58 protein-coding genes (2 of these 58 only partly in view) are annotated in these 54,559 nt (G+C 71.7%); 27 read left to right on the top strand and 31 right to left on the bottom strand.

The window, feature by feature from the left end:
- The 4 genes in view from ACGFJ7_RS10995 to ACGFJ7_RS11010 are tightly spaced (at most 54 nt apart) and all read left to right on the top strand, a layout consistent with a single transcriptional unit that may run on beyond the window.
- Window positions 1–2,008, top strand: partial view of an FtsX-like permease family protein gene (locus ACGFJ7_RS10995; protein WP_392642035.1) — the 3' portion only. 167 nt of this gene lie to the left of the window's left edge; only the last 2,008 of its 2,175 coding nucleotides appear in the window; its start codon lies off the left edge, out of view; the stop codon is at window positions 2,006–2,008.
- A gap of 54 nt (window positions 2,009–2,062) precedes the next feature.
- Window positions 2,063–2,530, top strand: coding sequence for a DUF2243 domain-containing protein (locus ACGFJ7_RS11000; RefSeq protein WP_360249602.1), 468 nt, complete (start codon window positions 2,063–2,065; stop codon window positions 2,528–2,530).
- Window positions 2,527–3,300, top strand: a complete 774-nt coding sequence (locus tag ACGFJ7_RS11005) for a cytochrome c oxidase assembly protein (RefSeq protein WP_360249599.1) — start codon at window positions 2,527–2,529, stop codon at window positions 3,298–3,300. Before ACGFJ7_RS11000 ends, ACGFJ7_RS11005 begins: the two co-directional genes overlap by 4 nt.
- On the top strand, window positions 3,293–4,165 hold the full coding sequence (locus ACGFJ7_RS11010) for a tetratricopeptide repeat protein (protein ID WP_392642037.1): 873 nt from the start codon (window positions 3,293–3,295) through the stop codon (window positions 4,163–4,165). The genes ACGFJ7_RS11005 and ACGFJ7_RS11010 overlap by 8 nt, the downstream gene beginning before the upstream one ends.
- 54 nt (window positions 4,166–4,219) lie before the next feature.
- On the opposite strand, the gene ACGFJ7_RS11015 is transcribed toward ACGFJ7_RS11010, so the two are convergent.
- On the bottom strand, window positions 4,220–4,636 hold the full coding sequence (locus tag ACGFJ7_RS11015) for a MarR family transcriptional regulator (protein ID WP_360249593.1): 417 nt from the start codon (window positions 4,634–4,636) through the stop codon (window positions 4,220–4,222).
- An 84-nt stretch (window positions 4,637–4,720) separates the two neighbouring features.
- On the opposite strand from ACGFJ7_RS11015, the gene ACGFJ7_RS11020 reads away from it, so the two are divergent.
- Window positions 4,721–6,487 (top strand): ABC transporter ATP-binding protein, encoded by a 1,767-nt coding sequence (locus ACGFJ7_RS11020; protein ID WP_392642040.1) that lies wholly within the window; start codon window positions 4,721–4,723, stop codon window positions 6,485–6,487.
- Here the strand turns inward: ACGFJ7_RS11020 and ACGFJ7_RS11025 are convergent.
- Genes ACGFJ7_RS11025 through ACGFJ7_RS11040 form a run of 4 tightly spaced genes read right to left on the bottom strand, consistent with a single transcriptional unit; the run spans window position 6,474 to window position 8,902 of the window.
- Window positions 6,474–7,148 carry a hypothetical protein gene (locus tag ACGFJ7_RS11025; RefSeq protein ID WP_360249587.1) on the bottom strand — a complete coding sequence of 225 codons (675 nt, stop codon included), beginning with the start codon at window positions 7,146–7,148 and terminating at the stop codon, window positions 6,474–6,476. The genes ACGFJ7_RS11020 and ACGFJ7_RS11025 overlap by 14 nt on opposite strands.
- 49 nt (window positions 7,149–7,197) lie before the next feature.
- A complete protein-coding gene (locus tag ACGFJ7_RS11030) occupies window positions 7,198–7,530 on the bottom strand; it encodes a VOC family protein (RefSeq protein WP_360249584.1) in 333 nt (110 codons plus the stop codon).
- Window positions 7,527–8,162: a nitroreductase family protein gene (locus ACGFJ7_RS11035; protein WP_360249580.1), complete on the bottom strand. Its 636-nt coding sequence runs from the start codon at window positions 8,160–8,162 to the stop codon at window positions 7,527–7,529. The genes ACGFJ7_RS11030 and ACGFJ7_RS11035 overlap by 4 nt, the downstream gene beginning before the upstream one ends.
- A gap of 5 nt (window positions 8,163–8,167) precedes the next feature.
- Window positions 8,168–8,902 carry a TetR/AcrR family transcriptional regulator gene (locus tag ACGFJ7_RS11040; RefSeq protein WP_392642043.1) on the bottom strand — a complete coding sequence of 245 codons (735 nt, stop codon included), beginning with the start codon at window positions 8,900–8,902 and terminating at the stop codon, window positions 8,168–8,170.
- A gap of 75 nt (window positions 8,903–8,977) precedes the next feature.
- Here ACGFJ7_RS11040 and ACGFJ7_RS11045 point away from each other — a divergent pair, with 75 nt between their 5' ends.
- Window positions 8,978–10,390, top strand: coding sequence for an FAD-dependent monooxygenase (locus tag ACGFJ7_RS11045; RefSeq protein ID WP_360249574.1), 1,413 nt, complete (start codon window positions 8,978–8,980; stop codon window positions 10,388–10,390).
- Between the two features lie 406 nt (window positions 10,391–10,796).
- On the opposite strand, the gene ACGFJ7_RS11050 is transcribed toward ACGFJ7_RS11045, so the two are convergent.
- Complete coding sequence (locus tag ACGFJ7_RS11050) at window positions 10,797–11,957, bottom strand: citrate synthase family protein (RefSeq protein ID WP_360249571.1); 1,161 nt, start codon at window positions 11,955–11,957, stop codon at window positions 10,797–10,799.
- Window positions 11,958–12,024: 67 nt separating this feature from the next.
- Between ACGFJ7_RS11050 and ACGFJ7_RS11055 the strand changes: the two genes are divergently transcribed.
- Window positions 12,025–13,131, top strand: coding sequence for a citrate synthase 2 (locus ACGFJ7_RS11055; RefSeq protein ID WP_392642045.1), 1,107 nt, complete (start codon window positions 12,025–12,027; stop codon window positions 13,129–13,131).
- Here ACGFJ7_RS11055 and ACGFJ7_RS11060 read toward each other — a convergent pair.
- The 3 genes from ACGFJ7_RS11060 to ACGFJ7_RS11070 all read right to left on the bottom strand — a co-directional run bounded on the left by ACGFJ7_RS11060 (window position 13,112) and on the right by ACGFJ7_RS11070 (window position 14,244).
- On the bottom strand, window positions 13,112–13,414 hold the full coding sequence (locus ACGFJ7_RS11060) for a universal stress protein (protein ID WP_392642047.1): 303 nt from the start codon (window positions 13,412–13,414) through the stop codon (window positions 13,112–13,114). The genes ACGFJ7_RS11055 and ACGFJ7_RS11060 overlap by 20 nt on opposite strands.
- A 23-nt stretch (window positions 13,415–13,437) precedes the next feature.
- On the bottom strand, window positions 13,438–13,563 hold the full coding sequence (locus tag ACGFJ7_RS11065) for a universal stress protein (RefSeq protein WP_392642049.1): 126 nt from the start codon (window positions 13,561–13,563) through the stop codon (window positions 13,438–13,440).
- 90 nt (window positions 13,564–13,653) lie between these two features.
- Complete coding sequence (locus tag ACGFJ7_RS11070) at window positions 13,654–14,244, bottom strand: hypothetical protein (protein ID WP_360249562.1); 591 nt, start codon at window positions 14,242–14,244, stop codon at window positions 13,654–13,656.
- 213 nt (window positions 14,245–14,457) lie between these two features.
- Between ACGFJ7_RS11070 and ACGFJ7_RS11075 the strand changes: the two genes are divergently transcribed.
- From ACGFJ7_RS11075 to ACGFJ7_RS11085, 3 genes are all read left to right on the top strand, one after another.
- Window positions 14,458–15,009: an SRPBCC family protein gene (locus ACGFJ7_RS11075; protein WP_392642051.1), complete on the top strand. Its 552-nt coding sequence runs from the start codon at window positions 14,458–14,460 to the stop codon at window positions 15,007–15,009.
- A gap of 127 nt (window positions 15,010–15,136) precedes the next feature.
- Window positions 15,137–16,045 (top strand): ATP-binding cassette domain-containing protein, encoded by a 909-nt coding sequence (locus ACGFJ7_RS11080; protein WP_392642053.1) that lies wholly within the window; start codon window positions 15,137–15,139, stop codon window positions 16,043–16,045.
- On the top strand, window positions 16,042–17,619 hold the full coding sequence (locus ACGFJ7_RS11085) for an ABC transporter permease (RefSeq protein WP_392642055.1): 1,578 nt from the start codon (window positions 16,042–16,044) through the stop codon (window positions 17,617–17,619). The genes ACGFJ7_RS11080 and ACGFJ7_RS11085 overlap by 4 nt, the downstream gene beginning before the upstream one ends.
- Window positions 17,620–17,695: 76 nt before the next feature.
- Here ACGFJ7_RS11085 and glgX read toward each other — a convergent pair whose 3' ends face one another.
- The 5 genes from glgX to ACGFJ7_RS11110 all read right to left on the bottom strand — a co-directional run bounded on the left by glgX (window position 17,696) and on the right by ACGFJ7_RS11110 (window position 22,441).
- Window positions 17,696–19,804: a glycogen debranching protein GlgX gene (gene glgX, locus ACGFJ7_RS11090; protein WP_392642057.1), complete on the bottom strand. Its 2,109-nt coding sequence runs from the start codon at window positions 19,802–19,804 to the stop codon at window positions 17,696–17,698.
- 98 nt (window positions 19,805–19,902) lie between these two features.
- Window positions 19,903–20,523 (bottom strand): VanZ family protein, encoded by a 621-nt coding sequence (locus ACGFJ7_RS11095; protein ID WP_392642058.1) that lies wholly within the window; start codon window positions 20,521–20,523, stop codon window positions 19,903–19,905.
- A gap of 41 nt (window positions 20,524–20,564) precedes the next feature.
- Window positions 20,565–21,116 (bottom strand): hypothetical protein, encoded by a 552-nt coding sequence (locus tag ACGFJ7_RS11100; RefSeq protein WP_360249538.1) that lies wholly within the window; start codon window positions 21,114–21,116, stop codon window positions 20,565–20,567.
- Entirely contained in the window at window positions 21,116–21,739 is a 624-nt protein-coding gene (locus tag ACGFJ7_RS11105) for a maleylpyruvate isomerase N-terminal domain-containing protein (protein WP_392642060.1), read from the bottom strand. Before ACGFJ7_RS11105 ends, ACGFJ7_RS11100 begins: the two co-directional genes overlap by 1 nt.
- 27 nt (window positions 21,740–21,766) lie before the next feature.
- A complete protein-coding gene (locus ACGFJ7_RS11110; protein ID WP_392642062.1) occupies window positions 21,767–22,441 on the bottom strand; it encodes a hypothetical protein in 675 nt (224 codons plus the stop codon).
- A 50-nt stretch (window positions 22,442–22,491) separates the two neighbouring features.
- On the opposite strand from ACGFJ7_RS11110, the gene ACGFJ7_RS11115 reads away from it, so the two are divergent.
- Both ACGFJ7_RS11115 and ACGFJ7_RS11120 read left to right on the top strand, forming a co-directional pair.
- On the top strand, window positions 22,492–22,881 hold the full coding sequence (locus ACGFJ7_RS11115) for a ChaB family protein (protein WP_392642064.1): 390 nt from the start codon (window positions 22,492–22,494) through the stop codon (window positions 22,879–22,881).
- 52 nt (window positions 22,882–22,933) lie between these two features.
- Entirely contained in the window at window positions 22,934–23,194 is a 261-nt protein-coding gene (locus tag ACGFJ7_RS11120) for a hypothetical protein (protein WP_360249526.1), read from the top strand.
- Here ACGFJ7_RS11120 and ACGFJ7_RS11125 read toward each other — a convergent pair.
- From ACGFJ7_RS11125 to ACGFJ7_RS11135, 3 genes are all read right to left on the bottom strand, one after another.
- Complete coding sequence (locus ACGFJ7_RS11125) at window positions 23,183–23,845, bottom strand: GNAT family N-acetyltransferase (protein ID WP_360249523.1); 663 nt, start codon at window positions 23,843–23,845, stop codon at window positions 23,183–23,185. The two genes, ACGFJ7_RS11120 and ACGFJ7_RS11125, sit on opposite strands and share 12 nt — an antisense overlap.
- Window positions 23,846–23,895: 50 nt before the next feature.
- Window positions 23,896–26,946: a putative bifunctional diguanylate cyclase/phosphodiesterase gene (locus tag ACGFJ7_RS11130; RefSeq protein ID WP_392642067.1), complete on the bottom strand. Its 3,051-nt coding sequence runs from the start codon at window positions 26,944–26,946 to the stop codon at window positions 23,896–23,898.
- A gap of 79 nt (window positions 26,947–27,025) precedes the next feature.
- Complete coding sequence (locus ACGFJ7_RS11135) at window positions 27,026–28,060, bottom strand: gfo/Idh/MocA family oxidoreductase (protein WP_360249517.1); 1,035 nt, start codon at window positions 28,058–28,060, stop codon at window positions 27,026–27,028.
- On the opposite strand from ACGFJ7_RS11135, the gene ACGFJ7_RS11140 reads away from it, so the two are divergent.
- The gene (locus ACGFJ7_RS11140; RefSeq protein WP_392642069.1) at window positions 28,059–29,567 is read left to right on the top strand and encodes an MFS transporter; all 1,509 of its coding nucleotides are present in this window, start codon (window positions 28,059–28,061) and stop codon (window positions 29,565–29,567) included. The two genes, ACGFJ7_RS11135 and ACGFJ7_RS11140, sit on opposite strands and share 2 nt — an antisense overlap.
- Before the next feature lie 24 nt (window positions 29,568–29,591).
- Here ACGFJ7_RS11140 and ACGFJ7_RS11145 read toward each other — a convergent pair whose 3' ends face one another.
- Window positions 29,592–30,500 carry a 5'-3' exonuclease gene (locus ACGFJ7_RS11145; RefSeq protein ID WP_360249511.1) on the bottom strand — a complete coding sequence of 303 codons (909 nt, stop codon included), beginning with the start codon at window positions 30,498–30,500 and terminating at the stop codon, window positions 29,592–29,594.
- Between the two features lie 54 nt (window positions 30,501–30,554).
- Between ACGFJ7_RS11145 and ACGFJ7_RS11150 the strand changes: the two genes are divergently transcribed.
- Window positions 30,555–31,706 carry an acyl-CoA dehydrogenase family protein gene (locus ACGFJ7_RS11150; protein WP_392642072.1) on the top strand — a complete coding sequence of 384 codons (1,152 nt, stop codon included), beginning with the start codon at window positions 30,555–30,557 and terminating at the stop codon, window positions 31,704–31,706.
- A gap of 71 nt (window positions 31,707–31,777) precedes the next feature.
- Here ACGFJ7_RS11150 and ACGFJ7_RS11155 read toward each other — a convergent pair whose 3' ends face one another.
- From ACGFJ7_RS11155 to ACGFJ7_RS11170, 4 genes are read right to left on the bottom strand one after another with little or no spacing between them, the layout of a single operon-like run.
- Window positions 31,778–32,539 carry a class I SAM-dependent methyltransferase gene (locus ACGFJ7_RS11155; RefSeq protein WP_392642074.1) on the bottom strand — a complete coding sequence of 254 codons (762 nt, stop codon included), beginning with the start codon at window positions 32,537–32,539 and terminating at the stop codon, window positions 31,778–31,780.
- Window positions 32,536–33,144, bottom strand: coding sequence for a DUF402 domain-containing protein (locus ACGFJ7_RS11160; protein WP_392642076.1), 609 nt, complete (start codon window positions 33,142–33,144; stop codon window positions 32,536–32,538). The genes ACGFJ7_RS11155 and ACGFJ7_RS11160 overlap by 4 nt, the downstream gene beginning before the upstream one ends.
- Before the next feature lie 17 nt (window positions 33,145–33,161).
- Window positions 33,162–33,593, bottom strand: a complete 432-nt coding sequence (locus ACGFJ7_RS11165; protein ID WP_360249499.1) for a MerR family transcriptional regulator — start codon at window positions 33,591–33,593, stop codon at window positions 33,162–33,164.
- Complete coding sequence (locus ACGFJ7_RS11170) at window positions 33,590–33,895, bottom strand: hypothetical protein (RefSeq protein WP_392642078.1); 306 nt, start codon at window positions 33,893–33,895, stop codon at window positions 33,590–33,592. The genes ACGFJ7_RS11165 and ACGFJ7_RS11170 overlap by 4 nt, the downstream gene beginning before the upstream one ends.
- A gap of 51 nt (window positions 33,896–33,946) precedes the next feature.
- Between ACGFJ7_RS11170 and ACGFJ7_RS11175 the strand changes: the two genes are divergently transcribed.
- Genes ACGFJ7_RS11175 through ACGFJ7_RS11185 form a run of 3 tightly spaced genes read left to right on the top strand, consistent with a single transcriptional unit; the run spans window position 33,947 to window position 35,686 of the window.
- Window positions 33,947–34,189 carry a hypothetical protein gene (locus ACGFJ7_RS11175; protein WP_392642080.1) on the top strand — a complete coding sequence of 81 codons (243 nt, stop codon included), beginning with the start codon at window positions 33,947–33,949 and terminating at the stop codon, window positions 34,187–34,189.
- Window positions 34,190–34,221: 32 nt separating this feature from the next.
- Entirely contained in the window at window positions 34,222–35,202 is a 981-nt protein-coding gene (locus ACGFJ7_RS11180; protein WP_360249490.1) for a S66 peptidase family protein, read from the top strand.
- Window positions 35,203–35,212: 10 nt separating this feature from the next.
- On the top strand, window positions 35,213–35,686 hold the full coding sequence (locus ACGFJ7_RS11185; RefSeq protein WP_360249487.1) for an Lrp/AsnC family transcriptional regulator: 474 nt from the start codon (window positions 35,213–35,215) through the stop codon (window positions 35,684–35,686).
- On the opposite strand, the gene ACGFJ7_RS11190 is transcribed toward ACGFJ7_RS11185, so the two are convergent.
- The 3 genes from ACGFJ7_RS11190 to ACGFJ7_RS11200 form a co-directional block, all read right to left on the bottom strand.
- A complete protein-coding gene (locus ACGFJ7_RS11190; protein WP_392642082.1) occupies window positions 35,670–36,974 on the bottom strand; it encodes an alpha/beta hydrolase in 1,305 nt (434 codons plus the stop codon). The genes ACGFJ7_RS11185 and ACGFJ7_RS11190 overlap by 17 nt on opposite strands.
- A gap of 85 nt (window positions 36,975–37,059) precedes the next feature.
- Complete coding sequence (locus ACGFJ7_RS11195; protein ID WP_392642084.1) at window positions 37,060–37,536, bottom strand: NUDIX domain-containing protein; 477 nt, start codon at window positions 37,534–37,536, stop codon at window positions 37,060–37,062.
- Window positions 37,533–38,261, bottom strand: a complete 729-nt coding sequence (locus tag ACGFJ7_RS11200; protein ID WP_360249478.1) for a class I SAM-dependent methyltransferase — start codon at window positions 38,259–38,261, stop codon at window positions 37,533–37,535. Before ACGFJ7_RS11200 ends, ACGFJ7_RS11195 begins: the two co-directional genes overlap by 4 nt.
- A 438-nt stretch (window positions 38,262–38,699) precedes the next feature.
- On the opposite strand from ACGFJ7_RS11200, the gene ACGFJ7_RS11205 reads away from it, so the two are divergent.
- Window positions 38,700–38,891 carry a CsbD family protein gene (locus ACGFJ7_RS11205; RefSeq protein ID WP_360249475.1) on the top strand — a complete coding sequence of 64 codons (192 nt, stop codon included), beginning with the start codon at window positions 38,700–38,702 and terminating at the stop codon, window positions 38,889–38,891.
- Window positions 38,892–38,976: 85 nt separating this feature from the next.
- On the opposite strand, the gene ACGFJ7_RS11210 is transcribed toward ACGFJ7_RS11205, so the two are convergent.
- Entirely contained in the window at window positions 38,977–40,377 is a 1,401-nt protein-coding gene (locus ACGFJ7_RS11210; RefSeq protein WP_392642414.1) for a KamA family radical SAM protein, read from the bottom strand.
- 83 nt (window positions 40,378–40,460) lie between these two features.
- Here ACGFJ7_RS11210 and ACGFJ7_RS11215 point away from each other — a divergent pair, with 83 nt between their 5' ends.
- The 9 genes from ACGFJ7_RS11215 (at window position 40,461) to ACGFJ7_RS11255 (ending at window position 50,271) form a co-directional block, all read left to right on the top strand.
- Window positions 40,461–41,483: an L-erythro-3,5-diaminohexanoate dehydrogenase gene (locus ACGFJ7_RS11215; protein ID WP_360249469.1), complete on the top strand. Its 1,023-nt coding sequence runs from the start codon at window positions 40,461–40,463 to the stop codon at window positions 41,481–41,483.
- A gap of 5 nt (window positions 41,484–41,488) precedes the next feature.
- Window positions 41,489–43,000 carry an amidohydrolase gene (locus ACGFJ7_RS11220; protein ID WP_392642087.1) on the top strand — a complete coding sequence of 504 codons (1,512 nt, stop codon included), beginning with the start codon at window positions 41,489–41,491 and terminating at the stop codon, window positions 42,998–43,000.
- Between the two features lie 4 nt (window positions 43,001–43,004).
- Window positions 43,005–44,561: a lysine 5,6-aminomutase subunit alpha gene (locus tag ACGFJ7_RS11225; protein ID WP_392642089.1), complete on the top strand. Its 1,557-nt coding sequence runs from the start codon at window positions 43,005–43,007 to the stop codon at window positions 44,559–44,561.
- Complete coding sequence (locus tag ACGFJ7_RS11230; RefSeq protein WP_360249460.1) at window positions 44,558–45,292, top strand: OAM dimerization domain-containing protein; 735 nt, start codon at window positions 44,558–44,560, stop codon at window positions 45,290–45,292. The genes ACGFJ7_RS11225 and ACGFJ7_RS11230 overlap by 4 nt, the downstream gene beginning before the upstream one ends.
- Window positions 45,289–45,654, top strand: coding sequence for a hotdog domain-containing protein (locus ACGFJ7_RS11235; RefSeq protein WP_360249457.1), 366 nt, complete (start codon window positions 45,289–45,291; stop codon window positions 45,652–45,654). The genes ACGFJ7_RS11230 and ACGFJ7_RS11235 overlap by 4 nt, the downstream gene beginning before the upstream one ends.
- 8 nt (window positions 45,655–45,662) lie before the next feature.
- On the top strand, window positions 45,663–46,886 hold the full coding sequence (locus ACGFJ7_RS11240; protein WP_360250012.1) for a glutamate mutase L: 1,224 nt from the start codon (window positions 45,663–45,665) through the stop codon (window positions 46,884–46,886).
- 451 nt (window positions 46,887–47,337) lie between these two features.
- A complete protein-coding gene (gene lnt, locus ACGFJ7_RS11245) occupies window positions 47,338–48,927 on the top strand; it encodes an apolipoprotein N-acyltransferase (protein WP_360249454.1) in 1,590 nt (529 codons plus the stop codon).
- Window positions 48,924–49,712: a polyprenol monophosphomannose synthase gene (locus tag ACGFJ7_RS11250; protein ID WP_360249451.1), complete on the top strand. Its 789-nt coding sequence runs from the start codon at window positions 48,924–48,926 to the stop codon at window positions 49,710–49,712. The genes lnt and ACGFJ7_RS11250 overlap by 4 nt, the downstream gene beginning before the upstream one ends.
- A 46-nt stretch (window positions 49,713–49,758) precedes the next feature.
- Entirely contained in the window at window positions 49,759–50,271 is a 513-nt protein-coding gene (locus ACGFJ7_RS11255; protein WP_360249448.1) for an FxsA family protein, read from the top strand.
- Between the two features lie 112 nt (window positions 50,272–50,383).
- Here ACGFJ7_RS11255 and ACGFJ7_RS11260 read toward each other — a convergent pair whose 3' ends face one another.
- From ACGFJ7_RS11260 to ACGFJ7_RS11280, 5 genes are all read right to left on the bottom strand, one after another.
- Window positions 50,384–50,722, bottom strand: a complete 339-nt coding sequence (locus ACGFJ7_RS11260; protein ID WP_020517072.1) for an RNA polymerase-binding protein RbpA — start codon at window positions 50,720–50,722, stop codon at window positions 50,384–50,386.
- A gap of 833 nt (window positions 50,723–51,555) precedes the next feature.
- Window positions 51,556–52,713 (bottom strand): serine/threonine protein kinase, encoded by a 1,158-nt coding sequence (locus ACGFJ7_RS11265; protein WP_392642093.1) that lies wholly within the window; start codon window positions 52,711–52,713, stop codon window positions 51,556–51,558.
- 170 nt (window positions 52,714–52,883) lie between these two features.
- Window positions 52,884–53,747 (bottom strand): hypothetical protein, encoded by an 864-nt coding sequence (locus tag ACGFJ7_RS11270; protein WP_392642095.1) that lies wholly within the window; start codon window positions 53,745–53,747, stop codon window positions 52,884–52,886.
- Window positions 53,748–53,777: 30 nt separating this feature from the next.
- Window positions 53,778–54,479: an SRPBCC domain-containing protein gene (locus ACGFJ7_RS11275; RefSeq protein ID WP_360249438.1), complete on the bottom strand. Its 702-nt coding sequence runs from the start codon at window positions 54,477–54,479 to the stop codon at window positions 53,778–53,780.
- A gap of 2 nt (window positions 54,480–54,481) precedes the next feature.
- Window positions 54,482–54,559, bottom strand: partial view of a helix-turn-helix domain-containing protein gene (locus ACGFJ7_RS11280; protein ID WP_360249435.1) — the 3' portion only. It continues 510 nt past the right edge of the window; the window shows 78 of its 588 coding nt (coding positions 511–588); its start codon lies off the right edge, out of view; it ends in the stop codon at window positions 54,482–54,484.

The raw sequence follows: 54,559 nt of genomic DNA on the forward strand, positions 1-54,559 counted from the left end.
GACCAGCGCCGCCACCGGCCCCGCGGCGAAAGACCCGGCTTGGTGGGCGCCTCGGCAGGACTACTTCCAGGGACGCTCCGTCATCCGGATCGACGTGGCGCCGACCGGTCCGTCGGGCCCGGTGCCGCCAGGGATGCCCGCGCTGCCCTCGGCCGGCTCCTACTACGCGTCGCCGGCGCTGACGAAACTGATCGCGACAACGCCGGCGGACCGGCTCGGCGACCGGTTCCCCGGGAGGCAGGCCGGCGTGATCGGCACGTCCGCCCTGCCGGGGCCGGATGCCCTGATCATCGTGGTCGGCCTGACGGAGGCCGAGGTCCGCGCGAGGGACGGCGCGGTCCGGATCGACCGGATCGTCTCGGTCTCCCCGTCGTCGTGCGACGGCTGCTACATCGGCATCGGCGGTGAGGCGCTCACCCTGACCCTGGGCGTCGTCGGGGTGGCGCTGCTCTTCCCGCTGCTCATGTTCGTCGGCACGGCCACCCGGCTCGCGGCGGCCCGGCGCGAGCAGCGCTTCGCCGCGATGCGGCTGCTCGGCGCGACACCGCGTCAGGTGTCCACATTGGCCACCGTGGAGTCGGCCGTGGCGGCCGGGCTGGGCACGGTGGCCGGGTTCGGGCTCTATGCGCCCGTACGGACGGGCCTGTCGCACATTCCGTTCACGGGCGAGCGCTTCTTCGCGTCCCACCTGACGCTCACCTGGGCCCAGATCGTGGCCGTGGCGATCGGGGTGCCGCTCGGCGCCGCCGTGGCGGCCCGGCTCGCCCTGCGCCGGGTCCGGATCTCCCCGCTCGGCGTGACCCGCCGGGCCACCCCGCGCCCGCCTCGCGCGTGGCGCCTGGTGCCCTTGGCGGCCGGGCTGGCCGAACTGGCCTGGTTCGTGGGGCGGCGGCCGTCCACCTCGGACGGGCAACTCCTCGCGTACCTCTCCGGAATCTTCGTGGTGATGACCGGCCTGGTCGTCGCCGGGCCCTATCTGATACTGCTCGGCTCGAAGGCTATGGCCCGCTGGTCACGACACCCGGCCGGGCTGATCGCCGGGCGGCGCCTGGCCGACGATCCGCGCACCGGCTTCCGGGCGGTCAGCGGGCTGATGCTGGCTCTGTTCGTCACCAGCGTGGCCACCGGCGTCATCGGCACGATGATGGCGGGGCAGGGCGACCGCTCGGACTCGGCCCGCAAACTGTCCATGACGTCCCTTCCGCACGATCAGGCGCCGGGGGAGAAGGACCTGGCCGCCCTCGCCGCGGTCGACGGTGTGGACCACGTCCAGATCGTGCGCTACGACGAGAACCGCGGCGAGAACGGCCTGCCCGGCCTGATCTCGTGCGCCGACCTGGCCGCCCTGCGCGACTACGGCCGCTGCGCGCCCGGGGCCGAGGTGGCCCGGGTCTTCTCCGACCTGAGCGCTCCCGACGGCGTACCCCCGCATTGGGAGACAGCCCCGGTGAGCGCGGCGTCCCTGGCCGCCCGCCCGGCATTGTCGCTGGTGGTCCTCACCGACGGATCGCCGGCGGCGGTCGAGCGCTCGCGCACCATCCTGGAATCGGCCTTCCCGGCGTCGCGCCCGCCGCTGACCGACCGGGAGTGGAACACCGACTTCGCCCGCACCCTGGTCCAGTTCCAGCGCCTGGCCGACATCGTCGTCGTCACCAGCCTGGTCATCGCCGGCTGCGCCCTGGCCGTGGCGGTCACCGGCGGGCTCAACGAACGCAGGCGCCCGTTCAGCCTGCTGCGCCTGGCCGGCGTCCGGCTGGCCGAGCTCCGCCGCGTCGTGGCCCTGGAGAGCGCCGTCCCGCTGCTGGCCGTCTCCGTCGTGGCCATCGGGGCCGGTTTCCTGTCGGCCCACCTGTTCCTGCGCTCGCAGTTGCAGGACAACCTGGTCGCACCGCCCGCCTCCTACTACGCCCTGGTGAGTCTCGGCCTGGCCCTCTCCCTCGGGCTGATCACCTCCACCATGCCCCTGCTGCGGCGCGTCACCGGCCCCGACACCGTTCGCAACGAATAGCCGCGGGGAGCCGGGGTATGACCCCGGCTCCACCGGAGTTGCGAAGGAGTACCAGTGACCCCCCTTGCCCTGCCGGGCGTCGTGCTGGGCGCCGGCCTCGGCGGTTTCGTCGACGGCATCCTGCTGCATCAGCTGCTGCAATGGCATCACCTGCTCACCAGCACCGGCCGCTACCCGGCCGACACGGTCGAGGGCCTGAAGATGAACACCCTCGCCGACGGGCTCTTCCACACCCTCACCTGGCTGGCCGTCCTGATCGGCATCGGCCTGCTCTACTCCCGGGTGACCTCGAACCGGGGCCGCGCCTGGGCGTCGGGGGCGCTGTGGGGCTGGATCCTGGTCGGCTGGGGCGTGTTCAACCTCGTCGAAGGCCTCGTCGACCATCAGATCCTCGGCATCCACCACGTCCGCACCGGCCCCCACCAGCTCGCCTGGGACCTCGGCTTCCTGGCCTTCGGCGCCGCGCTGGTCGCGATCGGCTGGCTGGTGCAGCGGCGCGCGCCCGTCCTCGACCGCGCGTGACCCACGACCATCAGGCGAACGGCGGCCTGATCCTGCTGGCCGTCGCCGTCGGGTACGAAATCCTGGCCACTCTCGACCGGCGGCCCTGGCCGTGGTGGCGGACCGCCTTCTTCCTCACCGGCTGCGCCGCGCTGGCCGCCGGGTTCGCCCCGTGGCCACCCGATTTCCGCGCCCACATGCTGCAACACCTGCTCATCGGCATGCTGGCCCCGCTCTTGCTCGTCCTCGGCGCGCCGGTCACTCTCCTTCTGCGTACGCTGCCCCGCCCGGCCGCCCGCGCGGTCGGCCGCCTGATGCGCCACCGCTTCGTGCACGCCGTGGCCCACCCGGTCGTCGCCCTGACCCTCAACCTCGGCGGCCTGGCCCTCCTCTTCCTCACCCCGTTGTACGCCGCGACCAGGGATGAGCCTCGGCTGCATCTCCTCGTCCACCTCCACTTCCTGCTCGCCGGCTACCTGTTCGCGTGGGTGATCGCCGGCCCCGACCCCGCGCCGAAGCGCCCCTCGGTGCCCACCCGCCTCGTCATCCTCGGCGTCGCCATCGCCTTCCACTCGATCCTGTCCCAGCTGATGTACGCGGGCGTCCTCGTCGACCTGCCCGTCGGTGCGGATGAGCGCCGGGGCGGGGCCGAGCTCATGTACTACGGCGGCGACCTCGCCGAGCTGCTGCTGGCCGCCGCCCTGGTGGCCGGCTGGCGGCGGCTCCCCGACCGCACCCGGCCGCGACTCCACCGGGACCCGTACGCCACCGATCTCGGAGGGTGTGCTTAGCGAACTCGTTCTCGATCGTGCCGGTGACCTGCTCGGCAGCGGCCGCGCCGGCCAGGCCGCGTCCCTGCTGGCGCCCGTAGTGGGTCGCGAGCCGGGCAACGCCGGCGCCTGGCTGCTGCTGGCCCGGGCCCACCTGGCGCTCGGCCGGCCGGCCGACGCGCTCGAGGCGGCCCGGGCCGCGCTCGGCCTGCGCCCGGGCGGGATCGAGGCCCTCTACTGGGTGAGCGCGTCCTACACCGCCCTGGGCCGGCACGAGCTGGCCGTCACCGCGGCCGTCGCCGCCTGCGACGAGGACCCGGGCAACCCCCGGCTGGCCGAGCGGCACGGGCGGGCCCTGCTGGCCGCCGGCCGGGTCGCCGAGGCCGAGCTGGTGCTGGCCGCCCACGCCGAGTTCGCCCACTACGACGCGGAGCTGCGGGTCGCGTACGGAATGGCTCTGTTCGCCGCCGGCCGTCCGCTGAGCGCCCGCGAGGCGTACGGGAAAGCCCTGAATCTCGATCCCGGCAACGCGGTGGCCCTGGCCGAACTGCGCCGGCTGACCGCGGCCGAGCGGCGGATCACCGACGCCGGCTCGCTGGTCCGGGTGTGCGACGAGTTCGCCGAGGCGCTGCGCGTCCCGGCCGGCGGTCACCGGCCGCGGCCGGCGCGGGACGTGCTGTCCCACGTGGCCGCGGTGACCTTCGGGGTCAGCCTGGCCACCATGGTGGTGCTGGCCGTCCTGATCCGCCTGGCCGGGGCCGAGGTGCCGATGCCGTTGCTGATCGCCGTCTTCGCCCTCGCCGGCTCGGCGGCCTGCCTGACGGCCGTGACCCGCCGCCGTCAGCCCTCGTCGCGCAGCTTCTCCCGGACCCGCGACAAGTCCTGACGGCTCAGCCGTCCTCGCGCAGCTTCTCCAGGACGCGCGACCAGTCCTGACGGCTCAGCCGTCCTCGCGCAGCTTCTCCAGGACGCGCGACAAGTCCTGACGGTCGGCCGGGTCCAGGGCGGCGAACAGCCGCTCGCTCGCCGCCTGCCGGGCGGCCTGGATCTCGGTGTTCACCGCCGTGCCGTGCTCGGTCAGCGTGACCAGCACGGCCCGGCGGTCGGCCGGGTCGGGCCGCCGCTCGACCAGTCCCCGCTGCTGAAGGTCGTCGGCCACCTCGGTGGCCGAGCGGGGTGCGATCCGCAGGTGCTCGGCCAGGCTGCTCAGGCGCAGGTCGCCGTGGCGGGCCAGCACGTTCATGGCGCGGCCCTGCGACGGCGACAGGTCCCACGGCTCGAGCGCGACCCGCGTCCGGTGCCGTAGCCGCCGGGCCACCGCCCAGAAGGCCTCGGACAGACTCTCCTCCTCGTGCACGGGGAATACCGTACCAGCGATTACCGTTGTAGCCTCACGTTGAGGTAACCTCAGTAATCCGTACGGCATGAGAGAAGGTCGCACTTGGCCAGCCGCAAGAAACCCACCCAGGCCGAGATCGCGCAGGCGAAGAGTGTCTCCCTGCGCCGCATCGGCGCCCTGTTCACCGGACACCGCTGGCCCCTCGGGGTCGTCGTGTTCACCATCATCGCCTCGTCCCTCGTGGGCCTGGCCTCCCCGTTCCTGCTGCGCGAGGTCATCGACGTCGCGCTCCCGCACAACGACGTCCGCCTGCTGGTCTGGCTCGTCATCGGCATGGTCGTGGTCGCCGCCGTCACCGCCGCCCTCGGCGTCGTGCAGACGTGGATCTCCACCGCGATCGGCCAGAAGGTGATGCACCGGCTGCGCGTCGACGTCTTCGCGCACCTGCAGCGCCAGTCGATCGGGTTCTTCACCCGCACCCGCACCGGCGAGGTCCAGTCGCGCATCACCAACGACATCGGCGGCATGGAGTCGGTGGTCACCTCCACCGCCACCTCGATCGCCTCGAACCTCACCACGGTCGTCGCCACAGCGGTCGCCATGGCCGCCCTCAGCTGGCAACTCTCGCTGGTCACGCTCGTCGTGCTGCCGCCGGCCATCTGGCTGACGCGCCGCGTCGCGACCATGCGCCGCTCCATCACCGCCCAGCGCCAGCGGGAACTGGCCGACCTGAACGTCATCATCGAGGAGGGCCTGTCCATCGGCGGCGTACAGCTGTCGAAGACGATGGGCACCGGCCCGGCCCAGGTCGAGCGCTTCACCGCCTCGTCGAACCGGCTCATCGACCTCGAGCTGCGCTCCGAGCTGGCCGGCCGCTGGCGGATGGCCTCGATGAGCATCGTCTTCGCCGCCATCCCGGCGGTCATCTACCTCGCCGCGGGCCTGCCGTTCAGCGCCGGCTCGATGAGCATCGGCACCCTGGTCGCGTTCACCGCCCTGCAGTCGAGCATCTTCCGCCCGCTCATGGGCCTGCTCAACGTGCAGGTGACGGTCACCAGCTCGCTCGCCCTGTTCGCGCGCATCTTCGAATATCTCGACCTTCCGGTCGAGGTCGAGGAGCCGGCGGCGCCCGTGCGGCTGACGGCGGCGCGGGGCCACCTGCGCTTCGAGGACGTGACTTTCTCGTACGCCAACAGCGGCGCCGCCGCCATCGCCGGCGTCAACCTCGACGTCCCGGCCGGCAGCTCCCTGGCCCTGGTGGGGGAGACCGGCAGCGGCAAGAGCACCCTCGCGGCGCTCATCGCCCGCCTCTACGACCCGACCTCGGGCCGGGTCACGATCGACGGCGTCGACCTGCGCGACCTGTCCTTCGCCGACCTGGCCGCCACCGTCGGCGTGGTCAGCCAGGAGACGTACCTGCTGCACACGACCGTGCGGGAGAACCTGCGCTACGCCAAGCCGGACGCCACCGACGCCGAGATCGAGACGGCCGCGAAGGCCGCGCAGATCCACGACGTCATCGCGGCCCTGCCCGACGGCTACGACACCATGGTCGGCTCCCGCGGCCACCGGTTCTCCGGCGGCGAGAAACAGCGCATCGCCATCGCCCGGACCCTGCTGCGCGACCCGCGGATCCTCGTGCTCGACGAGGCCACGAGCGCGCTCGACAACGAGACCGAGCGCGCCGTGCAGAAGGCCTTCGACGCGCTCTCGCGGGGCCGGACCACGGTGACCATCGCGCACCGCCTCTCGACGATCCGCGACGCCGACCAGATCGCCGTGGTCGACCACGGGCGGATCCTCGAGTCCGGCACCCACGACAGCCTGCTCGGCGAGGGCGGCCGGTACGCCGTACTCACTTCTTCTTAGATTTCTTGCCCTTCTTGCCGCCGGGCTCGCCCGGCACCGGCAGCGGCGGCGCGCTCTTGGCGTAGTCCACGACGATCGGCATGCCGATCCGGACCAGTTCCTTGGCCCGCCGCTGCACGTCCTCGGCCGTCTGGGCCTGCGTCACCGGCACGTGAATGGCGACGTGGCCGACGAAGTTGACCAGGTCGTCGACGGTGCCGGGGAAGATGTGGCAGAGCTGGGCGGCGGCGAGCAGCTGCGATTCCGGTACGCCGGCGACGTGCTCGGCCATGCCGGCCTGCCACGCCGTCGGGTGCACCAGGTACCCGGCGGGCAGCCGGCCCGGGCCGCCGATGCCGGCCAGCGCGAGAGCCCGGTTGCCCTTGCCGGGCTTGCCGGCGCTCACGATGTAGAGGAAGCCGGCGCCGCCCAGGATCCCGCAGACGATCAGGGCGGCCGTCGCGTTGTTGGCCCCGGCCATGATGATCAGGAACAGCACGACGATGATGAGCGCGCCCGCCATCATCTCCGGGGTGCCGTCGCGGGCCTCGTCGTCCTCGGCGTTCGCGACGCAGCGTTCCAGGATGCCCTCGTAGATGCGGTCCTGGGGTTTCCAGTGGTCCTCGCGCACCGGCATCGCGCGCAGCGTCGTGGTCTGACCCATCCGTGGGTCCCCCTCCATCAGCGGTCCTTGTGACCACGGATATCGGGTACGGCGGCGCCGACCTTAGTCAGTTCTCCACGCAGAATTCGTTGCCTTCCGGGTCCCGCATGACGATCAGGCCGTGCGCCTCCCAGGCGAAGGTGGCGCCGAGCCCTTCGAGCCGCTCGCGCTCGGCCGGGATGTCGGCCGCCCGCAGGTCGAAGTGCATCCGAAGCTTGCCCGTCTTGGGCTCGGGGACGCGCTGGAACCACAGGTTGGGCCCACCCCAGCCGGGCGCCTCGACGTACGCCTTGTCGCTCGTCGAATCCTCGTCGAGCTCGCCGCCGAGGACCCCGGCCCAGAAGCGGGCCACCACCAGCGCGTCCTGGCAATCGAAGGTGATGCTCTTGACGTACGTCATGGCTCCGTACGGTAGCGCTCGGAGAACACGACCTCCTCCAGAGGCCGCCGCTTGGGCTGCGACCACTTGCCCCGAGCCGGGTAGCCGAGCGGGATGAGCGCCATGGTGAGCGCGTCGGCGGGAAGGCCGAGCAGGTCCCGTACGCCGTCCTCGTGTCCCATGTAGAGAGTGGTCAGCGTGGAGCCGATGCCGTACGCGCGGGCGGCCAGCATCAGCTGCTGCACGGCGCCGTAGATGGACGAGCCCAGCCGCGGGTTCTTGCTGGCGGCCGCGCCCAGCAGCACCGGGAAGATCCAGACCGGCGCCTCCTCGAGGTGGTTGGCGAGGTGGTCGGCGGCCCGGAAACTGGCGGCGCTCATCCCGTTCGGGTCGTCGTTGTTCAGGATCTCCTCCCGCCGGCGGCCGTAGCTGGCCTCCCAGCCCTCCCGGTACCAGCCGGCGATCCGCTTCTTGACCTCGGCGTCCCGCACGACGATCCAGGCCCAGCCCTGCCGGTTGCCGCCGCTGGGCCCCCGGATCGCGGCGTCGAGGATCGCCCGCACGATCTCATCGCTGATCGGCTCGGCGGACAGGTAACGGCGGGCGGGCGTGGTGTGCAGCGCCTCGAGCAACGGAAGATCATCGTTCGGCATGGCGCCTACAATTCCATCTTCCTGGCCACGAGGGCCATCTGCTCGGCATAGTGCTGGATGAATTCGGGGTTCTTCGGGTCGGTCTGGCAGAGCCCCGCGATGACCTGAGGGATCGTGGTCGGCGCCATGGCGGCGGCCATCAACATGACGAGCAGGCAGGCCGGGTCGACGTCCGGATCGTCAGCCGTCCGGGCCGCGATCTGCTCGACCCCACGAGCAAGCATGGCGGTCCGCTGCTCCCGCCCGGGATCGACGCCAACGCTGCTGCCGCTGCCGCTCCTGCCGCTCCTGCCGCTCCTGCTGCTGCCGCTGCCATCGGCATCGCCGCTGCTGCCATCGGCATCGCCGCTGCCATCGCCGCTGCCGTCGCCGTCGCCGTCGCCGTCGCCGTCGTATTGGAGGCCGGCCCAGGCGAGCATCCGTATGCCGTCCGGGTTGTGCAGGTTCTCCATCGCGTACCGCCGCAGCTGCTCGGGTAGCGGTGTGCCCGGTTCGGAGATCACGGCTTGCCGCTGCGCCCACTGCTCGTTCATCGCGCGGAACAGACCCTCCTTGCCGTCGAAGTAGTAGGAGAGCAGCTGCTGGTTGACGCCGGCACGTTCGGCGATGGCCCGAACGCGCGCGCCGGCATAGCCGTGCGCCGCGAACTCCTTGGCGGCCGCGTCCAAAATCTTCTGACGCGTGCGCTCGGCGTCGCGCTGACGCTCCTGCGGCTTCGGTGACCTGCGGGGACCTGGCACAGTCGCTCATTCTACGCATGAGCCAGTCAACCAAATGATTGATTAACTCAGCAACGCGTATGATACGGTGCGGCCATGCGAATACTCATCGCAGGCGCCGGCATAGGCGGTCTCGCCCTGGCCCACGCCTTGCGCCGGGGCGGCGCCGACGTCGCCATCTACGAACGCGACCCCTCACCGCGAACGCGCGACCAGGGTTACCGGCTCCACATCGACCCGAACGGCAACGCCGCCCTGCGCGCCTGCCTACCGACAGCGATCCTCGACCTGGCTCACCGAACCAGCGGCGCCTCCGGAGACCGGGTGGCGTTCTACACGCAGGACCTGATCGAGCTGTCGGCCCAGGTCTTCCCGAGCATCCCCCCGGCCGAAATCACCAACGTGGACCGCGCCACGTTCCGCCGAGCCCTGCTCACCGACCTGAACGTGACGTTCGGCCACACCGTGACCGGCTACGACATCACCCCATCCGGCCGCGTCCGCGTAGCCCTGAGCGCCACCGCGGCCGGCGCCGCCGGTGACACCCCCACGGCTGCTGCCGCGGCCGCCACCTCCAGCCCGGCCGCCACCTCCAGCCCGGCCGCCACCGCCACAGCCGTCTCCAACGCGGCTGCCACCGCCACAGCCACCTCCAGCGCAGCCGCCACCGCAAGCGTCAGCGCGGCCGCCACCGCTGGCGTCGCCAACACCGCCGCTGACAACAACGCTGGCGTCGCCGACACCGCCGCTGACCACACCGCTGGCGCGGCCGATATCGCTGCTTCAGCCAGTTCCCTTTCGGCGGGCGGCTCGCTCTCCGGCGACGGATCGTTCTTTGACGAAGGTGACCTGTTGGTCGGCGCGGATGGCGTCGGCTCGGCCGTGCGCCGGCAGTTGGCTCCGTCGGCCACCCTGCGCGATCTGGGCCTGCGATGTATCTACGGCCGGATGCCGCTGGCCGCCGCCGACCTTCCGCCGGACTTCGACCGAGGCTTCGCCTGGGTGTCCGGAGCGAACGGCTACGGTGCCGGGTTCGCCCCCGTGCGCTTTCGCACCCCGACCGGCGTCCCCGACTACCTGATGACCACCCTGGTCGCCCCCACCGCCGTACTGGGTGAGCTCGATCGTCCCTCCGAGGCGCTGCGGCAGATCTGTCTCGACGCGAGCGCGACCTGGCATCCGGCCGTCCGGCACCTGTTCGCCGCCGCCGACCCCACGTCGTTCTTCCCGATCGTCCTGCGCGCCGGCACGCGCCTCACCCCGTGGTCACCCGGCCCGGTGACTCTGCTCGGCGACGCCATCCACACCATGCCGCCGGCCGGCGGCGTCGGAGCCAACACCGCCCTGCAGGACGCCGCCCTGCTCGCGGCCGAACTGCTCTCCGGCAAGCCCCTTCTCGAAGCCGTGGCCGCGTATGAGTCAGTCATGCTTCCGCGTGGCTTCGACACCATCGACAGCTCCGTCCGCATGATCGGCCAGATGGTCCCGCCACCCAGCGCGCGCCCGTAGCCGCAGCAATGCACCGACCGCACAACAGGTCACCCCCGTGCCATCGTCACCTCAGTGCCGCCGGAGCGCCGCCCGTAACGGCGAAGCGCGCGAGCGCTCCTCACAGCGGCACGCGAGCGCCCCGGGCCCCAAGCGTTCCGCCCCGGATCGCAAATGATGCTGATGACCACCCCGCGCCAAGGGCTTCATCGTGCCCAGCGGCACCGTGCCCAGCGGCACCGTGCCCAGCGGCACCGTGCCCAGCGGCACCGTGCCCAGCGGCACCGTGCCTTGGGGAAGGCGCGCCTGAGAGGAAGGCTTGCCTGGACAACGGCGTACGACATCTAATCGCTGGATTGCCCGGGCTCGAACGCGGAGGCGGGCGAATCAGCCACCGGGGACAGGGCGATGGCAGCGGGTCATCTCCCTACGCCGGGTCGCGGCCGGCGTAGCGGCCGGCGGGCCGGAAGCGGGACGGACGGTCCCCGTACTCCTCAAGAGCGTGAGCCAGCCACCCGGCCGTCCGGGCCACCGCGAAGATCGTCTCGCCGGCGTCCGGCGTCATGCCCCGATCGAGGGTGAGCGCGGCCAGGGCCAGGTCGACATTGGGGTGTACGCCGGACCGGTCGCGCATCGCGGCGGCGATCCTCCGGGCGCGGGCCGCGGCCGGGCCGTCGCGGTCCAGCAGGACCTTCGCGCGCGGGTCGCCGTCCGGATAGAGGTGATGCCCGAAGCCGGGGATCGGCTCGCCCGCGCGCAGGCGGCTCGCCACGGCCTCGACCGGATCGCGCCGCGACAGGGCGTCGGCCAGCAGTTCGTGGGCCAGCCCGCTGGCGGCGCCGTGCAGCGGCCCGTCGAGGGCGGCTAGCCCGGCGCTCACCACCGCGTAGGGATGCGCCCGGGTGGACGCCGCGACCCGCGCCGCCAGGGTCGAGGCGGCGATGTCATGGTCGGCCAGCAGCACCAGGGCGGCGTTGAGCAGGTCATGGTCGGCCGCCGAGCCGCGCTCACCGGTGAGCCGCGTCCACAACTCGGCCGCGAGTGTTGTTCCGGGTCCTGTTCGGGCCGGGCCGGGCAGGGCGGCGACCATCGTGGCCAGCAGCGCGCGGCCGGTGCTCACCACCGAGGCCGGCGTGATGTCGAAGCGCAACGGGTCGGCCGCCGCGGCCGCCGCGACGATCACCCGCAGACGGTCGGTGTGGCGGGCGGCGGCGGGCAGGGGAGCGGTGACGGCGGTGGCCAGGCCGAGCAGACCTTCCGGTGGTACGAGGTCGTGGTGCTCCAGGGTTCCGGTCCAGAGCAGGGTGGCGACCGACTCGAACGTGGCCGTGGCGGCCAGATCGACGGCGTCCCGTCCGCGGTAGAAGAGCCGGCCCCCGCTGATCAACGTGATGCCGGTCTGGATGTTCGGGGTGCCGCGGCCCTTGCGCTTGGCCTCGAAGGCCTCCACGTCGGCCCGCGTGAACAAGCTGACCTTGCCGTCGCCGTTGCGGACGCTGCGCAGCAGGCCACGGCTGACATACGCGTAGATGGTCGCGGGTTTGACACCCAGTCGCTGGGCGACCTGGCCGGTGGTCAGCGTGTCCATGTGCACATCCTCTCATGTTGACTGCATCAACATTGACGTCAATATGACGTGGCCGCATGGTGAGAACATGCTGACTGTCAATCCAGGACTGGCCGGTGTCGTCGCCTTCGACACCGAGATCGCCGAACCCGACCGGGACGGCGGAGCGCTGCGCTACCGCGGCGTCGACCTGCGCTCGCTGGCCGGCGCCGTCGGCTTCGGCGACGTCTGGGGCCTGCTCACCGACGGCGACTTCGCCCACCCGCTGACGTCCGCCCCGGCGGTGCCGGGATCGGTGACGCCGGTGCGCACGGGGGACGCGCGGGTCGATGTGCAGGCGGCGGCAGCGGCTCTGGGACTGCGGCCGCTCATCGACGTCGACCACGCTCAGGCACGCGCCGACCTCGCGTACGCCACGGCGGCGATGCTGGATCAGGTGGCGACCTCCGCCCGCGGTGACCGGCCGGCCGTGCCGCGGAGGCTGGTCGACGCCGGGCGGGACGTCACCGAACAGTTCATGATCCGGTGGCGGGGTGAGCCCGACCCGAGGCACGTGGCCGCGATCGACAGGTACTGGGTCTGCGCCGCCGAGCACGGCATGAACGCGTCCACCTTCACGGCCCGGGTCGTGGCCAGCACCGGCGCCGACGTCGGGGCCTGCCTCTCGGCCGCGGTGGCCGCACTGTCCGGCCCGCTGCACGGCGGCGCCCCGGCGCGGGCGCTGGGCATGGTCGAGGCCGTCGAGCGGGGCGAGGACGCCCGGCGCTACGTCAAACGGGTGCTTGACAGTGGCAACCGTCTGATGGGGTTCGGGCACGCCATCTACCGCGCCGAGGACCCGCGCGCCACCATCCTGCGCGACACCGCCCGGGAACTCGGGGCACCCCGCTACGGGGTGGCGCTCGAGCTGGAACGCGCGGCCCTGGCCGAGCTCCGCGAGCGCAAACCGGACCGTGTCCTGGCCACCAACGTCGAGTTCTGGGCGGCGATCGTCCTCGACTTCGCCGAGGTGCCGGCCGGCCTGCTGGCCGCGATCTTCACCTGCGCCCGTACGGCCGGCTGGAGCGCCCACATCCTCGAACAGAAACGCCTGAACAAAATCATCCGCCCGTCCGCCGACTACGTGGGCCCACCCGAACGCGCCGCCACCGACCTCCCCGGCTGGCCCGACGCCCTCAAACGCCGCACGGTGTAGCCGGTCGGCTCCGCCACTCGCCGTTGGCGACGGCGACCGTGCAAACGGAGTGGCGCGGCAGATGCCGGCTGACCGAGCCCGGGATCAGCCCGCGCACGGCGCCGCGTCCGTGAGTGCCGACCACCAGGAGCTGCGCGTTCCTGCTGGCTTCGACCAGGGCCGCCGCGGGATGGGCCACCACGGCTTCGGCGGGGATGGTCAACTGGGGGTGCCCGTTCCGCCAACCGGCGACGAGCTCGTCGAACGGCCGCCGCTCCTTGTCCGTCACCGCGCCGGTGGCCATCGGGCTCTCCGCCCAGAGGCCGGTCACCGCCGGGTGACGAGGACCGGGCAGGCCGCGTGGTGCAGCAACTGCAGGGTCGTCGAGCCGAGGAACGCGCCGGCCAGCAGGCCGTGGCCCCGGTTGCCGACGACGATGGGCTTGGTGGTCATGGCCGTACCCCTCTCGCTCCGTCAGCGCTGATCGCCCGGCCGCTTCGCTGCGGCCGGGCGATGGTGTCTGGTCGGTGCGGGGGCGTGGTGTCAGATGAGCCAGCGGTTCTTCTGGACGATGGGCAGGGAGGCCCACCACTTGCCCAGGCCCCAGGTGTGGCCGGCGTAGGTGAGGGCGAGGACGATGCCGGCGAGGGCGTAGATGATGTGGTAGTCGACGAGCGGGTTGGTCGACATGCTGGGTTCGCCGGCGGCGGTGGTCTTGTCGAGTGGCCATTCGGCGGCCCACATGAAGAGCATCATGAGCGCGCCGGCGCCGGCGGCGAGACGCATGCCGATGCCGAGCATGAAGGCGAGGCCGATGGCGAGCAGGCCGAGCATGAACAGCCAGTCGGCCCAGGGGTCGCCGGCGATGTTGTGGAAGAGGGTTTGCAGCCAGCCGGGGCCGACCTCGACACCGGACAGGAAGCCCTTGGTGGGTGAGCCGCCGTTGATCCAGGCCCGGGCCGACGGGGTGGCGAAACCCCAGCCGAAGGTCTTGTCGAGGAATGCCCAGAGGAAGACGAAGCCGGTGGAGATACGCAGCACGGCCAGTGCCCTCGCGGCGGCCTTGGTGAGCATGGCGCCGGGCGCCTCGACCTGCTCCAGGTGGGCGGCGGTGTCCCGGCCGATGGTTGTCATGGCTCCTCCTTCATCGATGTCTATGCATTGAGCGTGCGCTCCGGGCGGCTTCGAATCCTGAGGCCATGGGCCCGAACGGGACGGGACGAAAGTCCCGAGCTTGACGTCGAGCAGCACAGGCCGGTCGCGCGGCGTCCGCAGGGCCGGATGTCCCTACCGGAGGGGGGCCGCGGCGGCCGAGGGTGGAACCGGGAACCCGGAAAGGAGCCGATCATGAAAGGGCTTGTGCGGACCGTGCTGGTGCTGGGCGGCGCGGGGCTGGTCGTGGCCGCGTCCCCCTGGGCGCGCCGGCGCTTCGTCACCTGGGGCGCCACGGCCGGGGAGGCCGCCGGAACGCTGCCGGGCGACGATCTGCTGCCGGACGCCGGCCTGGTGCCGACCCGCGCCGTCACGATCGGCGCGCCGCCGTCGGCGGTCTGCCCTGGCTGGTGCAGATGGGCAGCGGCCGCGGCGGCGCCTAAACGTACGACTGGATCGAAAATCTCTTCGGCCTGCGATCCCGAACGGACACTGGCGTTCCGTTCGGAGGACGGCGCCTGGGTGTGGATCTTCCACCTGCGCGTGCGGGGAGCGGGAACCCGGCGGATCAGCCGCAACCGCATCATCCCGCCGGGACACAACCGGATGGTCCGGGCCCTGTACGACACGGTCATGGCACCCGGCAGCCTGATCATGGAACGCCGGATGCTGCGCGGCATCAAGCACCGGGCCGAGGGCCTTTCCGGGGCCGGCTCGGCTTGGCGGCCGGGCGTACGCTGCGGGTAGGTGTGCCGGGAAGTCTGGTCGGCGAGTCGCTGACCCGTGGAGGCGTCATGGTCGTCCCGCCCGCGCATCGATCCCACCTCCGCCGGCATCGGACTTCATCGCTCGTTCCCTCCTCAGAGGAGCTGCCATGACCGTGTCCACCGGGGCGGCGATCGCCGTCACCGCGCTGCGCAAGTCGTTCGGAGCCACCAAGGCCCTCGACGGGCTCGATCTGACGGTGGCCGGGGGAGAGGTGCACGGCTTCCTCGGGCCCAACGGCAGTGGAAAGACCACCGCCATCCGGGTGCTGCTCGGGTTGTTGCGCGCCGACGCGGGCGAGGCGCGGCTGCTGGGTGGTGATCCGTGGCGCGACGCGGACAGCCTGCACCGCCGGCTGGCCTACGTGCCCGGTGATGTCACGCTGTGGCCGGGTATCAGCGGTGGGGAGGTCATCGACCTGCTCGGCCGGCTGCGTGGCGGCGTCGACCGCCGGCGGCGCGATGAGCTGCTCGAGCAGTTCGACCTGGACCCGCGCAAGAAGGCGCGCACCTATTCGAAGGGCAACCGGCAGAAGGTCGCGCTGGTGGCCGCGCTGGCGTCGAACGCCGAACTGTTCCTGCTCGACGAGCCCACCTCGGGACTGGACCCGCTCATGGAGTCGGTGTTCCAGCGGTGCGTCCACGAGCTCAAGCGCCAGGGCCGCACGGTTCTGCTGTCCAGCCACATCCTGGCCGAGGTGGAGGCGCTGTGCGATCGGGTGAGCATCGTCCGGCTCGGCCGTACGGTCGAGACCGGCACCTTGAGCGAGCTGCGCCACCTGACCCGTACGTCGATCGCCGTGGAAACCGCGCGGCCGGTCACCGGCCTCGACCGTCTGCCCGGTGTCCATGACGTGGTCGTCGCCGACCACCACGCCCGCTTCGACGTCGACACCGCGCAGCTCGACACCGTCGTCCGGGAGCTGGCGCCGCTCGGGGTGCGCAGCATGACCAGCTCACCACCCACGCTCGAGGAGCTGTTCCTGCGCCACTACGGCGACCAGGAGGCAGCCTCATGACCGGGACGGCGTCGTTGCTGCTGTTCCTGCTTCGCCGCGAGCGCCGGAGCCTGCCCTGGTGGCTGCTCGGGGTCACGCTGCTCGTGCTCGTGCAGTCGGCGCAGAGCCAGAGTCTGTACGGCACGCCCGAGGCTTTGCAGCGGCTGCGGCAGACGATCGGCGCCAACAACGCCGTGATCGCGATGAGCGGGCCGACCGACCTGCTCGCGTCGATCGGCGGCGAGGTCGTCTTCGAGATCTTCGCGTTCGCCGCGATCGTGGTCGCGTTGATGAGCATGTTCCTGGTCGGCCGGCACACCCGCGCCGATGAGGAGGCCGGTCGCGCCGAGCTGGTCCGCTCGGCGCGGGTGGGCCGGCACGCCCCGCTCGCCGCCGCCCTGCTGCTCGCGGGTCTGGCCGATGCCGCCGCCGGCGTGCTGGTGGTCGCCGTGGCCGTCGGCACCGGTCTGCCGGTCGCCGGATCGGTCCTGTTCGGCGCCGCGATCACCGCCGTCGGTGTGGTCTTCGCGGCGTCGGCCGCGGTCGCGGCGCAGGTGTTCGAGAGTGTCCGGGCGGTGTACGGGACGGTGGCCGCCCTGCTCGGCGCCGCGTTCGCGGTGCGGGCCGCCGGGGACGTGGGTGACGGCGCGCTGTCGTGGGCCTCGCCCATCGGCTGGGGCCAGCGGACCCTTCCGTACGCCGGGGACCGCTGGTGGCCGGTGCTGTTGTCGCTGGCCGTGGCCGGCCTGCTGGGCGTCGCGGCGGTGGCGCTGTCGGCTCGGCGCGACTTCGGAGCCGGCCTCGTCGCGACCCGGCCGGGCCGGGCGCACGCCTCCCCGCTGCTGCGCGACACGTCCGCGCTCGCGTGGCGTCTGCAGCGCGGTGCCGTCGCGGGCTGGGCGGCCGGGCTGTTCCTGCTCGGGGTCGCCTACGGCTCGATCGGCGACAGCATCGAGCAGTACGTGCGCGACAACCCGGAGGTCGCACAGTTCTTGACCGGCGGCGCCGGCGACGTCCTGAACGCCTACCTGGCGGTGACCGCCGGGATGGCCGCTCTCCTGGTCGCCGCGTACGGGGTCACGAGTGTCCTGCGGGCGCGGAGCGAGGAGACCTCCGGCCGGGCCGAGGTCGTGCTGGCCGGCCCGACCAGCCGGGGGAGCTGGCTGGCCGGTCAGCTGAGCGTCAGCCTGGCCGGCACCGCGCTGGCCCTGGCCGCCTTCGGCCTCGGTGAGGGCCTGTCGTACGGGTTGACGGTGTCCGACCTGGGTCAGGTGCCGAGGCTGACCGGAGTGGCGCTCACCTACCTGCCCGCGGTCTGGCTGGTCGCCGGGGTCACGGTGCTGGCCTTCGGCTGGCTGCCCCGGCCGGCCGCGATCATCGCCTGGGTGATGGTCGCCTACTGCGCCGTCATCACGCTGTTCGCCGACTCGTTCGACCTGCCCGCCTGGTCGCGGCAGGCCTCACCGCTCGCGCACGTCCCGCAGGCGCCCCGGGACGACGTGACCGTCACACCGTTGCTCGTGCTCGCTGTGATCGCCGCGGCGCTCGTGGCGGCCGGATACGCCGGCCTGCGCCGCCGGGACGTCGGCTACTGAACGCGGGTGGTTCGATCCGTGGCGGGACCGGCCACCGGCCGGTCCCGCCACGGCGACGTGCTGCCGGACGGCTGCCCTAGTAGCGGCAGCGGAGAACCACCATGGTGTGGCCGGACACCTCGTACTGGCCGCCGGCTTTCGTGGTCTTGCGGCGGGCCGCCAGCAGGGGGTCGGCGGTGTTGACGACGACCTCCCAGGTGCGGCCGAATTGGCGGTCCGGGAGGGTGAAGGCGACGCGCTCGCCCAACGGGTTGAACAGGATCAGGAACGAGTCGTCGATGATCGCCTCGCCCAGGGCGTCCCGTTCCGGAATGCCGTGGCCGTTGAGGAAGACCGTCATGGTCATGCCGCTGCGGGTGTTCCAGTCGGCCTCGGTCATCGGCTGGCCGTCGCGGCGCAGCCAGGCGATGTCGGGGATCTTGTCGTCGGTCACCGGGTCGCCGGTGAAGAAGCGGCGGCGGCGGAAGATGGGATGCTTGGCCCGCAGTTCCAGCAGCCGGCTGGTGAAACCGGTCAGGATGTCCTGGTTGCGGGCGTCGACCCAGTCGACCCAGGCGATCTCGTTGTCCTGGCAGTAGACGTTGTTGTTGCCCATCTGGGTGCGGCCCAGCTCGTCGCCGTGGGCGATCATCGGGACGCCCTGGCTCAGCAGCAGGGTGGCCAGGAAATTGCGTTTCTGGCGTTCCCGCAGAGCGACGATCTCGGCGTCGTCGGTGGGCCCTTCGACACCGCAGTTCCAGGAGCGGTTGTGGCTTTCGCCGTCGCGGTTCTCCTCGCCGTTGGCGTCGTTGTGCTTCTCGTTGTACGACACCAGGTCGTTGAGGGTGAAGCCGTCGTGGGCGGTGACGAAGTTGATGGACGCGATCGGGCGGCGGCCGTCGATCTCGTACAGGTCGGAGCTGCCGGTGAACCGGGACGCGAACTCGCCCAGGCTCGACGGTTCGCCCCGCCAGAAATCGCGCACCGAATCGCGGTAGCGGCCGTTCCACTCGGTCCACAGCGGCGGGAACCCGCCGACCTGGTAGCCGCCGTCGCCGACGTCCCACGGCTCGGCGATGAGTTTGACCTGCGACACCACCGGGTCCTGGTTGACCAGGTCGAAGAACGCGGCCAGCCGGTCCACGGCGTGGAATTCGCGGGCCAGGGCGGCGGCGAGGTCGAACCGGAAGCCGTCGACGTGCATCTCGGTCACCCAGTACCGCAGCGAGTCCATGATGAGCCGCAGCGATTCGTGGTGGCGCACGTTGAGGCTGTTGCCGGTGCCGGTCGTGTCGTAGTAGTACTGCTTCTGGTCGTCGACCAGCCGGTAGTACGCGGGATTGTCGATGCCCCGGAACGACAGCGTCGGCCCCAGGTGGTTGCCCTCGGCGGTGTGGTTGTAGACCACGTCGAGGATGACCTCGATGCCGGCCTGGTGCAGCGCCTTCACCATCGACTTGAACTCCTGCACCTGCCCGCCGTGCCCGTCGAACGAGGCGTAGCCGTTGTGCGGCGCGAAGAAGCCGATCGTGTTGTAGCCCCAGTAATTGGTGAGGCCCCGGTCGATGAGGGTGCTGTCGTGCACGAACTGGTGCACCGGCATGAGCTCGACCGCCGTGACGCCCAGCTTCTGCAAGTACTTGATCATCGCGGGGTGCGCGAGCCCGGAATAGGTGCCGCGGACATCCTCGGGAATGTCCGGGTGCCGCTGCGTCATGCCCTTCACGTGGGCCTCGTAGATGACCGTCTGGTGGAACGGAATCTTCAGCGGCCGGTCGTTGCCCCAGTCGAAGAACGGGTTGATGACGACCGACTTCTGCGCGTACGGCGCCGAGTCCTCGTCGTTCACCGAGTCCGGTTCGCCGAAGTTGTACGAGAAAAGAGCCTGATTCCAGTCGTTACGCCCGTCGATCGCCTTCGCATAAGGGTCGAGCAGCAACTTGTTCGGGTTGCACCGCAGCCCGTTCGCCGGATCGTACGGCCCGTGCACGCGATATCCGTACCGCTGCCCCGGAACGACCCGGGGCAGGTAGCCGTGCCAGACCAGCGCTTCCCGCTCCGGCAGGTCGATCCGCGTCTCGACGCCGTCGTCGTCGAAGAGACAGAGCTCGACCCGCTCGGCCACCTCCGAGAACAGCGCGAAATTGGTGCCCCCGCCGTCGTACGTCGCGCCCAGCGGGTAGGGGTTCCCGGGCCAGATTTTCATGCCGCCTAGCTTCCCCGTTGGGCGCTCGCTGAATCAGGTGCCGCACGTCACACTTACCCACCCGCGAACACGGGCGGCCGGCGCGCGGACGGCCATGCCTAGGACGGGCGCTGGGGGACGGCGTCCGGGACACCGGTCACCGGCCGGGGCGGCACTTCTGGATCACCTGGTAGGCGGCGCCACCAGGGGCGCGACGCCAGCGCGGCCAGCCCGGCCCCGGCGGCGTTGAGCAGGATGTCGTCCACCGAGGACACCCGGTCCAGGCGCAGGACGTACTGAAGCGTCTCGACCAGCAGCGAGCACGCGGCACCGAGCGCCAGCACGCGCGGCACCGACCTGAGCGCCGCGAACCGCAGCGGGCCGAAGAAGCCGAGCGCCGCGAACACCAGCAGGTTGCCGACGATCTGCACGGTCGCGGTCACCGGGCCGCCGGCCATCACGTGGATCAGGTCGCGGAACGGCACCAGGTTCGTCCGGGCCCGGTCGACGCCGTCACCGTCGTTCGGCAGCAGGATCATCCACACCCACGGGACCGTCCCGTAGACGACGCCGACCTCGGCCAGCGACCGGCGCCAGGCCCCGCCCCGCGTCCTGGCGAGCGCCCACGTCACGAGCGCGGCCGCCGGAAACGCCACCACGGTAAGGACGACCACCCCGGTGATCGTCGCGAACCATCCGTGCCAGCCCTCGAGCATGCGAACCCCCGCGTCGGTCGACACCGAATGCTAGCCAACCGCCGCCACAGCGCGGGACGGAAGCGCTAGGAGCGGCGGCGGCGTTCGATGTCGCGCAGCACCGTCGGGTCCCACCTCGAGGCGTCCCAGTCGTCGGCCGTGACCAGGGGCCGCCGGGCGCCCAGGGTGGCCTCGCCGGTCAGGCGGCGCATCCGGGACCGCACCGCGAGCACGCCCGCGATCAGCACGGCCGCGGCGCCCACGCGCAGGGCCGAGTCGGTGAGCGTCATCGCGACCACGGTCGGCACGCGCGCGGGCAGCACGTACGCGAGGGCGATCAGCACCGCCGCGAGCGCCACGGCCCCGTACCCCGGCACGCCCGGACCCGACGGCGTCAGCCGGTGTGCCGCCACGGCCCAGACCGTGACCGAGATCAGCAGGACCAGCGCGCACAGCAGGCCGATCAGGCCGGCCAGGCCGCCCACGAGCAGCACCGACGCCTGCGCCGTGACGGACGTCGGGTCGGTGGCGCCGCCGGTGACGACGGCCAGGGTGACGGCCCGCACGATCACCGCGAGGCCCGCGTAGACGGCCGCGAACAGGACGACGCGGCGGCCGGCGAGCGCGAAAGTGTTCATCAGAGGACGGTGAAACCCTTCGGCAGGGGCGCGCGGCCGGTGAGGGCGAACAGTACCGCGGGGCCGTCGCCCAGTGCGGCCGCGACCCGGGCCGCCAGCAGCGTGGCCTCGCTGACCGCGTCCGGCGGGAAGTCCGCCTCCAGGCCGGCCGCCGCCGCCACGTCGAGGCCGTGGACGACCAGTTCGAACGTCCGGGTGGGCATCCAGTCCCGCACGCGCATGCCGCCGACCGGGGTCGACACCACGTCGTCGTCACCGGCCGCGGCCAGCGCCTGGGTGGCCCGGCCGGCCAGGTCGCCGATCAGGCCGGCCGGGGCGGACGCCAACTCGGCCGCCGCCTGCCGGGCGAGCGTGGTCGAGGCGGCGACCGCCTCGGCGTACACCTCGGGCGGCACCGACCGGGCGAACGTCCAGTACGCCTCGGGGGAGGTCACCGCGGCGGTCTCGGCGCGGGCGCTCAGCACGCCCGGCACCTGGCGCAGCGCCGAGCCGGCCGTGTGCGCGACCAGTTCCCGCAGCGTCCACTCGCCGAGGCCGGGCGCGTCCCACCGGTCGGCCGGCACGCGGGAGACGAGGTCGACGAAGGTGACGGCGGCGGCGCGGTAGGTGCGGCGGTAGTCCATGGTGACCAATCTGCCACCGGTCGCGGTTCAGGCGAAATTCGAGTCGTCCGGCTCGCTCGCCCGGTGCCGCCCGCGGTCGGGGGAGGAATTGTCGTCGTACGGCCGGGCGGCGTACCCGGGCGTCCGCGGGAACCGCTCGGTGGCGTCCTGGGTGTCGGCCGAGTGCCGTCCCGTGTAGGCCGGCGGCTCGGCCACCGGCAGCCCGGACGGGCGGCCCGGAGGTTCGGCCGGCGCCGGCGGCCGGGAGCCCGGCGCCGGCGGCCGGGACGGCAGGCCCGACGGCATCGGCCCCCGGGTCACCGGCGCCGGAGCCGGCTCGGGGGCGGCGTCGGGCGCGTCCGGCAGAGGGCTCGGCGGGGTGGGGAAGGGCGACCTCTCGGTGTGGGCGTCACCGGTCTCACCCGCGTACGGATCGGGAACGAACCGGGCGGCGAGCCGCCGCAGCCGGACCACCCGGCGCAGGCACACCAGGGCGTAGATCACGGCGAGGACGGGCAGGGCGAACAGGTAGTAGAAGGTGAACGGGTCGTCCGGCCGGGCGATGCCGAGATAGCCGGCGTAGCCGAGGAAGCCGAGCCCGAGCAGCGCGTCCACCCCGCGCAGGAAGCCGGACTGACCGAGACCCGCCACGCACAGGGCGAGCAGCACCAGGCCGCTGAACCCCAGCAGCCCGGTGTACGTCCAGAACTCACCGTCCGACACGCTTCAGCGTAGGACGGTTTGCGACCTTGTGTGCCGGGAACAGCTCAGACATGCCAGCACGCGAGGAGATGCCGGCGACGTTGAAGCGCTCGCCGAAGAAAGCACAGGACACGTTCGCCAAGACGCACGACTCGGCGGTCGAGCAGTACGGCGAGGGCGAGCGCGCCCACCGTACGGCCTTCTCCGCCGTCAAGCATTCGTTCGAGAAGGTCGGTGACCACTGGGAGCCGAAGGACAAGAAGGGCCCGAGCGACGCCAAGGCGGCCGGCGGACGGGGCACGAAGGCCGAGACGGCCGGCGGCGTCGACGCCAACGCCAGCAAGGCCCACCTGCTGCAGGTGGCCAGGAAACTCGACATCACGGGCCGCTCGCGAATGACCAAGCCCGAACTCGTCGAGGCCATCCAGAAGGCCAACAAGCGGGCCGACCGCAAGGCGTGAGGTGTGTCGCGGGTCGCGTGTCGTGGCCGTCGTTTCTGGGGAAACGACGGCCATGCAACCAGAGAAGATCACCCAGACCGAGTACGCCGCCGAGCTCAACCGCCTGCACACGCGCCGCGAGGAGCTCGAGGAGGCCGAGTCGACGCTGGTGAGCCACGATCACGGCGGTGGGCTGCCGCACGACCAGCAGAACCGGCTCGAGCGGGTCCGGGGCGAGCTCGCCGATGTGCTCCAGCAGATCGGCGACCTGCGGGACCGCTTCGCCGACAACGGCGGGGCCACGCCCGACCCGGACGGCGCGCTAGGCGAGTGACCTGGTGAACGACGCGAACTCGACCTGGTGGCTGACCTGGAAGCCCAGCCGCTCGTAGAGCCTGATCGCGCCCGCGTTCTCGGCGGTGACGTGCAGGAACGGCAGGTCGCCGCGTTCCAGGATGGCGGCCGCCACGGCCATGGTCAGCCGGGCGCCCAGGCCGCGGCCGCGGAAGGCCGGGTCGGTGCAGACGGCGCTGACCTCGGTCCAGCCGGGCAGCTGGAAGCGCTCGCCGGCCATGGCCACGAGCCGGCCCTCGTGCCGGATGCCCAGGTAGCGGCCGAGCTCGATGGTGCGCTTGCCGAACGGGCCGGGCTGGGCCCGTTCGACCAGGTCGAGGATCTCCGGCACGTCGGTCTCGCCGAGCGGCACCGCCTCGTCGTCGGGCACGCCGGTCATGCCGTGCCCGACCATCTGGGCGCCGGCCGTCACCCGGTGTGGTTCCCAGCCGGCCGGCGGCGTGATCCGCGGGCCGGTGAGGAACGCCTTGTCGGTGAGTTTCGCCAGGTCGGCCCAGGCGGCCGGGTCGGCCGGGTCGGCCACCGCGCAGAACGGCGAGACGTCGGGCTGATAGCGGGCGGCGTCACCGGACGCCTCGGCGAAGCAGGCCTGCGGCCCGGTCAGGGCGGCCCATACGGGATTCTCCAGCACGCCTCGACCCTGCACCGTGACCGCCCATGACCGCCAGCGATTAACCCGAATTACCCTCGCGCCGGGGATGACACCAGCCTCGCGGCGTCGTGGGCCAGAGCCGGGATCTCGTCCGGCCACACCGGCTTGGAGAACAGATAACCCTGGCCGTACGGGCAGTCCATGCCGGCCAGCGCGGCCCGCTGACCGGCGTCCTCGATGCCCTCGGCCACGACCGCCAGGTCGAGGTTGCGGGCCAGGGTGACGATCGCGTCGACCAGGGCCCGTTGCTGCTCGCTGCCGAGGATGTCGTCGATGAACGACTTGTCGACCTTGAGCACGTCGACCGGCATCTGCCGCAGGTAGCTCAGCGACGAGTAGCCCGTGCCGAAGTCGTCGATCGCGATCCGCACGCCCAGGGCCCGCAGCGTGCGCAGGTCGGCCGCGACCTGGTCGGCGTCGCGCAGCAGCAGGGACTCGGTGATCTCCAGCAGGAGCCACTCGGGGCGGGCCCCGGCCTGGGCGATGGCCCGGCGGACCTGGTCGACGAAGCCGGGCGTGCGGAACTGGCGGGCCGACACGTTCACGCTGACGTAGCGCAGGGTGGTCCGCGGGTCGGCCGTCTTCCAGGCCGCGAACTGGGCCAGGGCCTCGCGCAGCACCCAGCCGCCGATCGGCACGATGGCGCCGCTCTCCTCGGCGATCTCGATGAAGTGGTACGGCCCGAGCAGCCCCCGGGCCGGGTGCTGCCACCGGACCAGCGACTCCACCGCGACCATCTCGCCGGTGCGCAGGTCGACGATGGGCTGGTACATGACCCGCAGCTGGTTGTCGTCGATCGCCTCGTGCAGCGCGGCGCGGGTCTCCAGCCGCTGCACCATCTCGGTGTGCAGTTCCGGCTGGTACCGCTGCCAGGTGCCCTTGTCCGAGCCCTTGGCCTGGTAGAGCGCCAGGTCGGCGTGGCGCAGCAGCTCGGTCGGCGACTCGGCGGCGTCGTTGACGGCCACGCCGACGCTGGCCGCGCCGCTGACGATGTGGGTGCCGCCGAGACCGTCGCCGACCTCCACCGGGACGGCCAGGGCCTCGACGAGCCGGGCGGCCACGGCCTCGGCGTCGTCGGCGACCAGGACGGCGAACTCGTCGCCGCCCATCCGGGCCGCCGTGCCCGAGGTGCCGACGATCTCGTCGATCCGCCGGCCGACGGCGACCAGCAGCTCGTCGCCGACGGCGTGCCCCAGGGTGTCGTTGACCTCCTTGAAGTCGTCGAGGTCGACGAACAGGACCCCGACGGTCAGCCCGGACTCGGCGGCGGCGGCGAAGGCCTCGTCGAGCCGGTTGCGGAACAGCACCCGGTTGGCCAGCCCGGTCAGGCCGTCGTGGAAGGCCAGGTGGGACAGTTCCTTCTCGAGGCGGCGGCGCTCGGTGACGTCGCGGACGGTCAGCACCACGCCGCGCACGGTCGGGTCGTCGCGCAGGTCGCGCCCGGTGCACTCGACCTGGATCAGCGAGCCGTCGGCGCGCAGCACCGCGAGGTCGGGGGCGTCGAGCTCGCTCTGCCCGTCGCGCAGGCCGCCGAGGATCTCCCGCATCGCCTCGTGGTGGCTGACCGCTATCAACGCCGACAGCGGGGTGCCCTCGAGGTCGGGGTGCCCGAGCACGGCGGCCGCGGACGGGCTCGCGTAGCGGATCAGGTCGTCCTCGCCGACGATGAGGATGACGTCGGTGGCGTTCTGGACGAGGGTGCGGAAGTACGCCTCGCTCTCGCGCCGGTTGACCTCGCCGGTCAGGCCGATGCGCTGCATGACGACTTCGATCTGGGTGAGGTACGCCTCGAAGGACGGCAGCACTTCGCGCAGCACTGTGCCGTCGCCGCCGAGCAGCCCGGCGCCGAGGCGCCCGGTGCCCGGGAGCGGCATCGTCGCGTACAGGAAATGGTCGAAACCGTGCGAAGGCACCCCGGCCGGCAGCGAGTCGGCCGTGATGAGCCGCAGACCCGGCACGTGCTCGACGTCGCCCGCGTCCCCGGTCAGGCTCAGCCGGTAGGGCTTGCCCTCCGGCATCAGGGTGGCCACCGCGTCGCGCACGGCCCGGGCCGCGTCCTGCTCGGTGGCGGCCGAGAACAGCATGGCCCCGGCCTGGCGCAGCGCCCGCTCCCGGGCCCGGGCCTGCCGCTGCGCGCCGGCCAGCCCGTTGACCCGGGCCAGCACGAGCAGGAACATCAGCGCCGCGGCGGCGGCGATCACCGGGGCGTCGACGACGCCCTGGCGGGCCGCCTCGATCTCGCGGCCGTGCAGCCACTCGATGCAGAGCACCACCGGGGCGATCAGCGCGGCCGCGGCCATCCAGACGATGCGCCGGGTGCCCATGTCGCTGCTGGCCTGCGGCGGCTGCTCCTGGGAGAGCTCACGCATCGACGGCATCAGCGCGGTCAGGCCCATCACGGCGTAGAAGACGATCCAGCCGAAGTCGACCGGCCCGCCGAGCGTCCAGGCGCTGTTGAGCTGGGACTGGCCGTAGAAGATGTCGGAGACCAGCAGGCCCACGATGGCGACGCCGATCGCGGTCAGCGCCCGCGGCCGCCGGCCCGGGCCGGTCAGCATGCGCAGCGTCATGGCCAGCGCCAGCACGTCGCCCAGTGGGTAGCCGATCGAGACCAGCTTTTCCATCAGCGACAGGTCGTGCGAGCGGGTGAACGGCGCGATCCAGTAGACCCAGGACAGCAGGCCGAGGCCGACGGTGGGCACCAGCGAGTCGAGCAGGGCGGCGCGGTTGCTGCCGGTGCCGCGATAGCGGACGAACAGCAGGAAACCGGCCGTCAGCAGGGGGTAGACCAGCAGGTAGAACAGGTCGGCCAGGCCCGGGAAGCGCGGGGTGCGCCCGACCGCGACGATCAGGTTGTACCAGGTGTCGCCGGTGGTGAAGAAGGCGAGAGCGGCCGCGATCAGATACCACGGCAGGCGGTGCTGGGGGCGGTTGAGCCAGGCGCCGAGCAGGACCATGGCGGCGCTCGAGTAACCGATCAGGGCCCAGGTGTAGAGGTGACCGCCGGGGAAGGCGTAATAGAGGGCGGTCAGCGCGACGATCCACGCACAGAAGCCCACGCGAGCGGCTCGCGTCGTCATCCGCCCTCCGATCGGCTCCGTGGGACGGCTGTCTTGTGCCGTCCCGGTTCCCATCGGGAACCTTGGGCGATGATTTAGCTTAATTCCACGGCGGGGCGTCAACGGTCACCGTCTCACCACTGTCCGCCGCCTCCTCGATCGCCAGCGCGACCAGGTGGTCGTAGGCCCCGTCGGCCAGCGGGTACGGCGGCCGGCCCTCCCCGCGCACCCAGGCGGCCATCCGCTGGAGCAGGGTGGCGATGGCGATCTCCTCGTCGTTGAAGCGCCGGCCGGGGAACGGATTGCGGAACAGCACCCGTTCGCCGAACGTGATCGTGTCGGTGTCGAAGTCGTCGAGGTCCAGGTCGTAGCCGGTCTGGCGGCGGACCAGGGGCGTACGCACGATGGTGCGCGGCCCGGCGAGCCGGACGATCTCGTCGTCGCGCAGTTCGCCGTGGGTGCCGCGGACCAGGATCCGGCGGAACCGGAGCTGGTTGTGCCACTGGTTGCCGGTGAAGTCGTACAGCCCGGACCGCCCGTCCCCGAAGTCGAGGGTGGCGATGGTCGTGGTGGCCTCTTTCGCAATCTCGTCGTCGGTCCAGCCGTCGCGGGTGAGCGGGTCGACCAGCGGCGCCCGGGTCCGCGAGGCCCGCACGGTCACCGGACCCCGGCCCTGGCCGAGGTAGCCGCGGATCAGCGACACCGCGTGGTACATGTGCGTCGAGGAGACCTGCACCTGGGTCGGCTCGCCGATCAGCCCCGCCTGGACCGCCGCCAGCCGGGCCGCGTGGGCCGGCACGAGCAGGTACTGTTCGGCCACCTGCACGAGGCCGGTGTCGCCGGTGAGCTGCCACAGCGCGTGCAGCTTGGCCGCGTCCGGCGCCGGCGGCGTCTCGGCCAGCACCGGCAGGCCGCGCTGGACGGCCTGCAGGATCACGTCCGGGTTGGCCGCCCACGGCACGGCCGTGACCACGAAGTCGGGCCGGATCTCGTCCAGCGTCCCGAAGGTGGGAACGGGCAGGTCGCGAGGGGTGCGCACGACCGCGCCGACGCACTCGACGCCGGGCAGCGCGGCCGCCAGCCGCCAGAACATCTCGGCCCGCCACCCGGACCCGACCACTGCGAACGACGTCATGGGAGACACACTAGATCCACGGTTATGGCCCTTTCCAGAAGGGAAAGGTGAACCGGTGACATCGGATCCCCAGCGCTGGCGCGCGTTAGCCGTAGCCCTCGTCGCCGGCTTCATGACCCTGCTCGACGTCAGCATCGTCAACGTCGCCCTGCCCTCGATCCGCGACGAGCTGCACCTGAGCTCCGGTGAGCTGCAGTGGGTCCTGTCCGGTTACGCCCTCACCTTCGGCTTGCTGCTGGTGCCGGCCGGCCGGTTCGGCGACGCCCGCGGCCGCCGTAACGTCTTCATCGCCGGCCTGGTGGGCTTCACGCTGGCCAGCGCGGCCGCCGGCCTGGCCACCAGCGCGCTGTGGCTGATCGTCGCCCGGCTCGTGCAGGGCGCCGCCGCCGGCGTGATGACCCCGCAGATCACCGGCCTGATCCAGGAGATGTTCGAGCCGAAGGAGCGGGCCCGCCCGTTCGGCCTGTTCGGGGCGACGGTCGGCATCTCCACGGCGGTCGGCCCGCTGCTGGGCGGCCTGCTCATCGCCGGCATCGGCGAGTCCGAGGGCTGGCGTTGGATCTTCTACCTGAACATCCCGATCGGCGTCGTCGCGGTGATCCTGGGCCGCCTCTGGATCCCCGCCCGCACATCCGGCAAGCGCCACGAAAGCCTCGACCCGGTCGGTGTCGTCCTGCTCGGCGTGGGCGTGCTGTTGCTGCTGTTGCCCCTGGTGCAGGAGCGCGAGTGGCACGGCAGCGCCAAGTGGCTGCTCGCGGTGGCCGGCGTGCTCGTGCTGACCGTGTTCGTGGCCTGGGAGCGCCGGTTCGGCCGGCGGAGCACGGCGCTGGTCGAGCTGGGGCTGTTCAAGGTCCGGTCGTACGGGCTGGGCGCGCTGATCGGCCTGCTGTACTTCGCGGGCTTCACCACCATCTTCTTCATCTACACGCTGTACCTGCAGAGCGGCCTCGGCTACAGCGCGCTGCTGGCCGGTCTGGCCGTGACCCCGTTCGCGCTCGGCTCGGCCGTGGGCGCGGCGGTCTCCGGCCGCTTCGTCAACCGCTACGGCCGGCAGCTGGTGGTGCTGGGGCTGGTCATGGTGGTGGCCGGGCTGGCCGCCACCGACCTGGCGCTGACCCTGGTCGAGGGCCGCGGCGGGGGAGCGGCGGCCGCCGTGCCGCTGCTGATCGCCGGCCTGGGCAGCGGCCTGGTGATCAGCCCCAACCAGAACCTGTCGCTGTCCGAGGTCCCGGTGGCCCGCGCGGGCAGCGCCGGCGCGGTGCTGCAGACCGGCCAGCGGATCGGCACGGCCATGGGCATCGCGGCCGTCGGCAGCCTGTTCTTCGCCCGGCTCGCGGACAGTCGCGGCGACTGGGGCTCGGCCTTCCGCGGCGCCCTGTGGCTCACCGTCGCCTTCGTGGTGGTCGCGCTGGCCGCCGCGCTCACCGACGTGCTGTCCTCGCGCCGCAAGCAGTCCGAGCACGGCCGTCACGAGCCCGGCCGCCACGCGGCGGCCGCCCACGACTGAGACTCGCCGGCCCCGCGGCGGGCCTCAGCCCGCGGCCAGGGCGTCGACCAGGCGGCGGGCCGAGCCCGCGAGGTTCCAGCGTTCGGCCAGGGCCAGCAGCGCGTCCGGGTCCTTCGGGGCGCGGGGCATGGCCGGGTCGAAGTCGGGCAGTTTCACATCGAGGGCGACCTTGCAGACCGGCAGCGCCTTGTCGAGGTAGTCGCGGGCGGCGGCCAGCTTGGTCTTGAGGCCCGGCGCGAATCCCGCGCCGGGGTCCTCGAGGGCGGCCAGGATCTCGGTCACGCCGCCGTAGCGGTTGATCAGGCGGGCCGCTGTCTTCTCGCCGACGCCGGGCACGCCGGGCAGGCCGTCGCTCGGGTCGCCGCGCATGGCCGCGAAGTCGGCGTACCAGCGGGCGGGCACGCCGTACTTGCGCTCCACCAGGGCGTTGTCGGCGTCCTCGAGCTTGGCCACGCCGCGCCCGCAGTACAAAAGCCGCGTTTCACGTGAATCGTCCACGAGCTGGAAGAGGTCACGGTCGCCCGACACGACCTCCACCGGGGCCGGCTGGGTGGCCGCGAGGGTGCCCAGCACGTCGTCCGCCTCGTACCCCTCGACGCCGAAAGCGGGAATGCCCACCGCGGCCAAGGTCTCCAGCAGGATCGGGATCTGCCGCTCGAGCGAGGCCGGGACCTCCTCGACGTCGCCGTGCGCGACCCGGTGCTTCTTGTAGGACGGCACGAGCGCCACCCGCCAGGCCGGCCGCCAGCTCGCGTCGAGCGCGCACACCACCCGATCGGGGTGCCGCGTGCGGATCAGCTGGGCCAGCATGTCGAGGAAGCCGCGGATCGCGTTCACCGGCTCGCCGGCGCCGGTCCGCGCGGCTTTCTCCGGGATGCCGTGGAAGGCGCGAAAGTAGAGGCTGGGAGCGTCGACCGCGAGCAGAGGCTTCACGAGGCCACAATAGGGTATCGCGAACCTTAGTTAACGTTAGTTAAGCTGGCGGATGTGACGGTAGACCGGCTCCTGCCCACGCCCGAGGCCCACGACCTGCTCGACCTGACCCGCGAGCTCGCCACCCGCGAGCTGGCCGGAAAGGCGGCCGGCTTCGAGGCCCGCGGCGAGTTCCCCCGCGACGTGCTGCGCACGCTCGGCCGCTCCGGCCTGCTCGGCCTGCCCTACCCCGAGGACGTGGGTGGCGCCGGTCAGCCGTACGAGGTCTATCTTCAGGTCCTGGAGATCCTGGCCGGCTCCTGGCTGGCCATCGCCGAGTCGGTCAGCGTGCACACCCTCGCCTGCTACCCGGTGTACGCGCACGGCAGCGAACGCCAGCGCAAGATGCTGCCCGACCTGCTCGGCGGCGAGCTGCTCGGCGCGTACTGCCTGTCCGAGCCCCAGGGCGGCTCCGACGCGGCCAACCTGACCACGAAGGCGACCCGCGACGGCGACGGCTGGCGTCTCGACGGCACCAAGGCCTGGATCACCCACGCCGGCCAGGCCGACTTCTACAACGTCTTCTGCCGCACCGGCGGCCCCGGCGCCAAGGGCATCTCCTGTGTGCTGGTCGACGCCGGCGCCCCCGGCCTGCACCCGCAGAAACCCGAGCGCACCATGGGCCTGCGCTCCTCCGCCCCGGCCCAGATCGTCCTCGACGGCTGCCACGCCGACGCCGACCGCCTCATCGGCGCCGAGGGCACCGGATTCACCATCGCCATGGAGGCCCTCGACGCCGGCCGGCTCGGCATCGCCGCCTGCGCCGTCGGGCTCGCCCAGGCCGCCCTCGACTACGCCACGTCCTACGCCCGCGAGCGCGTCCAGTTCGGCCGGCCCATCGGCGACTTCCAGGGCGTCGGCTTCATGCTGGCCGACATGGCCACCCAGATCTCGGCCGCCCGCGCCCTGCTGCTGAACGCGGCCCGCCTCAAGGACGCCGGGCGCCCGTTCTCCATCGAGGCGGCCAAGGCCAAGCTGTTCGCCACCGACACCGCCATGCGCGTCACCACCGACGCCGTGCAGGTCCTCGGCGGCGCCGGCTACGTCGCCGACCACCCGGCCGAGCGCTGGTTCCGCGAGGCGAAGGTGCTGCAGATCGTCGAGGGCACCAACCAGATCCAGCGCCTGGTCATCAGTCGCTCCTTGACCCATGGGGTACGGAATTAGCGGTCCGCTCCCCGGTCCACGGACGCGAGCCGCGAGCGGGGTACGGCCTGCTGCCGCGTCTCACTGTCCAATCAGTGCTTACTCGCCTTGATCACGTAGTAGGCGGGCAGCGCCCCGGCCGTGTCCCCGAGTCCCGCGTACAGCGCCGGCTCGGGGGCCTCCCGGAAAGCGTCCAGCCGCAACCCGGCCCCGGTCAGCGCCATCACGACGTCACTGACCGGCCACACGAACATCGACAACTCGGGCGCGCCGGCCTGCCCACGTGCCCCCTCGGGCCGTTTCGCGTCGTCCTGCTGCCGGTTGGGGCGCCCGCGCCCGAAGTAGTCACCGGCCACCGCCAGCCGCCCCGGCTCCCGGACGGCCAGAACCTCCCACGCCGGATGGTGGTCGCACAGCAGCACGGCCCCACCCGGCCGCAGCCGCGCCGCGACCATGCGGGCGAAGGCGGTGAGGTCGGGCACCCAGCAGATCGCACCCCAACTCAGGTAGATCAGATCCAGCCCGGCCAGATCGGCCGGCGGGTCGAGCATGTCGGCCCGCCGGAAGTCGGCCGCGACGCCCGCCGCGGCCGCCCGCGCCCGGGCCCGGTCGATCGCCACGTCGGAGATGTCGACGCCGACGGCGTGCGCCCCGAGAATGCTCCAGGACAGGACCTCGTCCCCGTACGAGCAAGCAAGCTGAACCACCCGCCGCCCCGTGACGTCCCCGGCCAGCTCCCGCTCGAAATCGGCGAGAGTGACCTCCCCGGCCCGAAACCGCTCGACGGCGATCCCGTCCCGCCGGGGCGCGATCAGATTCCAGCCGGCCCGGTTGCCCTCGGCGAAGCCCGTCACCGGATCCCCTCCGGAAACCGCGGCGTGTCCCACCCGGATCCGGCCCGAAAGCCCGTGTGCGTGCCGTCGAACGGGAAGTCCCCGGCCTCGATCAGCTTGACCACCCGGTCACCCTCGGCCCGGATCGCGGCGGCCCCCGCCCGGTCGTAGTAGAGCGGATCCCCGATGTGCCCGTCGAACTCCGCGGCGTCCTTCCACCGCCAGTCACGACCCGCCGTGACGACGATGTCGAGCACGGAGTCGGTGGTGACCACGCCACCGTCCACCCGGGCGAAGGGCGCCTCCAGATTGACGTACCACCCGTCGAAGACCCCGTCGGCGAACATCCACCACACCGAGTGCGCCGCCCCCGGACGCATCAGCATCAGCAGGTCGACGTGTTCCCACCGCCGGGAAACCAGCCGGGGCTCCCGCATCCGGGCCGGGCTGAGGTCGTGCCCGGTCTTCCCGTCGGCGTCCACAATGGTCGCGAAGTCCGCGCCCACCGGCTGCCACAGCACCAGCCCGTCATCGTCGTCCGCGACGACCCGCATGGCTTGAGCCCACGTACGCCACGACCCGCGCAGATAGCTCCTGGTGATGGTCTGCCCCACTTCGAACCGCACGGCGGCAGGGTACCGGCCTACCTCGTCGCCTCTGTCGTCGCGGACGGTTCGCCGGTGAGGTCCGGCAGCGGGCAGCCGGCGCCCGTGCAGTCGGTCAGGCTGTCGCAGCGGGCCTCGATGACCTCGGCCAGAGTCGCTCGAACCGCCGCGAGTTCGGCGATCCTCCGGTCGATCTCCGCCATCTTGCCGGCCGCCCGCTGCCGCAGATCCGGCGCCGGGCGCCGGTGCCCGCCGTCGAGAAGCCCGGCCACCTCGTCCAGGCTGAACCCGAGCCGCTGCGCCGCCTTGATCACCCGGAGCAGCGCCACCGTCCCGTCCGGATAGAGCCGGTGCCCACCGTTCGACCGTGCCGGCTCCGCCAGCAGCCCCCGCCGCTCGTAGTACCGCAGCGTCTGAACGTTGAGGCCGGCCCGCTCGGCCACCTCCCCGCTCCGCAGAGCGCCCGTCACCGAACGGTCCCGATCAGAGCGGTCAGCACCCCGGCGTGGAGCTCCGGGACTTCCACGTCCAGGAACACGTCGTCGCCCGGGCCGGTGGTGACGGTGAAGGTGAAGAAGGAACAGCACGCGGTCTCGCGGGCGGCCAGGTCGCGAACCGGCGCCGCCGGCCCGGCCAGGCGCAGCCGCGCGTGGGTGGCGCCCGATCGGGTCACCTCGCGGAGCGCGGTCGTGAACAACCTGTCGAACTCGGCCAGTCGCGGGGGCTGCTCGGCCGTCGGCAGTGTGCAGGCATCCGGAACGACGAAGGACATGGCACGACCGTAAGCCTGTACCGGGGTACCGGATGCAATAGTGTCCGGCCCATGACGCCGGACGATCTCGTGAAGGCCGCCCTCGAGTCACCGGCGGACGGCGGCGGCGCCGCCGTCGCCGCCGGCTGGCCAGTCAGCCCCGAGTTGCCCTGGTATCGGCCGCCGGCGATCACCGCCGGGATCCGCCGGATCGAGGCCCGGGAGCAGTTTCGCCGGTACGCCGCCACCGCGCCGGACTCCGGGCTCCGCCGCTGGGCCGCGACCATGGCCGGCCGGCCCGATGGAAATGAGTAGCCCTCGGCGTCAGCGGGTTCGATACTGCGCCGATGACTTTGAAGCCGCTCCGGCCCCGCGCGCTGCGGGCGGGTGACCTCGTCGTCGTCGCGGCGCTGTCCGGGCCGCTGCCCGCCGCCTACGAGGTCAACGTCGAGCGGACGGTGGCGCTGTTCGAACGGATGGGCTTCCGCGTACGCCGGGCGCCTCTGCTCGAAGCCGGCCGGCACCGCTGGTGGAGTGCCGCGACCCCGGCGGAGATCGCCGCCGAGTTCAACCGGCTCCTGCGTGATCCCGAGGTTCGGGCGATCGTGGCGAGTGACGGCGGCCAGACCGTCTTCGGCTACCTCGACCTGATCGACTTCGACGCGGTCCGGGCCGACCCGAAACCGGTTCTCGGCTACAGCGACATCTCCCTGCTGCATCTCGCCCTGTACGCGCGTACCGGCCTGGCCGGATTTCACGCCGACATGGCGGTGCCCGGCTTCGGCGGGTGCTGGCCGGCCGCCCCGGCGCCGCGCCGGGCGGAACTCGAGGCGCTGTACTCGAGGTTGCTGACCTCCACCGAGGCGGCCGGCCTCCTGCCCGCGAGCCCGTCGTGGGAGTGCTGGCGGCCCGGGCGAGCCGAGGGCCCGCTGATCGGTGGCGTGATCAATCGCGTCGCGCTGGTGCAGGCCACGCCCTTCGCCGTGCCGCTCGAGCGGTTCGACGGCGCCATCCTGTTCTGGGAGGAGATGGGCGGCCTGGCCGCCTACGTCTGGACCTATCTGCACGTGTTGCGGCACAGCGGCGTCCTCGACCGGATCGCCGGGATGGTCGTGGGCGTGCCGCGGGAGATCGGCGGGCTCGGCACACCCGGCGAGCCGGGTCTGGCCGAGATCGTTCGGGACGTGCTCGGCGATCGCGACATCCCGGTGCTGGGCAACGTCGACATCGGCCACGCCGGGCCGAATCTTCCGGTGCCGATCGGCGTCCGCGCCGCCCTCGACGCCGGGGAGCGGACGTTGTCGCTGCTGGAACCGGCCGTTCGGTAGGGTGGCGGCCGTGGAAGAGATCGACCGGGCGATCGTGAGCGCCCTGACCGCCGACGGCCGCCTGTCGTACACCGATCTGGCCGAGCGGGTGGGGCTGAGCGTGTCGGCGGTGCACCAGCGGGTGCGGCGCCTCGAGCAGCGGGGCGTGATCTCGGGCTACACGGCCAAGGTCTCGTACGAGGCCCTGGAACTGCCGCTGACCGCGTTCGTGGCCATCCGGCCGTTCGACCCGTCGCAGCCCGACGACGCGCCCGAGCGGCTGGCGCACCTGCCCGAGATCGATTCCTGCTACTCGGTGGCGGGGGAGGACTTCTACATGCTTCTGGTACGGGTGGGCAGCCCCGCCGATCTGGAACGCCTGCTCCAGGAGATCCGCACCGCCGCGAACGTCACCACCCGGACCACGGTGGTGCTTTCCACGCCGTACGAGAATCGCCCGCCCCGCATCGCCCCGTCGGTGCCCGACGTCACCGCGGACAGCTGATGCCGCGGGCCGGCACCGTCACGTCGACGAGGTAGTCGTCGGCGATCTCGCGCATGCAGGCGCTGAGCGAGTACGACCCGTGCCCGGTTCCCTCGTACGTGACCAGCACGCCGCGCGAACCGAGTTGCCTTTCCACATTCCGCGCCCAGTTGATCCCGGTGGCCGGATCGTGCCGCGAATTGAGCAGCAGAAGCGGCACCCGGGTCCGTACGTCGAGATCGTGCTGCGGATTCGTGACGTGCGGCCACCCGAGGCACATGGTCAGCGCGAACGCTTGCGCCGGGAAATGGGTGTCCGGCGCGACCCGTTCGGCCTGCCGCAGAATGCGCCGATAGTCGGCGTACGAATGCACCGGCAGCGACCAGTCGGCACAGAACGCCGGAATGACAACGTCCAGGCGTACGTGCTGACCCTGCCCTGACTTGATGAGGGCGGCCAGTCTCTCGTACTCCCCGTCCTTGAGAAGCTTGTGCGTTATCGCGATCAGATCGAACCGCGTCATTCCGCCTCGTCCCGGATCGGCGTACAGCCGCTGCCACGGTTCGGCGCACTCCGGGCAGGTGGCGAGGAAGTCGTCGAACGCGTCCTCGAAGGCCCACGCCTGCGCGCTCAGGAACGACGCCGTGTCACGGCTGCTGTGGTCGGTGACGCTTTCCAGCACCATCGCCCGCACCCGGCCCGGATAACGGGACGCGTATTCCTGGCCCAGCAGGGTCCCGTACGAGCTGCCGTGGAACGTCAATTGCCGCTCCCCGAGCGCCTTGCGCAGCGCCTCCACATCCCGCACCGTGCTCAGCGTGTCCGCGTGCCGCCACACCGGCCCGGTCCGCCGTTCGCAGTCCGCCCACAATTCCCGGTTGTGGCGCAGCGTTTCCTGGAACTGCTTCGCCGAGGTCAGGACAGGGTCAGGGGCGGCTTGCATCAGTACGGGGTCGCAGGTCATCGCCGAACTGCCGCCCACCCCGCGCGGGTCGAAACTGACGATGTCGAACCGCGCCCGCAGATCCCGGAACCGGCCCGCGTTGCCGACCACCCGGTCGACGCCGGAGTCACCGGGCCCGCCCGGCCCGAAAACGAGGGTGCCCACTTTGTGCGCCTGGTCGGTCGCCTCCCGTTTCGCGATTGCTATTCCGATGGTCGCCCCGCGCGGCCGCGCCCAGTCGACGGGAACGGTCAGCGTGGCGCAGGAGACGCCCTTCTCCGTACCGCACGGTTGCCAGTCCAATCCAGTGGTGGCCACCGGAACCGGCCCGGCGGCCACCATGACGAGAGCGAGAAGCGTATGCATGCCTCGATGCTTCTCGATCCCCACGGGCTCGCGGATCAGGAATGACCCCTAATCCTGTCCGGCACGACGGCGCTCGGCCGGGGGATCACAGGTCGAGGAGGATCGGCTGGTCGGGTACGCCGTTGGTGAGCAGGGCGGCCAACGGCGTGACGAGTCCGCCGGGGCCGAACAGGTCGGGGCCGCGGTAGGAGGTGATCTCGGGGACGGTCCACCAGCGCAGTTCGGTGATGTTCTCGGCGGCCAGTTGGGCGTCGGAGAAGGTGCCGCGCGGTGTGAACCTCGGCGTGCGTACGAGGAAATAGTCCTGGATCGCGCCGTCGTAACCGGCGATGTAGGCCGGGTCGACGACCTCGCGGTGCCACACGTGCGGCGGCGTCGTGTCGAGGGTGTAGCCGACCTCTTCCCGCAGCTCGCGGCGCAGCGCCTCGAGCAGGGTCTCGCCAGGCTCGACCTTTCCGCCGGGCATGGCCCACACCGCCCGGCCGGGCATGGCGTGGCGGCAGAGCAGGATCTGCTCGTCGCCGGTCAGCAGGAGGGCGCGGACCGCCGGGCGCAGCCTCATGCCGGCGTCAGGCAGGCGCGGGCGCATTCGGTGATGTACGGCAGCTGGAACTCGGTCCGGCCGACCAGCTCGGGGTGGGTCGCGATCAGCTTGCGGACCTCGCTGAGCAGGGCGGCGCGCTCGTCCGGGGCGAGCAGGATCACGTAGCTGCGCGAGGCGACCATGTCGATGAGACGTTCGGGGCCGATCAGCTCGGTCCATTCGAACCGTTCGATCTCGACCGGGCCGAAGGGGGCGCCGATCGTGGTGTCGCGGTCGCTCTCCGGGCTGTTGATGATCTCGCCGAGGCGGCGGACCCAGTCGGTGCGCTCGTCGCGCAGGTTCCACAGCAGGCCGAGACGGCCGCCGGGGGACAGGACGCGGGCCACCTCGGGCGCGGCCTTGGCAGGGTCCACCCAGTGCCAGGCCTGGGCGACCAGCACGACGTCGGCCGAGCCGTCCGGCAGCGGGATCCGCTCGGCGCTGCCCAGCAACGCCGGGACGCCTGGAACCGACTTGCGCAGCTGCTCGAGCATTCCCTCGGACGGGTCGACCGCCGAGACCGGCAGCCCGCGTTCGAGCACCTGACGGGTCAGTTTGCCCGTGCCGGCCCCGAGGTCGATCACGCGCGGCTGCCCGGCGGGCAGGAGCCAGTCAAGAGCGGCTTGCGGGTACGAGGGCCGGCCCCGCTCATAGATGTCAGCGACGGGGCCGAACGATTGGGCGTGCGCGGCGCGATCAGTCACAAAGGGATCTTATCTATCACAGTATCCTAGGATGCCTTACGCGATGTGCGCCGCCCCACGGCGAGCCCGCGAGTCGAGGCCAACCCAAAAAGGAATCAACGACATCCCTGATTTGGACGCGGAGGGCCCCGGTGACGTGCGAGGTGCGCGGGTTGCTCGGCTCGGGCAGGCCGGCGGGACGCGCTGAAAAGACCGCCGGCTGGGCGGAGGCCGTGGTGGGGCGCCGGTGGCTTCGGCGCTGCTCGCCGTGGGGTGCGCCGAAAGAGCCGGTTGCGAAGCCGTCCGAATCGGGGGAGCCAGCCCGCAGGACGGCTATGCCGGCCGTGGTGTGGGACCGACGCCAACGCCGACGGCGACGCGGGTGGTGGGGTCGCTGTTTCGAAAATGCGCGGGGTGGGCACGTTTGGAGCAGAACCGCACTACCACGGAGGTTGAACGATGAGCTTCACCGATAAGGTCAAGAATGAGGCCGAGGAGCTGACCGGCAAGGCCAAGCAGGCCGTGGGGCGGGCCACCGACAACGAGCGGCTCACCGCCGAGGGCGAGGCTCAAGAGACGGCGGCGCACGCCAAGCAGGCGGGCGAGCACGTGAAGGACGCCGGCAAGGATGTCCGCGACGCCTTCAAGTGAGCTGATGGAGACGCGGAACCGCAGCTTGCTGTGGGGTTCCGAAGGAGGACGGCCCCCGGGGATCTCCCCGGGGGCCGTTGCCTTTTCACGCTGTTTCGCTGGCCTGCTGTTTGCGCCACCAGTCCTGGCCGGACTCGGGGAGTGTGTCGATCGGGTCGTAGTAGGCGTAGAGCTTCGACAGGGCTTCGCTGTCGTCCTGTTCGATGGAGGTGCGGTAGTTCTTCGTCCAGTACGAGATGCCGTGGTCGCGGTCGTACTCGGACACCATGTGCACCCAGCGTTTGCCGACGAACGGCACGTCGCAGACGATGCGCGGGGTGGCGTAGCCGGGCAGGTAGCCCATCATGTCGTGCTGGAGTTGCTGGGCGTGCCAGACGGGGACGCGCCAGTGTTCGGCGTGCGGGATCATGTCGCACATGTAGAAGTAGTACGGCAGGATGCCGGCCTCGCCTTGCAGGGCGAAGCAGAGGTCGAGCAGGTCGGCCGTGGTGGCGTTGACGCCGCGCATGAGGACGCCTTGGTTGCGGACGTCGCGGACGCCGACTTCCAGGAGTGTCTGGGCGGCGCGGGCGACGAGCGGGGTCAGCGAGTTCACGTGGTTGACGTGGGTGTGCACGGCCAGGTTGACGCCGCGGCGCTGGGCGGTGATGGCGACGCGGTGCAGGCCTTCGACGACGTCGTCCTGCAGCCAGTGCTGGGGCAGGCCCATCAGCGCTTTGGTGGCGAGGCGGATGTCGCGGACGGTGGGGACCGAGAGCAGGCCCATGAGGTACGTCTCGAGCTGCTTCCAGGGGACGTTGGCGACGTCGCCGCCGCTGACGACCACGTCGCGTACGCCCGGGTGGGCTTTGAGGTAGTCGAGGTGGGCCTGGTAGCGGTCGACCGGCTTGAGGGTGAGCTTGAGTTTGTCGACCGTCGGGGTGCTGTTGCCGACGAGGTCCATGCGGGTGCAGTGGCCGCAGTACTGCGGGCAGGTCGACAGGAGTTCGGCCAGGACCTTGGTGGGGTAGCGGTGGGTGAGGCCCTCGGCGACCCACATGTCGTGCTCGTGGAGGCTGTCGCGGGTGGCGTGCGGGTGTGACGGCCAGTCGAGGTGGCGGTCGGTGGCGACCGGGATCATGTAGCGGCGGATCGGGTCGGCGTAGAACGCGTCGGTGGTGACCTCGCCGGTGGGCACCATGGTGTTGAGCATCTGGGGCGGCACCAGCATGGACATGGTGGCCAGGCGCTGCTGGTCGGTTTCGAGGTCGGTGTAGAAGCGTTCGTCGAGCTTGTCGCCCATGACGGCGCGGAGCTGCTTGATGTTCTTGACGCAGTTGACCCGCTGCCATTGGGCGGATTCCCATTGGGCGGCGGTGACGTCGCGCCAGCCGGGGAACCGGGTCCAGTCCGGTTCGATCAGGGGGCGGCGCTCATAGAGATAAGGCTGGACGTCCAACGGTGCCTCCTGATCGATCGTTCGGACCGCCTCAACGTACCGGATGATTTTCGGTCTAGTGAAGGCATGGCCGGAGGATTTACGGTATGGATACGTGCCGGGTTCCTTGATTTTTACGTTGGGTGGGTGTGATGGGGTCTGTGGGGCTCGATCGGGTGCTGGCTCCCGAGGGTGTTCTGCCGCAGGCGGCGTGGCGCTTGGACGCCCGTCCGGAGGTCGGTGCGGACGAGGTACGGGTGCGGGTGGAGCGGCTGAATCTGGACGCGGCGAGTTTCCGGCAGTTGTCGGAGAAGCACGGCGGTGACGGCGCGAAGGTGCGGGCCGAGGTGCTGGAGATCGTCGGGACGCGCGGGAAGATGCACAACCCGGTGACCGGTTCGGGCGGCATGCTGATCGGCGTGGTCGACGCGGTCGGCCCCGAGTCGCCGCTGGGCGTGAAGCCGGGGGACCGGGTCGCGACGCTGGTGTCCCTGACGCTGACCCCGCTGACGATCACCGATGGCCTCACGAACTGGGACGGGCTCAGTGAGCAGGTGCCGGCCGAGGGCACGGCGATCCTTTTCGGCCGCTCGATCGTCGGTGTGCTGCCGGACGATCTCGCGCCCGAGTTGGCTTTGGCGGTGTACGACGTGTGCGGCGCTCCGGCGCTGACCGACCGCGTTGTTCGTCGATATCCGGACAACCCGACGGTGGCCGTGCTCGGCGGCGCCGGTAAGAGCGGTTCCCTGGCGCTGACCGCGGCCCGGCTCGCCGGGGCCCGTACTGTCGGAATTGTCCGTAACGACGAAGAGCGGGCGAGCCTCGAGGACATCGCGGACGTCGCCATGATCGCCGACGCCCGGAATCCGGTCGAGGTCGCGCGGAAGGTCAGGGAAGCGCTGGGCGAGGAGGCCACGGTCACGGTGGTCTGCGTCGACGTGCCGGGATGCGAGCACGGTGCGATCCTCGCCACGGCCGAGGGCGGCACGGTGATCTTCTTCTCGATGGCGACGAGCTTCCCGGCGGCCGCGCTGGGCGCGGAAGGCCTGGCCGCGGACGTGACGATGCTGATCGGCAACGGCTACGTGCCCGGGCACGCCGCGTTCGCGGTCGATCTGCTGCGCCGCGTTCCGGCGGTCCGGTCCCTCTTCGAGGCCCGCGTCGCGGGAGACTAGCCCCCATGACTGAGGTCCTCTACACCAACGGCCGCCTCTACTCACCGGCTGACCCGAAGGCCACCGCCTTGCTGGTCCGCGACGGCAAGATCGCCTGGCTCGGCGCGAAGGACGACGCCCCCCGCGCCGACCAGACCGTGGATCTCGGCAACGCCCTGGTCACGCCCGCGTTCGTGGACTCTCACCTGCACGCCACGGACACGGGCCTGGCCGCCGAAGGCCTCGACCTGTCGCCGGTCCGTTCGGCGGGCGAGCTGCTGGACGCGGTGGCCGCGTTCGCCAAGACCCGGGCCGCCGACGCGGTCGTGCACGGGCACGGCTGGGACGAGTCGACCTGGGGCGCCGAGCAGACGCCGCCGACCGCGGACGAGCTCGAGCGGGCGGCCGGCGGCCGCCGCGTCTACCTGTCGCAGGCGTCGGTGCATTCCGCCCTGGCGAGCACGTCGCTTCTCGCGGCGGCCGAGAAAGGGCCCGGGTTCGACGCTTCCGGCTGGGTGCGGGAGCAGGCCCACCACGCCGTACGGGCGGTGGCGCTCGGCTCGCTGACCCCGGCCCAGCGCACGCGGGCGCAGCGGGCCGCCCTGGAGCTGGCGGCCTCGAAGGGTATCGCCGCGGTGCACGAGTGCGGCGGCCCCGGCACGTCCAGCGAACAGGACTTCCAGTCGGTCCTGGCGCTGTCGTCGGCCGGCCTGCCGAAGGTGTTCGGCTACTGGGGCGAGCTCGGCGCCGCCGAGAAGGCCCGGGACCTGGGCGCGGTCGGCGCGGCCGGTGACCTGTACGCGGACGGGGCGCTCGGCTCGCGTACGGCCTCGGTCCGGGAGCCCTTCCTGGACGGCGACCACGGGCACGGTGAGGCGTTCCTGACCGCCGAACAGGCGGCCGAGCATCTGATCGACTGTGTGCGGGCCGGGGTGCAGGGCGGCTTCCACGCGATCGGCGACGCCGCCATCGAGACCGTGCTGGAGGGCTTCGCGATGGCCGCCAAGCGGGTCGGCGTGGACGCGCTGCGCGAGGGCCGGCACCGGATCGAGCACGTCGAGCTGATCGACAAGGCGATGATCGCGCGGATGGTCGAGTTCGGGGTGATCGCCTCGGTGCAGCCGGTCTTCGACGCGCTGTGGGGCGGCCCCGACAAGATGTACGCGCAGCGTCTGGGCGTGGAGCGGGCGATGGCGTCGAACCCGATCGGCGCGATGCACGCGACCGGGGTGCTGCTGGCGTTCGGCTCCGACTCGCCGGTGACCGCGCTGGACCCGTGGGCGATGGTGCGGGCGGCGGTCGCCCCGCACAACCCGGTCTACCGGATGAGTGTGCGGGCGGCGTTCGCGGCGTCGTCGCGCGGCGGCTGGCGGGCGGCCGGGGTGGACGGGGTGGGTGTGCTGGCGCCGGGCGCGTCGGCCACGTTCGCGGTCTGGGACACCCCGGACGGCGTACGGGAAGGACTGCCGGTTCTGACCAGCTCGCCCGTGTGCCGGCGCACTGTTCTGCACGGCGAGACGATCTACGAAAAGGGATAAGAGGATGGCGGGGAAGCTGGATCTGGATCCGCGGGTGGTGCGTGAGGCGCGCGCGCTCGCGACGCGGGCGGGTCAGCCCGTGGTCGACCTCGCGCGCTCGCACACGACGGTGTCGGTGGAGCGGGCGGTGCTGCGCCTGGCCGGGGTGCGCGGGGCCGACTCGGACGGCATCCCCTGGGTGAACCGGCTGGTCGACGCGGTGCGCGCGGACGTGGGGCTCGAGCACGGGGTGGCCGTGCCGGTGTTCCACGCGATGCGCGCCACCGGCGTCGACGACATCACGGTGCTCGCGCAGAAGGCCGCCGCGGGGGCCGTACGCTTCGGCGTACCCACCAGGAAAGCGGAAGCCACCGCGGCCCGCCGGCTGGCCAGAAGGGCGACCAACGACGGCCTGAAGACCATCGACCGGCGACGGTCCGAACGCGACCGCCTGATCAAGCGGTACGGGGACCCCGAGCAGCGCCCGTGGATCTATCTGATCGTCGCCACCGGGGACATCCTGGAGGACATTCCGCAGGCCCAGGCGGCCGCGCGGGCCGGCGCCGACGTGATCGCGGTGATCCGCTCGACCGGGCAGTCGCTGCTGGACTACGTGCCGGAGGGCGCCACCCGGGAGGGCTTCGCCGGCACGTACGCGACGCAGGAGAACTTCCGGCTGATGCGGGCGGCCCTGGACGAGACGTCCAGGGAGCTGGGCCGGTACGTGCGGCTGACCAACTACGCGTCCGGGCTGTGCATGCCGGAGATCGCCGCGCTGGCCGGCCTGGAACGGCTCGACATGATGCTCAACGACTCGATGTACGGGATCCTGTTCCGCGACATCAACCCGATCCGCACCTTCGTCGACCAGCGGTTCAGCCGCCAGGTCCACGCCCGCGCCGGCATCATCATCAACACCGGCGAGGACAACTACCTGACCACGGCCGACGCGGTCGAGGCGGCCCACACGGTGACGGTGTCGCAGCTGCTCAACGAGTTCTTCGCGCACGAGGCCGGCCTGCAGAACTGGCAGCTCGGCCTCGGGCACGCGTTCGAGATCAATCCGGAGCTGCCGGAGTCGTTCCGCCTGGAGCTGGCGCACGCGCTGCTGGCCCGCGAGCTGTTCCCGGACGCCCCGCTGAAGTGGATGCCGCCGACCAAGCACATGACCGGCGACGTGTTCCGCGGCAACCTGCTGGACGGTTTCTTCAACCTGGTCGGCGCCCTGACCGGACAGGGCATCCTGCTGGTCGGCATGATGACCGAGGCGGTGGTCACCCCGTGGCTGTCCGACCGCGACATCGCCCTGCAGAACGTGCGCTACGTCCTGACCGGCGCCGGGAACCTGCACGAGGACTTCGTCCCCGCCCCGGGCGGCTTCATCCAGCAGCGCGCCCACGCCGTCCTCGGCGAGGCCATCGACCTGCTGCGCCGCATCGAGAACGACACCCTGCTCACGGCTATCGCCGACGGCACCTTCGGCATCATGAAGCGCCCCGCCGACCGCGGCAAGGGCCTCGACGGCGTCGCCCAGCACGCCGAGGACTACTACAACCCGGTGACGGAGGCGTTGGAGGCATGAGCATCGTTCGGCCCTATGGGGACACCACCGGGGACGGGATGGTGCAGCTGTCGTTCACGCTGCCCGTGCCGCATGACAAGCGGGCCGAAGGGGCCGCCGTGCAGTTGGCCAACAAGATGGGGATGGATCCGGCGCTGCTGGTGCACGCCAAGCCGATGGGCGACGGGTTCACGTTCTTCGTGGTCTACGGGCGGGTCAATCATCTGGTCGACACCGATCAGGTGCAGGTCGTCGAGCGGGACTTCCCGCTGCTGAGCGCCAAGGAGGTCAACGCCGTCATCAAGCGGCGGATGCGGCGGCGGCTCAACGTGGTGGGCGCCTGCATCGGCACCGACGCGCACACCGTGGGCATCGACGCGATCCTCAACGTCAAGGGGATCGCGGGGGAGAAGGGCCTGGAGTACTACCGGGAGCTGTCGGTGACCAACATGGGCGCTCAGGTGTCGGTGCCCGACCTGGTCGAGACGGCCCGCGCGCAGAAGGCCGACGCGGTGCTGGTGTCGCAGGTCGTCACCCAGCGCGACGCGCACCTGCAGAACACCCGGGCCATGTCGGCGGCGTTCCGTGAGGCGCTGCCGGCCGGGAAGCGGCCGCTGCTGATCGTGGGCGGCCCGCGCTTCGACGAGCTGATGGCGGCCGAGCTCGGCGTCGACCGGATCTTCGGGCGGGGTACGACCCCGCGCGAGGTCGCCTCGTATCTCGTTCACGCGCTAGTCGGGAGCCAGAATTGATCACTGTCACGCATCGCCGGTACGTGCCGTACTCGCACGCCCACTACGCCGGGAACCTGGTCGACGGCGCGTACTCGCTGGGGTTGTTCGGCGATGTGGCGACCGAGGTGTGCATTCAGCTCGACGGGGACGAGGGACTGTTCGCCTCGTACGACGACGTGCAGTTCAAGGCGCCCGTGCAGGCCGGCGACGTCCTGGAGGTCACGGCGACGGTCGTGCACATGGGCACCCGGTCGCGGAAGATCGCGTTCGAGTCGCGGGTGGTGTGCCGGGGGACCGGCGGGTCGTCGGCGATGGTTCTCGAGACGCCGATCGTCGCCGTGTCCGCCACGGGGACGGTCGTCGTGCCGCCGAAGAATTGAGCGACACCGTGGTGTGTGTGGACGTCGGGTCCACGTACACCAAAGCCGCTCTGATCTCTCTGTCGCCGGCGGCCCTGGTGCGCCGGGCCGAAGTGCCGACCACGTCCGCCGGCGACGTTCTGGCCGGGCTGGACGAGGCGGTCGCGGCGGTCGGCGGGCTCGGTTCCCCGTTGTACGTCTGTTCGTCCGCCGGCGGAGGCCTGCGGCTCGCCGTCGTCGGGTACGAGTCGCTGGTGACCGCCGAGGCCGGGCACCGGGTCGGCTTGTCGGCCGGCGCGCAGGTCGTGCACGTGGCCGCCGGTCCTCTCGATAAATCGGGAATGTCGGAACTGAGGGAGTCGCGGCCGGATGTGATCCTGCTCGTCGGTGGTACCGACGGCGGCGACGGTGACGTGCTGCTGCACAACGCCCGGCGGCTCGGCAACGCCCGGATCAGGGTGCCGGTGGTGGTGGCGGGCAACGCCGAGGTGCGCGACGAGGCCGCTTCCCTGCTGCACGGCCCGGTGACGCTCGCCGGCAACGTCCTGCCCCGGATCGGGGTGCTCGAGCCCGGGCCGGCCCGCGCGGCCATCCGCGACGTCTTCCTCCAGCACGTGATCGGCGGCAAACGTCTGTCCCGGGGCAAGCGCTTCACGTCCCTCGTCCGGGCGGCCACACCCGACGCCGTGCTCGCCGGCGTCGAACTGCTGGCCGACGTCACCGGGGCCGGTGTGCTCGTCGTCGACGTCGGCGGCGCCACCACCGACGTGTATTCGGCCCTGCTGCCGGACGCGGAGAGCGAGTCCGGCCCGCGCCGGGACGTGGCGGGTACCCTCTGGCGCTCCCGGACCGTGGAGGGCGATCTGGGGGTCGCCGTCGGCGCCCCCGGCACACTGGCCGCGGCGGCGGCCGAGAAATTGGCACTGACGCCTTCCGGTGACCGTGGGTTAGCCGCGGCCGCCGCCACGATCGCCCTGCGGCGGCACGCGCGTGGCCACTCGTCCGGTCCCGGTCAGCCCCGCACCGGCGGCCGGGACCTGCGCGACGTGCGCCTGGTGGTCGGCTCGGGCGGGGTGCTGCGGCACGGCGGCGGCGCATATGTGCTGGACGCGGTCCTGTCCGACACCGCCGGCGGCTGGGCCGCCCCGTCCGAGGCCCGCACCGTCGTCGACGAGCAGTACGTTCTGGCCGCGGCCGGGCTGCTCGCGAATGATCACCCTCACGTCGCGGCCACCCTCGTGAACAGCCTGTAGCCCGATCGGGTACAGGACATGACACGCCGGGGAACGCGACACGCCCGGGGCAGGGGGCGGCGGTTGACAGAGGGGCGGGGGAGCGACGTACCGTCGTCGAATCCTGAGCACGGCAGCGACTCTGTTCGCTCCGTTCCTCCGCCCACTGGCCGCAGTCCTCGCAGGGGTCGCGCGTTCAGCCAGGTCCAGGGGGTGGGGGTCGGCGGGGCGGCGGCGGACCGGTCGCGACCGCGGTGGAGCAGGGGAGTGAACGGCGCCAGTAGACAACGGCACGTCAGCGGGCAGCCAGCCCGGTGCGGGCCGGTCCGAAGGTGACCGCGACCTCCGGCTGTTCCACCGGCCGTGTCCAGGAGACGGAATCGATGAAACAGGCGCGGTCCCGCGGGGCCGCGCCTGTTTCCCGGTGGAGGCCGTGCCGTTATCCGGTGCGGGTAGCCTCTCGCGGGTGGAGATGACGTTGCAGCCCCCCGCTGCGCCGCTGGTCACGGCGCACACCGACCCGCCACGCCCCGTGCGGCGGCGGTACGCGTACGCGCTCACCGTGCTCGCGGGTCTCGCGCTTCTCCTCGCCCTGCCGCCGTACGGCCTGTGGTGGCTCGCCCCGGCCGGCGTGGCCCTGCTCGCCGCCGCCACCGGCCACCGCCGTCTCGGCGGCGCCTTCGGCATGGGTTTCCTGGCCGGGGCGGTGCTGTTCGTCCCCCTGCTCGACTGGACCCGGATCGCCGCCGGCTGGCTGCCCTGGATGCTGCTGGCGCTGGCCGAGGCCTGCTTCGTCGGCCTGACCGGGGTGGCCATCGCCTGGCTGGCGCCGCTGCTGGACCGCTGGCGGGCCCTGTGGCCGCCGGTGCTGGGCCTGCTCTGGGTGGCCCAGGAAGCGGCCCGCGACCGGGCGCCGTTCGGCGGCTTCCCGTGGGGGCGGCTCGCCTTCAGCCAGGACGAGGCCCCCGCGCTGCGGCTCGCCGCCTCAGGTGGCGCCCCGTTGGTCACGTTCGCCGTGGCGGCCGCCGGAGGGGCGCTTGTGGCCCTGCTGTGGCGCCGCCGATGGTCGTACGCCGCCCTCGGCTATCTCGCGGCCCTGGCCGCTCTGATCGCCGGCCCGCTGCTGGTGCCGGTGGCCGAGGCGAGCGGCCCCACCCAGACCGTCGCCGTCGTGCAGGGCAACGTGCCCCGCCTCGGCCTCGACTTCAACGCCCAGCGCCGCGCGGTGCTCGACAACCATGTCCGGGCCACCAAGCAGCTCGCCCTCGACGTCGCCGCCGGCAAGGCGCCCAAGCCCGACCTGGTCGTCTGGCCGGAGAACTCCAGCGACATCGACCCGCTGCGCAACGCCGACGCCGCCCAGCAGATCTCCGACGCCGCGAACGCGATCGACACGCCGATCCTGGTCGGCACGGTCCTGCGTACGGACAAGCCGGCCGACATCAAGAACGCCGGCATCCTGTGGAACCCGGGCACCGGCCCCGACCTGGCCCAGCAGTACGTCAAACGCCACCCGGTGCCGTTCGCCGAGTACGTGCCGCTGCGCTCGATCGCCCGCCTGGTCACCGACAAGGTCGACCTGGTGAGGAACATGCTCGCCGGTGACCACCCCGGCGTCATCCGATCGGGTGCGCTCACCATCGGCGACGTCATCTGCTTCGAGGTGGCGTACGACGACATCGTCCGCGACACTGTGGTGGGCGGCGCCCAGGTGCTGGCCGTGCAGACCAACAACGCGACCTTCAACGAGGCCGAGGCCCGCCAGCAGCTGGCCATGGTCCGGTTGCGGGCCGTCGAGCACGGCCGCGAGGCGCTGATGGTGTCCACCGTCGGGGTGTCGGCGTTCGCCGGCACGGCCGGTCAGGTGTACGACTCCAGCGGCTTCAACGTCGGCTCGGTGATGGTGCGTGACATGCACGTGGGCGATACGACTACGCTGGCGACTCGTTTGGGCCATTGGCCCGAGATGGTCATGGTCGCTTTGGCGATCGTGGCCGTGGCCGGTGCGTTCGTGATGCGACGCCGGCGGCGTACGACCAGCGACGATGCGGAGGCACGGTGAGCGAGGCGGAAGGCTACCCGGGGGTGGGGCGTGTCCTCGTGGTGATCCCGACCTACAACGAGGCGGACAACATCCGCCTGATCACCGAGCGGACCCGCCGTGCGGTCCCGTCGGTCGACATCCTCGTCGCCGACGACAACTCGCCGGACGGCACCGGCGCGATCGCCGACGAGATCTCGGCCGCCGACGACCACGTCTTCGTCCTGCACCGGGCCGGCAAGGAGGGTCTGGGCGCCGCCTACAAGGCCGGTTTCGCCTGGGCCAAGAACAAGGGGTACGACGCGGTCGTCGAGATGGACGCGGACGGCTCCCACGCGCCCGAGGAGCTGCCCAAGCTGCTCGACGCGCTGCGCGACACCGACGCGGTCCTGGGTACCCGCTACATCCCCGGCGGCAGCGTGCACAACTGGCCGCTGCACCGGCTGCTGCTCTCCCGCGGCGGCAACATCTACATCAAGATGGCGCTGGGCATGCCGTTCAAGGACGCCACCGGCGGCTACCGCGCCTACCGGATGCCGGTGCTCGACGCGATCAACGTCGACACGGTCGCCTCCACCGGCTACTCGTTCCAGGTCGAGCTGGCCTGGCGCTCGTACAAGGCGGGCTTCCGGATGGCCGAGGTGCCGATCACGTTCACCGAGCGCGAACACGGCGTCAGCAAGATGAGCGGCAACATCTTCAAGGAACAGCTGCTCAGGGTGACCCTGTGGGGCGTGCAGACCCGCCGTGAGGCGCTGCGGGCCCGGTTCGGCAAGAGCCGCCGCGAAGGTTCCACCTGGCCGTGACCGGGCACGGGCGTGTCATGCTTGGATTCTGACACCGGAGGTCCCTATGCGCCGTCGAGGCCTGGCTCTGCTTCCCGCGGGCCTGTCACTGCTGGCGATCGCCGAGATCGTCGTGTTCATCCTGGTCGCCCACGCGATCGGCGGCGGCTGGGCCATCCTGCTGGCCGCGGCCGCGAGCCTGGCCGGCATGGCGCTGCTGCGCCGCGAGGGCATGAAAGGCTGGCGCCGCTTCCAGGCCGCCTCGGTCGAGGGCCGCCCGCCGGGCGACGAGGTGATCCGCTCGCTGGTCGGCCTGGGCGGCGCCCTGCTGCTGGCCATCCCCGGCTTCATCACGGCGGTGGCCGGCCTGCTGCTCCTGCTCCCGCCGGGCCGCCAGCTGGCCCGCCGCGGCGTGGAACGCTACGCCAGCCGCTTCGTCGGCTTCGACGCGTTCGGTCCCCGCAAGGTCCGCGTCCGTCCCGGCGACCCCATCGTCGTGATCGACGACGACCGCCCGGCCACCCGGACCCCCGCCGCCGCCATCGAGGGCGAAATCGTCGAGGGCGAAGTCCTGCGCTGACCCTGGCGCGGTTCCCACGCCCGCACATGCGCGTCGCGCGCGCTACCGCTTCCCAACCAACGCGAAAGGGCCGTTCCGGAAATCTCCGGAACGGCCCTTTCGCGTTGTGGTGTTACCGGCCCCGACGGGTCCGGACCTCCTGAAGGCGCTCGTTGAGGATGTCCTCGAGCTCCGAGATCGAACGCCGCTCCAGGAGCATGTCCCAGTGGGTACGCGGCGGCTTCGCCTTCTTCTGCTCCGGCTCGCTGCCGTCGACCAGGCGGGCGACGCTGCCGTCGAACTTGCACTCCCAGGTGGTGGGCACCTCGGCGTCGACGGCGAACGGCACCTCGAACTGGTGACCCTTGACGCACAGGTACTCTCGGGTCTGCCGGGGCGCCAGCTCCGTGTTGCGGTCGGACTCGTAGCTGACCGCGCCAAGACGGCTGCCGCGCAGCATGCGTTCGCCCATGATTGGCTTCCCCTCGCTCGTGGTGCTGCTCTCGTTGGTGTAACGAAAGGGGCGGCCGCGGGATTCCTGCGGTCGCCGAGACTACAGCGTTCGATATGACAGCACTGCCGGTATGACAACACCGCCGTTGTGACGCCAGTGTTAACGCTACGAGCGTAGCCGCCCGAGGCCCTTACCCGGCATACCGCACCCCCGCCGAAGTGGACCTTGGTCCACTTTACGGCCTATGGGTGTTCTACAGGTGATGCGACTTCGGTCACCCGGTCGAGTAATTCCGCAAATCGGCACTCCTGTTCCGCTCCTCGCCGGTCAATATTCGTCCGCCGGTCGCTCAAGATGAGCACTCTTCACCCGGCTGCTCAGGCCGCCGTGTGGATTTGGTCACCCCTGTCCCTCAGGCCACAGGCGCGCGGGTCCATCGGCGGCGAGGAACTCCGCTGACCGAATCCCGGCGTTGGTGACCAGGACGTCGATGCGGGCCCGTGCCCCGTGCGGCCTCGATCAGTGACCACCGACGTGGATGTCCGGCCAGGAGCCGGCCGCGGGCACCGGAGGATCTTCGTCTTCAGGCACCTGACGCGGTTCGCCTGGATGACGGCCGATTCAAGACCACCCCGCCGGCCAGGGCGACCGCTCCATACACGAACGTCGCGCCGGCGGTGCCGCGTCGATGTCGGCCGTTTCGGTCTTGGTGAAGTCCACGGTTGCCGTGCGATCGGGAGGGGCTCGGCTGAAGCCTGTGCGGCGACGGCGAGTGCCGCCTTGGATCGTGTGGTTGCTCGCAGCGGATCCGGAGTTTGTCCGGGTCCGCTGCGGGCGGCGGGACCAGCAGATCAGTTGTGGGTGGCCTGAGCCGGGGCGGGGCGGGTGCCGCCGAGGGACGCCAGGGCGGAGGCCAGGTCGCTGACCTGTGTGGACAGCTGCGCGGCCCGGGTCTGGGCGGCTTCGGCGTCGGACTGGGCGGTGGCGAGGCGGCGTTCGAGGTCGGCGCGGTCGCGGGCGGCCCGGTCCAGTTCGTCGCGCAGGCCTCGGAGGGTGTCGCGTTCGGCGCGGGCCTCGGCGGCATCACGCTGGGCTTGGGTGAGCTCGGCGCGGGCGTCGGCGGTGTCGCGGTGGGCTTGGGCCAGCTCGGCTTGGTGGGCTTCGCGGTCGGTGGCGGCGTTTCGCCGTACCTCGGCAAGGGTCTTGTCGGCGGCCGCGAGCTGCTCGGCGGCTTCGCGGCGGGCGGTGGCCAGCTCCGTGTCGAGGCGGCGGGCCTCGTCGCGGGCGGTGTCGCGCTCCCGGCGCAGCTCCTCGCCGCGCTGGGCGGCGGCTTCGGCGTCTCGCAGGGCGGTCGCCAGGTCACGCTCGGCGGCCTCGCGGTCGCGGCGTACGTCCTGAAGCTCCGTCCGGGTGACCGACAGTTCGTCGCGGGCCGCGTCCCGGTCGGCTTCGGCCCGTTCCTTGAGCGCCCCGGCCGCGGTGGCTTCCCGGCGCGCCTCGTCGCGTTCGGTGCGGGCCTGCTCGGCGTCGCGGCCGGCCTGCTCGGCGGCGCGCGCGGACTCCTCGGCCCGGTGCTGGGCCTCGTCGCGTTCGGCGGTGGCGGCCGCGGCCACCTGCTGCGCGGCCGACGCCTCGGTGGCGGCCCGTTCGGCGTCGCGGCGCGCGTCGTCGCGTTCGGTGTGCGCGGCCGCGATCTGCCCCGACGTCTCAGCCCGGATCTCGGCCACCTGGCGTTCCACGCCGGCCGGGGAGAGCTCGGAGTGCAGGGCCTCGGACAGCCCGGTGACGAGCTGGTCGAGCCGGTCGACCACCTCCCACGTACGGGCCACCTGCCCGGCCAGCCCCGGCGAGGCCCGGTGCCGCATGCGCACGTTGCGGGAGGCGCGCTGGCACTCCCCGTCGTTGTCCCGGCAGTAGCGGAACGGCCGCCCGGCGGACGAGCGCTGCGGAACCGGCCGTCCACAGTGAGCGCAGGGACGGGTCTCGGAGGCGGTGTCGTTCTCGTTCATCGCGACCCCACCCTAGGCCCCGCGCCCCGGAAGATCGCGCCACCACACCGATCCCCACAAACATCCTAGGACGCTCTACGCGATGTGCGCCCCGTCATCGGTCACGGCCACAAGAAAATCAAAAAGGAATCAACGACATCCCACCAATTGCCTTTCGGCTTCTGCTCGGGTCAGAGATGGGCGTGGACGACCGCGTACATCAGCCGCCAGAGAGATGCCGTGAGGATCGCGGTGGGAATCGCGGTGATCAGCAAAAGCGGCCAGTGCCGCCAGAGGCGACGGGCGAAGACCAGCCCGACGAGTACGGCGAGGGGCAGCACCACCCGCACGAAGGCGGCGATCGCGACCCCGCGAAAGAACTCGGCTTCGTCTCCGGCGCCCGACGGCAGATCCCACGGCGGCACGGTCGGCATCCGGTACCAGCCTTCGCCGGACAGCAGCCCGTACGCGACACCGGCGGCGACCGCGGCCCGGCGCGTCCCCATGATCCGTCGCGGTGGCCCGCTCGCCTCCGTTCCCCGCGGCGGCTCCACCTCAGAGCCGAAACACCGCTGAAGGTGCGCCGGCGTGGTCGTAGGGGTCCTGGTCCGTGGCGCGTCGGGCGTGGAGTCGTTCGGCGAGGGACGGACCGCGTGGCCGAGGAGGCCGAGCAGTGGGCCGGCGACCAGCGAGCCGGTGAGCCAGATGGTGGTCATGATGGCGACGTTGAGCAGGCCGTGCAGGTCGCCTGAGCTGCCGCCGCTCCAGCGCCGGCTGACGAGCACGATCAGCAGGTAGTAGCCGAGGGTGGCGGTCACCAGGACTGTGGTGGCGGTGGCGGCGGCGTGCCGGGGGTTGCGGGCGTGGTGGCCGGTGAGCAGGGCGGCCAGGCCCCAGGCGAAGCCGCTGCTGGTGAGCGCGACCATGACGTGCCCGCCGATGCCGTCGACGTGGTCGGCGGTGAATGCCAGGAGGGCCAGCGCTGTTGCCGTGCCGGTGGCGGGGAGGACCGCGAGTGGTGTTCGTCGTGGTGGGGTGGTCGCGCGGTTCGCCAAGCCGTGTCTCCCTCGGTGTGCCGGCGGGTTTCAGGGGGTGTGGAGGGTGGTGAGGAAGTCGGTCCAGTTGGTGGGGTCGGGTTCGAAGGTTTCGTGGGCGGCGATCATGGGGCCGCGGTAGCCGCGGATGTAGCGGTGCAGGGCTGTGGGTGTTCGGATGCCGAGGGTGTGGTGGCTGGCGTGGTAGACCTCGCCGCCGTTGCCGGTGTGGTCGCCGGGGCGGGGTTGGTGGGTGAGGCCGAGGGTTTTGTGCAGGGTGGTCCAGGCGGTGGGCCAGTCGGTGATGGGCGGGCCGAAGGCGGTGACGGGTGTGGCGGTGCGGCCGGGGAAGTGGTTGAGGTAGGTGGTGAGGGTGGCGTTGAACAGGGCGACGCCGTGGCTCATGGCCTCGTATTCGTCGGCCCAGTCGTCGCCGGGCAGGAAGCCGCTGGTGATGGCGCGCAGGGTGGTGGCGGATTGGTGGTGGCCTTCGATGAGGAATTCGAAGGCTTGGAAGCGGCCGTCGGGTGTGGTGTCGGTGCGGTAGGCGAAGTGGTGGGGTGGGTCGTTGGCGGTGATGGTGGCGGTGGGGAAGGTGGTGGTGCCGAAGGCCGTCCGGACGGTGTCGTGGTCGGTTTCGGTGTGGCCGATGTACCAGGAGGAGATGCCGGGTCCGGTGGCGATGGCGTTCCAGACGTGTTCGGGGTCGGTGTCGACGGTGGTGTCGAGTTCGATCTCGTATTCCTTGCCCATGGTCATTTCTTCTCGGCGGCGGAGTCGAGGGCGGGGTGGACGGCGAGGACGAGGCGGTGTTTGCGGCCGGTGTCGCTGTG

The organism is Actinoplanes sp. NPDC048988, from assembly GCF_043197815.1.
In the GTDB taxonomy this organism is placed as follows: domain Bacteria; phylum Actinomycetota; class Actinomycetes; order Mycobacteriales; family Micromonosporaceae; genus Actinoplanes.

Excerpts from the sequence above, each read along its gene's own strand:
- ACGFJ7_RS11025 (WP_360249587.1), bottom strand. The coding sequence starts at position 7,148 with ATGGAGGGGGACCCACGGATGGGTCAGACCACGACGCTGCGCGCGATG.
- ACGFJ7_RS11030 (WP_360249584.1), bottom strand. The coding sequence starts at position 7,530 with ATGACGTACGTCAAGAGCATCACCTTCGATTGCCAGGACGCGCTGGTG.
- ACGFJ7_RS11035 (WP_360249580.1), bottom strand. The coding sequence starts at position 8,162 with ATGCCGAACGATGATCTTCCGTTGCTCGAGGCGCTGCACACCACGCCC.
- ACGFJ7_RS11045 (WP_360249574.1), top strand. The coding sequence starts at position 8,978 with ATGCGAATACTCATCGCAGGCGCCGGCATAGGCGGTCTCGCCCTGGCC.
- ACGFJ7_RS11050 (WP_360249571.1), bottom strand. The coding sequence starts at position 11,957 with ATGGACACGCTGACCACCGGCCAGGTCGCCCAGCGACTGGGTGTCAAA.
- ACGFJ7_RS11055 (WP_392642045.1), top strand. The coding sequence starts at position 12,025 with ATGCTGACTGTCAATCCAGGACTGGCCGGTGTCGTCGCCTTCGACACC.
- ACGFJ7_RS11060 (WP_392642047.1), bottom strand. The coding sequence starts at position 13,414 with ATGGCCACCGGCGCGGTGACGGACAAGGAGCGGCGGCCGTTCGACGAG.
- ACGFJ7_RS11065 (WP_392642049.1), bottom strand. The coding sequence starts at position 13,563 with ATGACCACCAAGCCCATCGTCGTCGGCAACCGGGGCCACGGCCTGCTG.
- ACGFJ7_RS11070 (WP_360249562.1), bottom strand. The coding sequence starts at position 14,244 with ATGACAACCATCGGCCGGGACACCGCCGCCCACCTGGAGCAGGTCGAG.
- ACGFJ7_RS11075 (WP_392642051.1), top strand. The coding sequence starts at position 14,458 with ATGAAAGGGCTTGTGCGGACCGTGCTGGTGCTGGGCGGCGCGGGGCTG.
- ACGFJ7_RS11080 (WP_392642053.1), top strand. The coding sequence starts at position 15,137 with ATGACCGTGTCCACCGGGGCGGCGATCGCCGTCACCGCGCTGCGCAAG.
- ACGFJ7_RS11085 (WP_392642055.1), top strand. The coding sequence starts at position 16,042 with ATGACCGGGACGGCGTCGTTGCTGCTGTTCCTGCTTCGCCGCGAGCGC.
- glgX (WP_392642057.1), bottom strand. The coding sequence starts at position 19,804 with ATGAAAATCTGGCCCGGGAACCCCTACCCGCTGGGCGCGACGTACGAC.
- ACGFJ7_RS11100 (WP_360249538.1), bottom strand. The coding sequence starts at position 21,116 with ATGAACACTTTCGCGCTCGCCGGCCGCCGCGTCGTCCTGTTCGCGGCC.
- ACGFJ7_RS11105 (WP_392642060.1), bottom strand. The coding sequence starts at position 21,739 with ATGGACTACCGCCGCACCTACCGCGCCGCCGCCGTCACCTTCGTCGAC.
- ACGFJ7_RS11115 (WP_392642064.1), top strand. The coding sequence starts at position 22,492 with ATGCCAGCACGCGAGGAGATGCCGGCGACGTTGAAGCGCTCGCCGAAG.
- ACGFJ7_RS11120 (WP_360249526.1), top strand. The coding sequence starts at position 22,934 with ATGCAACCAGAGAAGATCACCCAGACCGAGTACGCCGCCGAGCTCAAC.
- ACGFJ7_RS11130 (WP_392642067.1), bottom strand. The coding sequence starts at position 26,946 with ATGACGACGCGAGCCGCTCGCGTGGGCTTCTGTGCGTGGATCGTCGCG.
- ACGFJ7_RS11140 (WP_392642069.1), top strand. The coding sequence starts at position 28,059 with ATGGGAGACACACTAGATCCACGGTTATGGCCCTTTCCAGAAGGGAAA.
- ACGFJ7_RS11135 (WP_360249517.1), bottom strand. The coding sequence starts at position 28,060 with ATGACGTCGTTCGCAGTGGTCGGGTCCGGGTGGCGGGCCGAGATGTTC.
- ACGFJ7_RS11170 (WP_392642078.1), bottom strand. The coding sequence starts at position 33,895 with ATGTCCTTCGTCGTTCCGGATGCCTGCACACTGCCGACGGCCGAGCAG.
- ACGFJ7_RS11175 (WP_392642080.1), top strand. The coding sequence starts at position 33,947 with ATGACGCCGGACGATCTCGTGAAGGCCGCCCTCGAGTCACCGGCGGAC.
- ACGFJ7_RS11180 (WP_360249490.1), top strand. The coding sequence starts at position 34,222 with ATGACTTTGAAGCCGCTCCGGCCCCGCGCGCTGCGGGCGGGTGACCTC.
- ACGFJ7_RS11190 (WP_392642082.1), bottom strand. The coding sequence starts at position 36,974 with ATGCATACGCTTCTCGCTCTCGTCATGGTGGCCGCCGGGCCGGTTCCG.
- ACGFJ7_RS11195 (WP_392642084.1), bottom strand. The coding sequence starts at position 37,536 with ATGAGGCTGCGCCCGGCGGTCCGCGCCCTCCTGCTGACCGGCGACGAG.
- ACGFJ7_RS11205 (WP_360249475.1), top strand. The coding sequence starts at position 38,700 with ATGAGCTTCACCGATAAGGTCAAGAATGAGGCCGAGGAGCTGACCGGC.
- ACGFJ7_RS11215 (WP_360249469.1), top strand. The coding sequence starts at position 40,461 with ATGGGGTCTGTGGGGCTCGATCGGGTGCTGGCTCCCGAGGGTGTTCTG.
- ACGFJ7_RS11220 (WP_392642087.1), top strand. The coding sequence starts at position 41,489 with ATGACTGAGGTCCTCTACACCAACGGCCGCCTCTACTCACCGGCTGAC.
- ACGFJ7_RS11225 (WP_392642089.1), top strand. The coding sequence starts at position 43,005 with ATGGCGGGGAAGCTGGATCTGGATCCGCGGGTGGTGCGTGAGGCGCGC.
- ACGFJ7_RS11230 (WP_360249460.1), top strand. The coding sequence starts at position 44,558 with ATGAGCATCGTTCGGCCCTATGGGGACACCACCGGGGACGGGATGGTG.
- lnt (WP_360249454.1), top strand. The coding sequence starts at position 47,338 with ATGACGTTGCAGCCCCCCGCTGCGCCGCTGGTCACGGCGCACACCGAC.
- ACGFJ7_RS11255 (WP_360249448.1), top strand. The coding sequence starts at position 49,759 with ATGCGCCGTCGAGGCCTGGCTCTGCTTCCCGCGGGCCTGTCACTGCTG.
- ACGFJ7_RS11260 (WP_020517072.1), bottom strand. The coding sequence starts at position 50,722 with ATGGGCGAACGCATGCTGCGCGGCAGCCGTCTTGGCGCGGTCAGCTAC.
- ACGFJ7_RS11265 (WP_392642093.1), bottom strand. The coding sequence starts at position 52,713 with ATGAACGAGAACGACACCGCCTCCGAGACCCGTCCCTGCGCTCACTGT.
- ACGFJ7_RS11275 (WP_360249438.1), bottom strand. The coding sequence starts at position 54,479 with ATGGGCAAGGAATACGAGATCGAACTCGACACCACCGTCGACACCGAC.